This window comes from Amycolatopsis australiensis (assembly GCF_900119165.1).
GTDB classification, from domain to species: domain Bacteria; phylum Actinomycetota; class Actinomycetes; order Mycobacteriales; family Pseudonocardiaceae; genus Amycolatopsis; species Amycolatopsis australiensis.
In genome coordinates, this window is the sequence record NZ_FPJG01000006.1 from 4,730,398 (window position 1) to 4,787,333 (window position 56,936).

The following is a 56,936-nucleotide window of genomic DNA, read 5'->3' on the forward strand; positions in this document are numbered from 1 at the left end:
TCGGCGTGCTGGGCACGACGATGTGGGAGTCGCTGGACCGCGCGGGCCGCCTGATCGGCCTGTACCGGGCGGCCGCGGCGCAGTGCACGGCACCGGTAGGGGCGTTCGTGAACGACCAGGTCGGGTTCTTCACGTTCGTCCATTGCGCGGACACCGACGAAGAGGCGATGCGCAACGGCGCGGCGGCGGCCGCGGCCTGGTACACGGTGACGGCGTTGACGTTCTTCGAAGCGGCGACGGAGTTCGTCCGCCAGAACGCCCGCAACGAAGAGCTGAAGCGGTCGCCGGGCCTGACGGGCGAGTTCCTCCGCGAGGAGGCGGCGAACGCCCCGTCGGCGGCGAACCTGCTGATCGCCCGCATCCTTCAGGGCGAGCAGGTCGCCGACGACGAGGTCTTCGAGGTCCTGAGCGCGCAGGACTCGCTGATCGTGGGCAGCCCCCAGACGTGCCGCAAGAAGCTGCGTGCGTACGCCGACCTGGGCATCGACCGGATGATGTGCCTGCAGCAGATCGGCGGCATCCCGCACGAGAAGGTGCTGAAGAGCATCCGGCTGATCGGGGAGCTGATCCCGGAGCTGGCCTGACAGCCACCCCGAACCGCACTGTCCGAAGTGGACCTCGGCTGGCGCGGTGCGGTGAGGCCGGCGTGCAGGAAGGCCGGCGCGGCCCACAAGCAGGCAGACGGGGACCCCGGCGACGCCGGAACGACCGCCCATGGCGCGCACGGCAACGGGCCCGCGCGACGCCGCCTGCCGGGCCGAGACCATGCGCCCGCCGGCACCAGCAGGACGGCGGTCAGGCGACCCCGGGGCGGACGGGCCGCCTCGGGGTCGCCTGACTGTCCGAATCATCCGATTGTGACAGGCTGTCAGCCGTCGTAGGCCGCCTGCTCCACCGCGAAGACGTTCCGGTTGCCCACCCCCTCCTGCAGGGTCCACAGCAGGTCGGCGGCGGTGTCGTCCTCCCAGTACGAGATGCTCTCGCCGCTGCTCACCCAGCTGTAGGTGGCCGGGCCGGCCGACGGCGTCCAGTAGTAGAGCTTCTTCTGTCCGGACGAGTTGAACCACCACCGGCCGTTGTGCGACGCGACGCCGTTGAGGTTGTACCAGGGCAGCTGCAGCGCCTGGCTCGCCGTCGTCGTCGCGGCGAACACGCCGGTCGAGGCGAACGGGTAGCGGATGGCCCGCGGCGCGCGGTTCGGGTAGGCCGTGCACCCGGACTGGCAGGTGTACTCCGTCATGACGATCGACTTGCTGACCCGATCCAGGGAGATCGACGACCACGCCAGGTTCGTGCCCGACGTCGTCTTCGACGTGATCGTGCCGACCTGCGGCAGGACGTACGCGTAGTTGTGGGCGTAGTAGACCGTCGGCGACTGGCGGCCGATCTGGTCCGCCGTCCCGCCGGTGTCGGTCTTGAGGATCTTGCGCATGTCGAACACCCGCATGCCGTGCCCGGTGTCGGCGACGTAGAGGTAGTCGCCGTACCAGGACACGCCGCCGGCGTGGATCGGGATGTCCTTGAAGTCGGGGGCCGCCGCGGTGCCGGTCGGCTCGACCAGCAGGACCTTGCGGTACTTGTTCGGGTACGTCGCGTCCCAGTCGACCAGGGTGATCCGGCTGCGGGCCTGGTCGCCGTCGCAGCCGTCCTTGGTGTACCAGCTGACCAGGACGAGCTGGTGGCCGTCGTAGTTGCCGCCGTTGGCGGTGCCGACCGCGTCCCGGCTGGTCGTGATGCCCTGCGGGTAGTTCGCGCAGTCGGAGTTGTCGCCGCTGTCGAACCGGAAGCCGCCGGAGAGGCCGGCGACCGAGAACGTGGACGGCAGCGCCGTGCGGTCGTGGTTCGCGTTGTCCATCACCGTGTGCACGGCCGCGGTGCCCAGCGCCGACACCAGGGCGGCGTTGACGGTGTCGAACTGGTGGTAGTCGGCGGTCAAGGTGTATTGCGAGGCGGGCAGGGCGCCCGGCCCGGCCGCGGCGCGGGCCGCCGCCGGAGCGACGAGCAGGCCCGCGAGGATTCCGGCCGCGACGGCGGCTCGCGTGCAACGACGGCGCAGTGACATGAGACCCCCAGTAGTCCGATCATCGCCGGGTCACACGCTAGGGCCGTGGTGGGTGAATCCGCAACACCCCGCCGTCTCGGATCGAGACCGGCGAGGACGGACGGCGGACCGTCCACTGTGGCCGGCTAGTACTTTCCGCCTATCCCGGAGTCGCCGAAGTTCCGATGTGCGCGCGGGCGCGGTGGGCGATGGTGGACCCACCAGCCCGACGTCCGTGAGGAGACTCCCATGCACCCGGCCGCCCTGATCCACGGCCACGAGCAGGCCTGGTCGTGGCTCGTGCTCGGCGTGACCGCCGCCGCCCTGCTCGCCTTCGCCGGGCTCTTCGTCGCCGCGCTGGTCAGCATCCTCGGCTCGCGGCTGAGCGGGGGCATGAAGCTGGCCTGGGTGATCTTCGCCTTCTGCGCGCCGTTCCTGGGCAGCCTGCTGTGGTTCGCCTTCGGCCGCCGCGACGCCGCCGAGCCGGTGCGCCGATGATCGTCGCCGAAGGACTGACGAAGACCTATCCCGGCGGCGGCGGGGTCGAGGACCTGTCCTTCACCGTCCGGCCCGGGGTCGTGACCGGCTTCCTGGGCCCGAACGGCGCCGGCAAGTCGACGACCATCCGGCTGATGCTCGGCCTGACCCGCGGGCGGGGGCGCACCACCTTCGGCGGCCGGACCTACGCCGAGGTGCCGGGGCCGCTGCGGACGGTGGGCGTGCTCACCGACGCCGCGGCCGTGCACCCCGCGCGGCCGGCCGCCGCGCACCTGCGGATGGTCGCCGCGGGCGGCGGGCTGCCCGCCCGGCGCGTGCGCGAGGTGCTCGCGGCCGTCGGCCTGGAGTCCGTCGCGCGCCGGCCCGCCGGCCGGTTCAGCCTCGGCATGAAGCAACGGCTCGGCCTGGCCACCGCGTTGCTCGGCGACCCGGAGTACCTGATCCTCGACGAGCCGGCCACCGGGCTCGACCCGGAAGGGGTGCGGTGGATCCGCGCCCTGCTGCGGCGGCTGGCGGGGGAGGGCCGCACGATCCTCGCGTCCTCGCACCTGCTGGCCGAGATGTCGGTGCTCGCCGACGACCTGGTCGTCATCGGCGCCGGGCGCCTCGTCTCCGCCGGTCCGCTGGCGGAGTTCGTCCGGCGGCACGCCCGCGCCGACGTCGTGGTCCGCGCCGACGACGCCAGCGTGCTGATGGTCGCGCTGGCCCGTGACGGCCTGCGCGTGCGCCAGGAGGCCGCCGGCGAGCTGGTGGTCGAGACGGCCGACACCGGCCGGGTCGCCGCGGTCGCCGGCCACGCCGGGGTCGGGGTGCGCGAGCTGTTCGTGCGGCGCAGCGGGCTGGAAGACGCCTTCCTCGCCGCGACCGCGGCCGCCGTCCGGCACCGGGGTGAGCTGCCGTGAAGAACGCGCTGGCCTACGAATGGGTCCGGGCGCGCTCGCTGGGGTCGACGTGGCTGCTCGTGGCCGGCGCCGGCGTGCTGCAGTTCGCCTCGGGCCTGTACTGGGGCCTCAAGCGCGACCTCGGTGACCTCGACGCGTTCACCTCGGCGTTCGGGCCGGCCGACCGGCTCGGCGCGCTGCTGGTCGCGGCCGCCGGCGTCGCCGCGTTCGGCTCCGACCACCAGCACGGCACGCTCGCGACCACCCGGCTGGTGCTGCGCTCGCCGCTCCGGATCGTCGCGGCGCGGGCACTGGTCACCGCCGGGCTGGGGCTGCTCACCGGGGTGGTCATGGTGGTGCTGACGGCCGCCGGGGTGCGCACCGGCGGCGGTGCCCTGCCCGCCGGCGCGGGGGCGGCGGGCCGGGCGGTGGCCGGTGTGCTCGCGCTGACCGTCCTTTCCGGACTCGCCGGGGTCGCGCTCGGCGGGTTGCTGCGGCACACCGGGCTCGCCGTCGGCGTGTTCGCGGTGTGGGCGTTCGTCGCGGAGACGACGCTGGCGGCGCTCGCCCACGTGCCGGTGACCGTCCTGCCGTTCGGCGGTACGGCGCTGTCCGCCCCGGCGGGGACGGCGGTGTTCGCGGTCGTCGTGGTGCTCGCGCTGGGCGCGGCGGCGGTCACCCTGGCTCGCCGTGACGGCTGACGCGGTGCGGCCTAACCTGATCACGATGAAGCGGTGGCTGAGCTGGTGGGACGGCCGCGTCGCCCTGCTGGCGCTCGACGTCGCGGTGGCGGCGGGCACGATCGCGTTCAGCCTGGGCAGCGGCGACCCGCGTGACCCGCACCCGGCGCTCTACGTCCCGGCGGTGATCGGCTCGGCGCTGGCGCTGCTGGCGCGGCGGCGGTGGCCGTTCGTGGTGCTGCTCGTCGCGGTGGCGTGCCTGCCGGCCGGGGTGACGCTGCTGCCGCTGACGGTGGCCGTCTACTCGGTCGCGGCACGCCACGGCGTCAGCCTCCGGACCGGGGCCGCTGTGGTCGTGTGCGCCGTGGCCGGAAACGTCCTGGCGGTGCTGCGCGAGCCGGTGGGGCTGACCACGATCGTGCTCGTCGTCGGCTTCTTCGTGCTCGGCCCGGTGCTGGCCGGGCTGTGGATGCACCAGCGCGCCGCGCTGCTGGCCGTGCTGCGGGAACGCGCGGAGGAGGCCGAGCGCACCCGGACGCTGCTGGCCGACCAGGCCGTCTTCGCCGAACGGCGGCGGATCGCGCGGGAGATGCACGACGTCGTCGCCCACCGCGTCACCGCGGTCGCGTTGCAGGCCGGCGCGCTGTCGCTGCGGGCCCCGGACGAGCGGACCGGGCAGGCGGCCGAGACGATCCGGGCGACCAGCGCCGTCGCGCTGGACGAGCTGCGCGGCATCCTGCGGGTCCTGCGGGACGACGCCCCCGCCGCGGACGCGGGCCCGGGGGTGCTGGCGTCGCTGGAGGACCTCGTCGGCGAGGTCGCGGCGACCGGCGCGCGGGTCGAGCTGACGCTGCCGGACCCGCTGCCCGCGGTGCCGGACCAGGTCGGCCGGGCCGTCTACCGGGTGGTGCAGGAGTCGCTGACCAACGCGGCCAAGCACGCGCCGCACGCGGCGGTCGAGGTCCGGCTGGCCGTCTCCGGCGATCGGCTCGCGGTCGAGGTGACCAACCGGCTGACCCCGCACCGCAGCACGGTCCCGGGATCCGGCTACGGCCTGGTGGGCATGCGCGAACGGGTCGAGCTGGCGGGCGGCGACCTACGCACCGGCCCGACCGGTGACGGCCGGTTCCAGGTGCTGGCGCGGTTTCCGGTGGGCCCGCTGGCGGAGGAGGGACCGTGACGGTCAAGGTCGTGCTGCTGGAGGACGAGGAGCTGGTCCGCAGCGGCATCCGGATGATCCTCGAGTCCGCCGACGACGTCGAGGTGGTCGCGGAGGACACCGACGGTTCGCGCGCGGTCGAGCTGACCGACCGGCACCGGCCCGACGTCGTGCTGACCGACGTGCAGATGCCGAAGGTCGACGGCCTCGAGGTGGTCAAGCGGCTGGCGGCGCACCCGGCGGCCCCGGCGGTGGTCGTGCTGACGACCTTCGACGTCGACGAGTACGTGTACACGGCGCTGCGGCACGGCGCAGCCGGGTTTCTGCTGAAGGACACGCCACCGCGCGAGCTGGTCACGGCGGTGCGGGTGGCGGCCCGCGGCGAGGCGATGCTGTCGCCGAAGATCACCAAGCGGCTGCTCGCGGACTTCGCTTCCGCGGGCGGCAGTGCCCGGGCCCGCGCGCGGCTGGCGGAGCTGACGCCGCGTGAGCACGACGTGGCCGTCCACATCGGACGCGGGCTGGGCAACGCCGAAATCGCCCGGCGGCTGGCGGTGAGCGAGTCGACCGTGAAGGTCCACATCGGACACATCATGGCCAAGCTGGCGGTGGCGAACCGCACTCAGGTGGCCATCATCGTCCACGAGGCGGGGCTGGGCTAGCCCGGCGGTCGAGGATCTTCAGCGACCGCTCGCACCAGCGCAGGTTCTCCCGCTCGAACGCCAGCCCGCGCATCAGCGTCAGGTACGGCCCGACCCGCTCGGCCTCGGCCAGGTAGTCGTCTTCGAAGCGGCCGTCCAGCAGGCCCGCCCGGAGCCGTTCGTAGCGGGCGATCTTGGCCTCGGCGCGGGCCATCCGGTCTTCGAGGGCGCGGCGGACCGCGGCGTCGTCGCCGGCGTCGACGGCCTGGACCTGGATCAGCAGCTCGTCGCGGATCACGCCCGGCCGCGGCGGGGCCGCGGTGAACTCGCGCAACGCCCGGCGGCCCGCCTCGGTCAGCGAGAACAGCCGCTTGTCCGGCCGCTTCTCCTGGCGGACCAGCCGGGCGCGCACCAGGCCGTTCGCCGCCATCCGGTCCAGCTCGCGGTAGAGCTGCTGGGGCGTCGCCGGCCAGAAGTTCGCCACCGACGCGTCGAACCCCTTCGCCAGGTCGTAGCCCGACGCTTCGCCTTCGAGCAGTGCCGCCATCAGCGCGTGACGCAATGCCATAGTGAACTAGTTGAGTGCTTCGCGCTGGATCTGGTCGAACTGCGCCGCCATCGCCGCCGACAGTGCCTGCGCGGCCGAGAGCGGCCGGACCATCACCGTGAACTCGTCGATCAGGCCGTCGTCGTCGAAGTGCAGGAAGTCGCAGCCCTCGACCCGCGTGTCGCCGATCCGGGCCTCGAAGACGAGCGCGTGGTCACGCCCTTCGCCGCCGCTCAGCTCGCGTACGTACCGGAAGTCCTCGAAAACCCGCAGGACGCCGCGCAGGATCGCGGCGGTGATGGCTTTGCCGGGGTAGGGCTTGAACGCCACCGGGCTGCGGAAGACGACGTTCTCCGCCAATGCCGCGGCCATGGCGTCGGGATCACGGGCCTCGACGGCCTTCCGGAAGCTGGTCATGCCGTACCTCACCTATTCAACTAGTTGTCTATCTGGCCTCAGCGTAGGGCGTGCGGGCCAGCCTGGCCAGCCCGATGAAAGGCCTGGCGATCCTCCCGTCTGCTTCGGCTTCGCCCGCTACGGCTTGTTCCTGCCGCGGTTCCAGGCCGAGTTCGGTGGGTTCGGCCGGTGCGCTGGGCGCTGTCACCAGCGCGGTTACCTGGGCGGGCCGGCCGCGCGCGGCGTGGTCGTCGGGGCGGTTCGGCGCCCGGCGGCCGCTCGCGGCGTGCGGGTCGTTCGCCGGGCGGTCTGGACGGCGTTCGCGGCCGTGACGGCGTGGAACCCGCGGGTGCTGCCCGCGGCACCCCGGGCGGCCACGCCGGGACCGGCGAAGCTGTTCTCGCGGCCCGGCGCGGGACGGCTGCTCGTGGCGTGCGGGTCGTTCGCCGGGCTGGCCCGGCGCCGGCCGGGTGAGCGCGTCGCTGCTGTGGACGCTCATCGGTGTCGCGGGAACCGCCGGGCTGGCCACGGGCGCGGTCGTCCGGCGGGTGGGACTGCGCCGCGCGTACTTCGGCGCCGAGCCGGTGACGGCCGCGGCGAGCGGGCTGTTCGCGGTGCCGGACGGCGGATGCGCCGTGGTCACCGGCGTGCTCTACGGCGCGGGGTTCATGATCGGCGGTGCGCTGCTGCCCCTGTGGAGCGCGGCCCTGTTCAGCCTGGTGACCGTGTTCACCACCGCCGGCGCGCGATCGGCCCGGCTTCGTCGCGGACCTCGCGGGCCTGGCGGTGGCGTTCGCGCTGGTGCTGGCGCTGGCGAGCACCGTGGTGTACCCGGGAATGGAGTGACGATGGACTTCGTCGGCGGCCTGGTGTGCCTAGGCTTCGCCAACACGGCCGGGCCGCGCCGGTCGCGGCCGGACCAGCCGTCCGTCGACCACCTCGCCGGGCCGGTGGACCTGGTCGCCTCGTGCGAGCGGACGGGCAGCATCGGCGCCAACCGCGCCCGGCAGCTGGGAAAGAAGCACCGGCCCTGACCGCGCACCGCTAAGCGTTCGCCTCGCGGGGCTGGTAGCGGGCGCGCAACGCCTTCTTGTCCGGCTTGCCCAGCCCCGTCATCGGCAGCGCGTCGGCCACGACCACCTGCTTCGGCACGTGCACCGGCCCCTTGCGCTCCCGCACCGCCGCCTGGATCTCGCTCGTCAGCCGCTCGATGGCCGCCTCGTCGCGGCCGGCGTCGTCGCGCAGCACCACCACCGCCGTCACCGCCTCGCCCCACTTCTCGTCCGGGGTGCCGATCACGCCCACTTGCGCCACCGCCGGGTGCTCGGCCACGACGTCCTCGACCTCGCGCGGGAACACGTTGAACCCGCCGGTGACGATCATGTCCTTCACGCGGTCGACGATGAACCAGAAGCCGTCCTCGTCCTCGCGGGCGACGTCGCCGGTGTGCAGCCAGCCGTCGCGGAACGTCTCCGCCGTGACCCCCGGGAGGTTCCAGTACCCGGCGGCCAGCAGCGGGCCCGCCACGCAGATCTCGCCCGGCTCGCCCGGCGGCACCGGGTTGCCGTCCTGGTCCAGCAGCGCCGTGCGCAGGAACGCCGACGGCCGCCCGCAGGAGGCGAGCCGCGCGTCGTCGTGGTCGCCTTTCGCCAGGTAGCTGATCGCCATCGGGGCCTCGGACTGGCCGTAGTACTGGGCGAAGATCGGCCCGAACCGGTCGATCGCCTCGCGCAGCCGCACCGGGTTGATCGACGCCGCGCCGTAGTACACCGTCTGCAGCGACGAGAGGTCACGCGTCCGCGAGTCGGGGTGGTCCAGCAGCGCGTACAGCATCGTCGGCACCAGCATGGTCGCCGTGATCCGCTGCTCCTCGATGATCCGCAGGACCTCGCCGGGGTCGAACTTCGGCACGACGACCAGGGAACCGCCCTTCAGCAGCGTCGGCGCGAAGAACGCCGCGCCGGCGTGGGACAGCGGCGTGCAGATGAGGAACTTCGGCGCCGCCGGCCACTCCCACTCGGCCAGCTGGATCTGGGTCATCGTCGCCATCGCCTGCGCCGTGCCCATCACGCCCTTGGGCTTGCCGGTCGTCCCGCCGGTGTAGGTGATCGAGACGACCTGGTCCGGCGGCAGGTCGGCCGGCGCCAGCGGGCGCGGCTCGAAGGCCGCGGCCGCCGCGGTCAGGTCCCGGCCGACGTGGGCCAGTGGCTCGGGCACCGGCCCGATCGTGAGCACCTGCGTGAGGCCGGGCACCTTGCCGAGCAGGCCGAGCGCGCGGTCGACGAAGGCGGGCACCGGGTCGATGATCAACGTCGTGATGCCGGCGTCGGCGAGGATGTAGGCGTGGTCGTCGAGCGAGCCGAGCGGGTGCAGCGCCGTCCGCCGGGACCCCTGCAGCTGGCCGGCGGCGATGATCAGCAGGACCTCGGGCCGGTTCAGCGACAGCAGCGCCACCGCCGCGCCCGTCCCGGCCCCGAGCTGTTCGAAGGCCTGGGCGTACTGGCTGACCTGCTCGGCGGTCCGGCCGCCGGTCATCGTGGTCTCGCCCAGCACCAGCACCGGCGCGTCCCGGTGGCGCTTCAGGGCGGAGACGACCAGATGCCCGAGGTGGTTCGGATACCGCATCGCCTGCTCGTCCATCCCGGTCCCTTCCACGGCGCGCGACTAGAACACGTTACTGTTCTGCACACTGTACCGCCCGGACGCAAGGGTTGTGCCGCTCGACAGCAACTGGAACGAGTTTCAGGGAATCGGCGCCGCCTGTGCGCGGGCGACCGCCTCGGCGTAGTCGGCGGGCAGGAGGTACCCGGCCTGCCGGGCCCGGTCGGCCGCCGCTGTGAACTTCGCGACGTAGGTGGCGTGGTCCGGGTACAGCCGCTGGATCCGCGCCGCGCTCAGCGGGGTCGTCGTGCCCAGCAGCAGGCAGGCTCCCGGCACGTTGCCGCCGCTGTTGTTGGGCCCGTACGCCGCCAGCGGCGCGTCCAGGTCCGGCAGCCGGACGCCGCCCAGCGCGTTCTGGTCGGCGTCGCGCACGACGATGGCGCCCAGGAGCAAGGAGATCGGGGGAGCCGGCGGCGGGGCCGCGCCGCCGCGGGCCCAGCGGTCCAGGTGCGCGAAGGCCGCGTTCTCCGCGTACCGGAACGTCATGCTGTTCACCGGCTTGTCGCACGTCGTCGGCGCGCCGTCGTTGATCGACTTGTCGCGCGCGTTGGCCGCGTTGTAGAGGTTCAGGCCGTACTGGTCCGCGTGGGCGGTGCCGGCCACCTCCCACGTCCGCACGCGGGCGGTGTCCTGCCGGACCGAGGCCGACGCGACCACGTCCGTCTCCGACTGCAGGACGAACACCGGAATGCCGAGATCGGTGCGGATGTACGCGGACAGCGGCCCGAGGACTCCTTCGCCGATCGGCGCCGCGGACGCCGCCCGGCCGTGGATCATCAGGCCGTCGTAGCCGCCGCGCACCGGCTGGACGGCGTTCGCGTAGGTGGTCAGCCGCAGCGCGGACTGCGAGTGCCCGGTGCCGAGCACGACCGACGGCGTGCGGCCGCCCAGCAGCTCGGGATGCGTCCGGACCGCCTGCGCGGCCTGCGAAAACACGTCGTAGGACAGCGCGTCGGACCCCAGGTTCACGGCGCCGTACCGGGCGGGGTCGAGGGTCTTCAGCTTGTCGGCCCCGGCCTTCTGCGTCGTCACCCCGACGTAGGCGTAGCCGGCCCGCAGGAACTGCTCGTACGACTGGGAGAAGTCGACCGGGATGTCGACGCCGAAGCTGACGTTGAGCCATTCGACGACGACCGTGCCGGTGAACCGCGCGGGGTCGCTCGGCCGGACCACGACCAGCCGTGTGGTGTACGGGTTGCCGGTGGTGGCGACGTGCGTGGCCCAGCGGCCGTCGGCGGTCCACAGGCCGTCCTGGGCGTAGGTGTCGGCTTCACCCGAAAGCAGGTACTCCTGCTCGACGTAGCCATGGGCGGCGAGGTCGAGGAGGCCCTGCGCGCCGCTGACCGGCCAGCCGCGGCCGGCGTTCGCGGGCACGGCCGTCACCGTGGGCGCCGGGGCGGCTCCGGCCGCGGCGGGGCTCACCAGGGCCGGGAGGAGCAAGGTCAGCAGCAGGCACACGAATCGGCGCACGAGGGACAACCTCCTGGTCGGCTGGACCGTCCACATCGGACAGAGACGGGACCGCCGCGGGACGGCCACCGCCCTTCGTCTCTACCGGCACGGGGCCGCGCCGGCAACGACGTGCCCGCGCGCCGGGACGAACCCGGGCCGAAGTGCTCAGCCACCTGACAAGACGCGGGTACGGGATACTCAGTGCGGAAGAAAGCGGGCTTTCCGCGCCGGAACCTTGCGCGGAGCCCGGCGGTGGACGAATATCGCGGGACGTTCTGCACGTGCAAGCGCACGGGCGAGGGGGTGTGGGTGACCGAGGTGGCGCCGGCGGTGGCCGGGACGACGGACGTCCCGAGCGACGCGGTCTTGATCCGGGCGGTGCGCGGCGGGGACATCGCGGCGTACGGCGAGCTCTACGACCGGCACCTGCTCGCCGCCCGCCGGGTGGCGGCGGCGATCGCGTCGGACGAGGCGGAGCGGGACGACCTCATCGCCGAAGGGTTCACCCGGGTCCTGCGGATCCTGCGCTCGGGGGAGGGCCCGACCGAGGAGTTCCGGCCGTACCTGCTCGCGACCATCCGGAACACGATGATCAGCTGGCGGCGGCGCGACTCGGCGCTGTCGCTGGTCGCCGAGGTGCCCGACGTCCTGCCGGGCGAGGGCAGCGACGAGCCGGTCGGCAGCCGGATGCACGCCACCGTCGCCGCGGACGCGTTCGCGAGCCTGCCCGAGCGGTGGCGGACGGTGCTGTGGCGGACCGAGATCGAAGGCGAGTCGCCCGCCCGGATCGCCGCGGACCTGGGGATGACGCCGAACGGCGTCGCCGCGCTGGCCTACCGTGCCCGGGAAGGGCTGCGCCAGGCCTATCTCGACCAGCACGTCCCGGCGGCCCGGCGGCGCACCTGCCGGATCGTGTCCGGCCAGCTCGCCCGGTGGGTGCGTGACGGCGTCGGTGACCACAAGGCCCACCGGATCACCACGCACCTGGACCGCTGCGCGGACTGCCGGAAGCTGGCCACCGGCCTGCGCGAGCTCAACGAGGAACTGCCCGCCGCCGTCGCCCCGCTCATCCTGGGCGTCCCGGTCGTGACGCACTGGCTGTCCGCGACCGGCTCCGTCGCCTCGTCCGGCGCCGCCACCGGCGCCGGGGCCTCCGCCCTGTCGTGGGCGACGGCGGTGAAGGTGGCCGCCGCCGGTGCCGCGCTGGTCACGACGGTGACCATCGGCGCCGGCACGTCCGCCGGGCCGCCACCGCCGATCCGGGAGGGGGAGGGCGCGACGCAGCCGGTCGAGACGTGGGTGCCGCCGCGGAGCCCGGCGCCGTCGTCGTCCGGGCCGGTCACCCCGAGTGCCGCCTCGGGTTCGCCGGCGACCTCGGTGCCGTCCGCGGAGACGACCGGCGAGCAGCCGCCGGGCCGGTCCGCCGGGCCGGGCGTCCCGGCGACGCCGGAAAAGCCCGACGTCGCGGCCGACCCGCCCAAGGGCAAGCCGTCGGAGCAGGCGGGCAAGCGCCAGAACGAGGACAAGACGCACCCGCCCAAGCCGACGAACACGGACAAGCCCGAAGGCTGACCCGGCCCCCGGCGCGGGCCGGGCCTCCCGGTCAGCAGGGCTGGAGCAGCCAGCAGAGCCGGTACTTCGCCTGGTAGGTCGCCGAAGCCGCCGGGGCGACGATGTTCTGCGTCCGCGGCCCGCCGTGCGCCCAGCTCGAGAAGGCGTACTTGAGGTTCAGCGGCGGCAGGTTCTGCGGGCTGTCCGCGCTGATCGAGTTGACCGACCCGGCGATCACCGTCCGGGAGAACGGCGTGCGCTGCTGCGTCCCGCCGACGGTGAGCAGCGCCTGGTCCGGGCTAGACGTGAAGCTCAGCGTCACCGTCTTCGGCTGCAGGTCGATCGTCTTGGACCCGGTCCGGCCGGTCGAGTCCGTCGCTGTCAGCGTGAGCTGCAGGTACGACGGGTACTCGTGGTCGGGCGCGGTGAACGTGCCCGCCGCGACGCCCGGGAAGTCCTGGACGTTGTGCGTGTGGCAGGTCCCGTTGGCCGCGCAGTGCCGGATCGCGAGCCGCCACGACAGTGCCGAGGGCGGCAGCTCGCCGTCCTGGGCGTCGACCGCGCGGCCGGAGAACGCCACGGTCTGGCCCACCGACCAGGTCAGCGACGCGGCGGGGGAGTCGATCACCGGCACCGGGTCGAGGCCGGCCGGGGTCCCGGCGGTCACCCGGACCGTCGTCGTCGCCGTCGCGCCGTGGGAGTCGGTCACGCGCAGCCCGGCGTCGACCACCGCGGCAGCGGTGTAGGTCCAGGTGGGCCGCGGGTCCGCCGAGTCGTCGTAGGCGCCGTCGGCGTCGAGGTCCCACGCGTAGGACAGCACGTCCCCGGCGTCGGGGTCGGTGGAACCGGTGCCGTCGAACCGGACGGTCAGCGGCGCCGGCCCGCTGGACGGCATCGCCGTGGCCGAAGCGACCGGTGGCCGGTTCGTGCCGCCCTGATGGCTCACGCGACGCAGCTCGCCGCTGCCCAGCGCGACGTAGAAGAGGTCGCCGCCGGGCCCGGTGAGCAGCTGCACCGGCACGTTGGCGCCGGTCACGAACGGCACCAGGCGGCTCGGGCTCGGCTGGCCGCCGATCTGCTGCATCGCCCAGATGCAGCCGCGTGACGAGTCCGCGAAGAACAGCGCGCCGGCGTACTCGGCGGGGTAGTTGCTGCCCGATTCGAACGCGATCCCGCTGATCGAGGAGCCGCCGGTGGGACACGGGTCACCCGCCACGACCTTGGCGGCGTGGTTGTAGGCGTAGAACGGCGCGGTCTGCCCGCCGGCGGCGTAGAGCGACTCGCACCGGTCGAGGTTCGCCCCGTCGTAACCGGCCTGCCGGGCGTTGCCCTCGAAACAGGGCCAGCCGAAGTTCTCCGCCACGGCGTCCCCGGCGTCGGCCACGCGGTTGATCTCCTCCCAGGTGTTCCAGCCGACGTCGCCCGCCCACAGCTCGCCGGTCCCGGGCCGGAACCCGAACCGGAACTGGTTGCGCGCGCCGTAGGCGATCACGCGCCGGGCGTTGGCGTCGGCGCTGCCCGCGAAGGGATTGCCGGGCAGGCCCTCGCCGGTGTCGGGGTCGAGGCGCAGCAGCGTGCCGTTGAGCAGCACGGGCTGCCCGGCCGGGCGGCGCGGCGACTGCGAGCGCAGCGCACCCCCTTCGGCCGACGGCGGCGCCAGGTTCGTGCCGGCGGGCGCGGGCGGGTCGGCGCAGGGGTTGCCGACCTGGCCGTAGTCGGCGAAGTTGAAGCTCGCGCCGTCGCCGCCACCCGCGTACAGGGCGCCGTCCGGGCCGAAGGCCAGCGCGCCGACCGAGTGACTCGGGAACTGCTGGCACCAGCCGGTGACCAGCGGTTTCTCGCTCACGGCCGTCCCGGCGGCCCCCATGGTGAGCTGCGAGATCCGGCCGGTCACCACGCAGCCCCGGTCGGTGGCGCCCGGCGGGGACGGGCAGGTGTCACCCCACTGTGGCGAGGTTCCGCCCGGCAGCGCGTCGAGGGTGTAGGAGACGTAGACGTACGGCCGGGCGGGGAACGCGGGATCGACGGCCAGGCCCAGCAGGCCGCGGTCCCAGAAGTCCTGGGTCGGCGCCCGCAGGTCGGCGAACACCGACGGCACCGGGTCGGCGAGCGAGTCGAACACCTTGACCAGGCCGCTCTTTTCGGCGACGAACACCCGGCCGTCGGGCGCGAACGCCGCGGCGGTCGGGGAGGTCAGGCCGCCGATCGCGACGGTGTCGGTGAACCCGGCGGGCACGGCGGCGGCGGGCGCCGCGGCGGCGACGGCCGCAGCGAGGGCGCCGGCGAGCGGCACCACCACCGCGGCCGCCAGTGCTCGGCGCGATCTTCGCGGGACGGCGAAACGGCGAGAACCCATCACGAACTCCTGGTGCAGCGGGGACCGGACCGTCCCGTATGGCGTGAGAAGTCCGAGTTCTGTTACGCCGACGACCCCGGATGCACACCAAAAGCCCAACGGTTCCGGTGGAAACAAATGTATGATAACGTTGGAACTATCAGTGGTAACAGGCGATGGAGAAGGTCGTTCATGATCGTCATCACCGGCGGAACGGGGAAACTCGGTTCCGCGATCGTCGAGCAGCTCCTGCGTCGCGTACCGGCCGGGCAGATCGGCGTCAGCGTGCGGGACCCCGAACGGGCCGGTGTCCTCGCCGGCCGGGGGGTGCGCGTCCGGCGCGGCGACTTCGCCGACCCCGGCTCGCTGGCCGAGGCGTTCGCGGGTGCGTCGCAGGTCCTCGTCGTCTCGACCGACTCGACCGGCGAAACGGCCGTCGCGCACCACCTGGCGGCGTTCGAAGCCGCGCGCGCCGCGGGTGCCGGGCGCGTGTTGTACACCAGTCATCAGGGCGTGGCGGAGGACTCCGTCTTCGCGCCGATGCCCGACCACGCCGCCGCCGAGCGGCACCTGGCTTCGGCGGGGACGCCGTTCACGGCGCTGCGCAACGGTTTCTACGCGAGCACGGTCCCGCTGCTGCTCGGGCGGGCGCTGGAAACCGGCGAGCTGGTCGCGCCCGCCGACGGTCCGGTGTCCTGGACCGCGCACGCCGACCTCGCCGAAGCCGCGGCGATCATCCTCGCCGGCGAAGGCGGGTTCGACGGTCCGACACCGCCGCTGACCGCGCCGGCCGCCCTCGACCTCGGCGACGTCGCGGGCATCCTGACCGAGCTCACCGGCCGGACCGTCCGCCGCGTCGTCGCCGGCGACGACGAGTGGGTGTCGGCCCTGGCCGGACAGGGCGTCCCCGCGGCGCAGGCCGGGATGCTGCTCGGCATGTTCCGCGCGGCCCGCCGTGGCGAGTTCGCCACGACCGCCCCGGACCTGGAAACACTGCTCGGCCGCCCGGCGACGCCGCTGCGCGCGGTCCTGCGCGATCACCTCGAACAGGCGGTGTGATCAGGACGCGGAAGCCCGGGGAGCACCGCCGGTGACGTCCCCGGTGCTTTCCGTGCCGTGTTGACAGGTCCGCGCAGCGGGTGCGAGTATCAGGATTAATCCCATTGGAAACGTTTCCAACGCAAGGTTGCGTAGCTGGAAACGTTTCCAAACACGCACACCGAGGAAGACGATGACGTCAACACGCGCCACGCTGCTCCAGGTCGCGGAGCGCGCCGGGGTGTCCCTGGCCTCGACTTCGCGCGCGCTGCACGGCACCGGCGCCAGCCCGGCGATGGTCGAGCGGGTCCGCGCCGCGGCCGCCGAGCTCGGCTACAGCGCGGACGCCATCGGGCGGTCGCTGCGGCTGAAGAAGACTTTCCAGGTCGCCTTCGCCGTCGCCGACATCGGCAACCCCGTCTACGTCGAGATGATGCGCGCCATCCACGAAGTCCTGGCGCCGCACGGCTACCGGGTCGTCGTGATGACCACCGGCGACACCGCGACGTCGACCACCGAGCTGGTCCGCAGCCTCAACAGCGGGTTCGTCGACGGCATGATCGTCAGCCCGCTGCGCACCGACGACCGGCTGATCCGCGAGATCCAGCAGGCGCCGGTGCCGGTCGTGGTGATCGGGCGGGCTCTCGACGACCGCGGCATCAGCTCCGTGTCCACCGACTCCGCGGGCGGCATCGGCGCGGCCGTCCGGCACCTGCACGCGATCGGCCGCCGCCGGATCGGCTTCCTCAACGGCCCGCTCGACACGACGCCCGGTGCCTCGCGCCAGCGCGGTTTCGACGCCGCCACCGAGACCATCGCCTTCGACCGCGCCGACCAGGAGATCGCGGACGACTTCACGGTGAGCGCCGGTCTCGGCGCGGCCCGCCGGCTGCTCGCCCGCGGCGCGCTCGACGCGCTCGTCGCGGCGAACGACCTGCTCGCCATCGGCGCCATCCGCGCCGTGCGGGAGCGGGGCCTGTCGGTGCCGGAGGACGTCGCCGTGACCGGCATGGACGACACCGAGCTCGGCCGGGTCTTCCAGCCCAGCCTGACCAGCGTGTCCCTCGGCTCGACCGAACGCGGCCGCGCTGCCGCCCGGATCATGCTCGGCCTCGCCGACGACCCGGACCACGAGGCACAGCAGATCACCGTCGGCCCGGAGCTGGTGGTGCGCGAGTCGACCGGAGGTGCGGCGTGACCGCGACCCTGACGCGCCCGGCACCGCCGTCCGCCCGGCGCCGCCCGGCGCTCGCCCGCACCCGGCGGCGCGAGGCGATCGCGCTGGTGCTGCCGTCGCTGATCCCGATCCTCGTGCTCAGCGTCGCGCCGCTGGTCGTCGGGATCTTCCTGGCCTTCACCGACGCGCGCCTGGTCCGCCACCCCGACTACGGCTTCGCCGGCGTGGACAATTTCGCCGAGCTGGCCGGGAACTCGCTGTTCTGGGACTCGCTGCGGATCGGCATGATCTGGACCGTCGGCGTCACGCTGCTGCAGCTGGCCGCCGCGATGGGACTGGCCCTGCTGCTGAACTCGGGCCTGCGGCTGCAGGGCCTGACGCGGGTCCTCGCGCTGGTCCCGTGGGCGATGCCGCCGGTCGTCGTCGCGATCATGTGGCAGATGATCTACTCGGCCAACGGCGGCCCGCTCAACGCCTTCCTCGGCAGCGTCGGGCTGCCCGGCGACGTCAACTGGCTCGGCGACTTCTCGACCGCGCTGCCCGCGGTGATCGTCGTCGGGGTCTGGGTCGGCATGCCGCAGACGACCGTGACGCTGCTGGCCGGCCTGCAGCAGATCCCGGCCGAGCTGCACGAAGCCGCCGCGGTCGACGGCGCGGGCGCCTGGCGGCGGTTCACCGCGGTGACGTGGCCGAGCCTGCGCCCGATCGTCACGTCGATCACGTCGCTGAACTTCATCTGGAACTTCAACTCGTTCTCGCTGGTCTACGTGCTCACCGCGGGCGGGCCGGGCGGCAAGACGATGGTGCCGGTGCTGTTCATCTACCTGGAGGCGTTCAAGAACCGCGAGATCGGCTACGCCGCCGCGATGGGTCTCGTGCTCGTCGTCGTGGTGGTGCTCATCCTCGCCGTCTACCTGCGGTCGCAGTTCCGCGACGACCGCGCCACCGGAAAGGGGCGCTGATGCGGGTCCTGGTGCGCCCGGCCCAGTACGCGGCCCTCGCGCTGTACATCCTGTTCCTCGGCTTTCCCTTGCTGTGGCTCGTTTCCGCCTCGGTGAAGTCGTCCGGCGAGCTGAACTCGCTGACGGTCAGCCTCCTGCCGGGCGAGTGGCACTGGGACAACTACGCCGAGGCGCTCGAGCGGCAGGGGCTCGTCCGGTCCGCCGCCAACAGCCTGGTCGTCGCGCTGGCGTCCACCGCGCTCTCGGTCGTCATCGCCGTGCCCGCGGCCTACGTGCTCGCACGGCTGAAAGGCAAGGTACGGGCCGCCGGCGTCGGCTGGATCCTCGTCAGCCAGGTGTTCCCGGTGGTGCTGATCATCCTGCCGCTGTTCCTCGTCCTGCGGACGCTGGGCCTGGCCGACAACCTCGCCGGCCTGACCCTCGTGCACACGACCTACATGCTGCCGTTCGCTCTCTGGATGCTGCAGGGGTACGTCGCCGCGATCCCGGTGGAGCTGGAGGAAGCGGGCGCGATGGACGGCGCGAGCCGGCTGACCGTGCTGCGCACGATCGTCTTCCCGCTGCTCGCCCCGGGTGTGGTCGCGACGGCGATGTTCAGCTTCGTCTCGTCGTGGAACGAGTTCTTCTTCGCGCTGGTGCTGCTGCAGTCGCCGGAGAACTACACCCTGCCGATCACGCTCAACATGTTCGTCGGCGGCGAGGGCAAGGTCGCCCTCGGTCCGCTCGCCGCGGGCGCCGTGCTCGCCGCCATCCCCAGCATCGTCTTCTTCGGCATCCTGCGCCGGAAGCTCACCAGCGGCCTGATGGCCGGGGCGGTGAAGGGATGAACTCCACCGAGAATCACTCGAAAGGTCGGTCGATGAAGACACGACGCATGATTGCCGCCACCGCGCTGACGGTCGCCGGCCTGCTGCTCACCGCGTGCGGGGGCGGCGGCAGCGGGGACGGCGGAAGCGGGCCGGTCACCCTCACCTTCCAGTCGCTGTCCGATCAGCCCGCGGCGGTCGCCGCGACGCAGAAGATCGTCGGCGACTGGAACAAGGCCCACCCGCAGGTGCAGGTCAAGATCGTCCAGGCGGGCTGGGACGGCGTCTACGACAAGCTGATCACCCAGTTCAACGCGGGCAGCGCGCCGGACATCGTGCACTACGAGGCGGCCGGCGTCGTCCCGTTCGCCACCGACGGCTACCTCGCGGACCTGACGCAGTACCTGCCGGAGCCGAAGCGCGCGGACATCCCGAAGGGCGTCCTGGACTCGGTCACCGTCGACGGCAAGCTGATCGCCGTGCCGACCGAGCTGCAGTCCTACGTGGTCTTCGCGAACAAGACCCTGCTGCAGCAGGCGGGCGTCCCGATCCCGGCGACGCCCACGATGAGCTGGGACCAGCTGCGCGAGATCGCCAAGGCGACCACCAAGGACGGCAAGTTCGGCCTCGGCTGGGGCCTGTCCAGCCCGACGGCGGCGTTCGTCGCGCTGGCCCCCGGGTTCGGCGGCAAGTACTTCGAGGGCACCGGCAAGGACGCGAAGCTGACCGTCGGCCAGGGCGAGCAGGCGCTGCCGCAGCTGGTGGACGCGATGGCGCACCAGGACCACTCGATCCTGCCGGTCACGCTGACGCAGTCGGGGACCAAGGCGCTCGCGCCGTTCTACGCCGGCCAGGTGGCCATGACGGTCCAGGGTTCCTACCAGGCGGCCAACATCGCGAAGGACGCGCCGAAGGGCTTCGACTGGGTCGTGCTCCCGCCGCTGGCCGGCTCGGCCGGGCCCGCGCAGGCCGCCAACCCGCAGACGCTGTCGGTGAACAAGGACTCGGCGCACGTCAAGGAGGCCGCGGAGTTCGTCGACTTCTTCACGAGCACGGAGAACCTGGCCGCGATCAACGAGGCGGACGCGCTGATCCCGCCGACGACGTCCGCGCGGCAGGCGCTCACCACCAAGCTCGGCGGCAAGAACGGCTGGAACGAGATCCTCGCGTCGGGCCAGTACCTGACGTCGGCGCCCTACCTGTTCGCCGGCAAGTACGCGCAGTGGAAGGACACCGTCGCGACTCCGGCGTACCAGCAGTTCCTCGCCCAGAAGATCGACGCCGCCGGGCTCGCGAAGCAGCTCGAAGACGGCTGGAAGAACGTCAGCAAGTGACAGGAGCGGATTGGTGACCTGGCTGGAAGACCGGGCCGTCGCGGTGATCACCGGTGCGGCCGTCGGGGACGCACTCGGCGGCGCCACCGAAGGGTGGACACCCGAGCAGATCGAACAGCGGCACGGTGGCCGGGTGACCGGTGTCGTCGGGCCGTGGTACCCGGACTGGCGGACCGCCCGCCCGATCGCGCCGTACCACAAGGGCGACGGGCACGTCACCGACGACACGCTCATGACGCGGGCGCTCGTCGAGGTGTACGCGAAGCGCCGCGCGCACCTCGACGCGTACGCGATGGCCGAGGACCTGGTGCCGCTGATGATCGGCGAACCGCGCTGGGTGCCGGAGCTGGAGTCGACCGCGCTGCTGCTGCAGCGGGTCTTCCTGGCGGAGAAGTGGATCGTCGCGAGACTCCACTACGGACACGTCGACCCGCGCGAAGCGGGCGTGGGCAACGTGGTCAACTGCGGCGCGGCGATGTACGTCGCCCCGGTGGGCGTCGTGAACGCGGGTGACCCCCGCGGCGCGTACGCCGAGGCGATCGACCTGACCGGCGCGCACCAGTCCAGCTATGGCCGGGAGGCGGCGGGGGTGCTGGCCGCGATGGTGGCGGCCGCCGTCGCACCCGGCGCGTCGCTGGACGACGTCGTCACGGCCGCTCTGGACGTGGCCCACGACGGGACCGCGGCGGCGCTGCGCGCGGTCGTCGAGACCTTCGGCGGCCGGACCACCGCCCCGGCGACCGACGACGAAGAACGTGCGCTCGCCGCGCTGGTCCGGGAGACGGTGGCGCCGTTCGACTCGGTGGGGCCGCACTACCGGGAGATGTCCTTGGATGCCCGGCGGCCTTCCCGGACGAAGTCCATCGAAGAGCTGCCCGCGGCGCTGGCGTTCGTGCTCGCGCACCGGGGCGACTTCCGCGGCGCGGTGCTGGCCGCGGTGAACTACGGCCGGGACGCCGACTCGATCGCGGTGATGGCGGGCGCGCTGTGCGCCGGCCTGGGCGGCACCGCCGTCGTGCCGAAGGACTGGGTCGACACGATCGGCGAGGCCAGCCGCATGGACCTGCGCGAGACGGGGGAGCTGCTGGCCTCGGCGGCCGCCGACATCCTCCGGGCCGACCGGGACCGCGCCCGCGCCCGCGCCGCCTTCCTCGAGGAGACGGCGTGAGGCTGACCTGGGCCCAGCCGGAGGACCTGCTGCCGCACGAGCTGGTGCAGTCGGCCGCGGAGGGCAAGGACATCACGGCGGTCCGCCAGCGGTGGATCGCCGCGGGCGGCAACCCGGTCCCGCCGGTGAGCGGCGCAGGCCCGGCCGCGCCCGAGCTGCGGCCGCTGGCGCGGGCGCTGCTGGATGAACTGGAGGCGCTTGCCGCGCCCGCCGAGCCGGGTTGGGCCGGGACCGCAGCGCCTGCCGAGCCGGGGCGGCCCGGGACCGTGGCGCCCGCCGATCCTGAGTGGGCCAAGGCCCCGGCGCGCGCCGAGCCGCGGCCGCCCGGGACCGCTGCGTCCGCGAAGCCGGGGTCGGCAGAGACCGCGGCGGCCGCCGGGCCGAGGCGGGCCGGGACCGTGGCGGCCGCCGATCCTGAGTGGGCCAAGTCCGCGGTGCCCCCGAGCCGGGTTCGGCCTGGACCGCGGCGTCGGCCGATCCTGAGTGGGCCAAGATCCCGGCGCGCGCCGAGCCGCGGCCGCCCGGGACCGCTGCGTCCGCGAAGCCGGGGTCGGCGGAGACCGTGGCGGTCGCCCAGCCGGGGTGGGCGGAGATCGCCGCGTTGCTGCCGCCCGCGCCGTCGCTGCCGCGTGGGTCGCGGGGGCGCGAGCTGGCCGCCTGGACCGGGCGGGCCGCCGGGTGCCTGCTCGGCAAGCCCGTGGAAAAGATCCCGCGGGAGGGCATCGAGGAGATCCTCCGCGCGACCGGCCGCTGGCCGCTGGCCGGGTGGTTCACCGCGGCCGGGCTGCCCGCCGACGTGGCCGCGCGGTGGCCGTGGAACCGGCGCTCGGCGCCGACGTCGCTGGCCGAGAACATCGACGGGATGCCCGAGGACGACGACCTCAACTACCCGATACTGGCCCTTTCCCTGCTGGAGCGGCACGGCCGTGGGTTCACCACCGAGGACGTCGCCCAGCTGTGGCTGGACAATCTGCCGGCCGGGCGGGTGTTCACGGCCGAGCGCGCGGCGTACCGGAACCTCCTGGACGCGCGCCCGGACACCGCGACCCACCACAACCCGTTCCGCGAGTGGATCGGCGCGCTGATCCGCGCGGACGTGTTCGGCTGGGTGTCCCCGGGCGACGTGCGTTCGGCGGCCCGGCTGGCCTGGACGGACGCCCGCCTCAGCCACACGCGCAACGGGGTGTACGGCGCGATGTGGGCGGCGGGTCTCGCGTCGGCGGCGATGGTGTGCGACACGGTGGAGGAGGTGCTGGACGCGGCGTCGGCAGTGGTGCCGGCCGGGTCCGCGCTGGCCGCGGCGATCGGCTTCGGCCGTGACGCGGCTCGTTCGGGTGACGTCCGCGACGGCCTCGACCGCCTGCACGAGGCCTACGGCGGCCTGCACTGGGTGCACGTGCTGAACAACGCGGCGGTGATCGCGTACGCGCTCGCGAAGGGCGGCGGCGAGTTCGGGCCGAGCGTGTCGATCGCGGTGACGGCGGGCTGGGACACGGATTCGGCGGCCGCGACGGTCGGGGGAGTGGTGGGCGCGGTGAGCGGCGTGGACGAGTACTGGAGCAAGCCGCTGGACGACCGGATAGCGACCTCGCTCCCGGGCGGCGAGCGCCGGATCACGGACCTGGCGGCCCGCACGGCGGCGCTGGCGGAGGGAGCGGCATGACCGCGCGGACGCTGGTCGGGGATGCCGGTGCGGCGGTCTGCCGGGCGGCGCAGGGCCGGGAGAGCGGCGCCGTGACCTGCGGCGCTGAGGTTCGAGCGGAGGGAGCGGCATGACCGGGCGGGTCGTGGTCGTCGGGTCGGCGAATGTCGACCTCGCCGTCGATGTTCCGCGGCCGCCGCGAGGTGGGGAGACCGTTCTCGGGGGGCGGTTGCGGCGCAGTCCCGGAGGCAAGGGGGCCAACCAGGCCGTCGCCGCCGCCTGGGCCGGGGGTGCCGACACCACCTTCGTCGGCGCTCTCGGCGAAGACGAAGGTGCCGATCTCGTCCTCGTCTCGCTCGGGGGCGCCGGGGTCCGGACCGACCTCGTCGAACGGGCCGACGCGCCCACCGGGACCGCCTTCGTCACCGTCGCCCCGGACGGGGAGAACGCCATCGTCGTCGCCCCCGGCGCGAACGAGCACGTCCGCATCGGTGCCGCCCAGGCCGCACGGATCGCCGACGCCGACGTCGTCCTGGCCCAGCTCGAAATCCCCGTCGACGTCGTGGCGGCCGCCGCCGCGGCGCGCCGGCCCGGGGCGCTCATGATCCTCAACGCCGCGCCGGCCCGGGACCTGCCGGACTCGCTGTGGGAGGTGCTCGACGTGCTCGTGGTCAACGAGTACGAAGCCGCCGACCTCGCCGGCGAACCCGAGAAGCTGCTCAAGCGGGTGCCCGCCGTCGTCGTCACCCTCGGCCGCGACGGCTGCGTGGTGCTCCGCCGGGACAGCGAACCCGTGCGCGTGCCCGGGAGCAGCGTCGACGTCGTGGACACCACCGGCGCCGGCGACACCTTCTGCGGCGTCCTCGCCGCGGCACTCGCCCAGGGGCGGACGTTGCCCGAGGCGGCCCGCCACGCGGGCGTGGCCGCCGCGCTCGCCGTCACGCGGCCGGGCGCCCAGGCCGCCGTCCCCGCTGCCGACGAGGTCGCCGCGTCCGGAGGAAAGGCACCATGACCTACCAGTTCGACCCGCTCGTCCCGCGGCCCATCGACCGGCCTGCCGAGGTGCGCGGCCCACTGTCCACATTGGACGACGCGAAGATCTTCGCCGCTCCCGCCGACCCGGCCGACCGGCCCGCGTGGCGCGAGACCCTCGAAGCCTGGCGCGAGGACGCCCGGCGCCGTCACGGCTACACGGGGGCCGCCTACGCCCGTCCCGGCGCGGCGTGGGCGGCGACCTGCTTCACCGTCGCCCAGGTCTGGCTGTGGGACGAGCTGCTCTACTCCTTCGACGAGCACCGGTTCACGCCCGACCGCTTCCTCGCCGACGCCCGAGACCGCTTCGGTGGTCTCGACGCCGTCGTGCTGTGGCACGCCTACCCGGTGATCGGGCTCGACGACCGCAACCAGTGGGACTTCTACCGCGACGTCCCCGGGCTCGCGGAACTCGTCGAAGCCCTGCACGACCACGGCTTGCACGTCTTCGTCGACTACAACCCCTGGGACGTCGGTACCCGCCGCGGCGCAGCCGACCTCACCGAGCTGGCCGCGCTCGTCGCCGACCTGAAGGCGGACGGCGTCTTCCTCGACACGCTCAAGAAAGCCGAGCCGGACTTCGTGGAACGCCTCGAAGCGGCCCGGCCCGGGATCGTCCTCGAAGGCGAGTCCAAGCTGCCGGTCGAGCGGATCGAGGACCACGCGGCGTCGTGGGCCCAGTTCTTCGCCGACTCGCCCGTGCCGGGCGTCCTGCGCGCGCACTTCTACGAGCGGCGGCACATGCAGCACCACGTCCGCCGCTGGCACCGCGACCACAGCGAAGAGCTGCAGTCGGCGTGGCTCAACGGCGTCGGCGTCATGGTGTGGGAGGTCGTCTTCGGCGTGTGGGTCGGCTGGTCGCGCCGCGACGCCGCGACCGTCCGCCGCATGGTCACGCTCCAGCGCGCCGCCGCGGACCTGCTCCTGCACGGCGAGTGGACGCCGCTGGCCGAGCTCCCGCCGGAGGCGGAAGCGGCGGGCGTCTACGCGTCGAGCTGGCGGCGCGACGGCGTGACCCTGTGGACCCTCGTCAACCGCAGCGACACCGACTACCACGGCCCGCTGCCCGGAGCGGACCTTCTCGGCGGCGTCCCGGCCCGCGGCATCGGCGCCTCCGCCGAAGGCTGGCGGCCGGATCTGCCCGAGCTGCCGCACGATCCCGACGCGCGGTTCCCGCACCGGCTCGCGCGCCGCGTCAGTCCACAAAGGACCACCGGAACGCCTTCGCAGGACACGGTCGTCGTCCCGGCCGGACCGTACGTGCTGACCGTCCGGTACCGCGCCCGCGAGACCGGCATGTACCAGGGAGCGCCCTATGTGGACGAATGGAAGCCGCTGCCGCCGCGGTTGCACGACGCCCGCACGCTGCAGCGCGAAGGCGAGCTGGCCACGGCCGTCGCGGTCGCGGCCACCGAGGTGACGAACGCGGAGTTCGCCGAGTTCGTCGCCGCCACCGGCTACCGGCCCGCGAACCCGCACCGCTTCCTCGCGCACCCGGGTGCCCCGGATGAGCCGGTGACCTACGTCGACCTCGACGACGCGCGGGCGTACTGCGGGTGGCGCGGTGGCCGGCTGCCCACCGAGGACGAGTGGCAGCTCGCCGGGGAGACCGGCGCGCTGCGGCGCGGCACGCCCGCGGTGTGGAACTGGACCGAAAGCGAGCACACCGACGGCCGGACCCGGTTCGTGATGCTCAAGGGCGGCAGCGACTACCGCGCGGAGGGCTCCGAGTGGTACGTCGAAGGCGGCCGGAAGGAACCCGACTACACCGTGAAGCTCCTCCTGCCGGGCCTCGGCCTCGCGCGCAGCGCGACGGTCGGCTTCCGCTGCGCCTGGGAGGTGACGGCGTGAGCGTCTCCCGCGATCCTTCCGCCGGCGCCCTCGCCGGCCTGCGTGTCGTCGACGCGTCCACGCTCTTCGCCGGCCCGATGGCCGCGATGCACCTGGGCGACATGGGCGCCGACGTCGTCAAGGTCGAGCACCCGCGCAAACCCGATCCCTCGCGCACCCACGGCGCCGCGAAGGACGGCGTCAACCTGTGGTGGAAGACCCTCGGCCGGAACAAGCGCACGATCACCGCCGACCTCGGCAGCGAAGGCGGCCGCGAGGTCTTCCTCGCGCTCGCCGCGACGGCGGACGTCGTCATCGAGAACTTCCGCCCCGGCACCCTCGAACGCTGGCGGCTCGGCTACGACGAGCTGGCGAGCTGGAACCCGAAGCTGGTGCTCGCCCGCGTCACCGGGTTCGGGCAGCTCGGCCCGTACCGGACCCGGCCCGGCTTCGGCACGCTCGCCGAGGCGATGAGCGGGTTCGCCGCGAGCACGGGTGAACCGGACGGGCCGCCGACGCTGCCGCCGTTCGGGCTGGCCGACGGCGTCGCGTCGCTGGCCACGGCCTACGCGATCATGGTCGCGCTCACCGCGCGCGAGCGGACCGGCCGCGGGCAGGTCGTCGACACCGCGATCATCGAGCCGATGCTGGCCATGCTCGGCCCGCAGATCACCCGCTGGGACCAGCTGCGCACCGTCCAGCCGCGCACCGGCAACCGGTCGGCCAACAACGCGCCGCGCAACACCTACCGCACCAGCGACGGCCAGTGGGTCGCGGTGTCCACGTCGGCCCAGTCGGTGGCCGAACGCGTGATCCGGCTGGTCGGGCGGCCCGACCTGGTGGACGAGCCGTGGTTCGCCAGTGGCGCCGAGCGGGCGCGGCACGCCGACGAACTCGACGAAGCCGTCGGCAAGTGGATCGGGCAGCGCACGCGCGAGGAGGTCGTCGCCGCGTTCGAGGCGGCGCAGGCGGCGGTCGCGCCGATCTACGACGCGGCCGACATCGTCGCGGACCCGCAGTTCCGGGCGCTCGGCACGATCCACGAGATCGACGACGCCGACTTCGGGCCGATGCTCATGCAGGGCCCGCTGTTCCGGCTGTCGGACCACGACGGCGTCATCGGCTTCACCGGCCGCCCGCACGGCGCGGACACCGACGCGGTGCTCGACGAGCTGGGCTTTTCGCCCGAAAGAGTGGCCGAACTGCGCCGGCGGGGTGCGGTGTGACCCCGCCGCTGACGTTCCTCTACACCCCGGCCGACCGCCCGGACCGGGTGCGGAAGGCGTTCGCGTCGGCGGCCGACGTCGTGCTCGTCGACCTCGAGGACGCCGTCGCCCCGGCACGCAAGGCCGAAGCCCGCGAGAACGTCCGGCGGCTGCTCGCCGCGGTGTCCCGGCCGGTGCAGGTGCGGGTCAACCACCCGAGCACCCCGTGGCACGCCGCCGACCTCACGGCGGTCGCGGACCTGCCACCCGCGGTCGGGGTGCGGCTGCCGAAGGTCGAGGCGCCGGAGGAGATCGCGGCCGTCGAGCGGGCGCTGCCGGGCCGCGCGCTGCACCCGCTGATCGAGTCGGCGCTCGGGGTGGAACGGGCGCTGGCGATCGCCACGGCGTCGCCGATGATCGCGTCGATCGGGCTCGGCGAGGCCGACCTGCGCTCGGACCTGGGTGTCGCCGACGACGCCGGGCTGACGTGGGCGCGCAGCCGCGTGATCGTCGCGGCGCGGGCGGCCCGGCTCGCGCCGCCCGCGATGTCGGCCTACGCGAACGTCCGCGACCTCGAGGGGCTCGCGGCGTCGTGCCGGGCCGGCCGCGCGCTGGGCTTCCGCGGCCGCACGGCGATCCACCCGAGCCAGCTGGAAACCATCAGGACGGCGTTCCTGCCGACACCGCAGGAGGTGTCCCGGGCGCGCGAGGTGATCGCGCGCGTCGCGGACGCGACCGCGGCGGGGGTGGGCGCGATCGCCTTGCCGGACGGCACATTTCTCGACGTCGCCATGGTCGAGCAGGCGCGGACGGTGCTCGCGCTCGCCGACTAGTACAAGAGCCGCGCGGGGCGTGTACGGATTTTGGACCCGCGTGTGGCGCACTGGCGTCCATGCGAACTCCGAAGGTGCTCCTCCTCGCGCTGGCCGTGGCGGCCGGCGCACTGGCGCTGCCCGGCACGGCGAGTGCCGCCTACAGCGACCCGCTGACGACGACGGCCAAGCAGAACCTGGTGTGGCACGCGACGCCCGCCGCGGCCCTGACCGCGCTGGACGACGCGCTGCCGAACGTCAGCCTCAACACCGTGGTCAACGACACGAGCTACGCGATGACCGGCTGCACGAGCGCGGAAAAGGCCGCGCTGCCCAAGGCACCGGTGGCGGCGAAGGCGCTGTGCTGGGACGCCGACCGCGCGGGGACGACGACGTGGAGCCCGCAGGGCATCACGACGTCCGGCGACGCGGACGACGACGGCCTGTGGGGCGCGGACAAGATCATCCTGTCCGGCTGGCACGGCACCGACGCGCTCGGCCGCTACAACGACGCCCGCATCCAGGCGATCGACTACGACGATCCGGCGTCACCGGCGTACCGGATGTTCTACCTGGCCGTGCCGAACAGCACCGGCGGCAGCTTCACCGCGGCGCAGGCACATGTGGGCGGGATGGCCTGGTACGGCGACAAGATCTACGTGACGGCCGTGGGCAACACGTCGACCGCGATCCGGGTGTTTTCCACCAAGCACATCCTGCAGATGACCGACACGACGTCGAACGCGATCGGCAGGACTCCGGGTGGCTATGCGGCGTACACGTACAAGTACGCGATGATGCAGATCGGGTACTACACGTACGCGGGCGGCACGTGCAGCATGGCGTCCGACACCGGCGTGCCGTGCTTCTCGTCGATGTCGCTGGACCGCACCACGAGCCCGGCGTCGATCGTGACGACGGAGTACTTCTCGGACCAGAGCCTGCACGGCCGCCTCTACCGCTACCCGACGGGCACGGACTACCTGCTGGCGGCCGCATCGGGCACGGTGGCGGCGACGGAGGCGGTCCGCAGCTCGGTGGGCAACATGCAGGGAGTGCTGTCCCACGACGGCAAGTGGTACGTGGCCCACAGCTCGGCGACGACCAACGGCCAGCTGTGGAAGCAGACGACAACGGCGAGCACGTCGGCGACCTGCGGCACGCCCGCGACGACGGCGTGCTGGGCACTCCACCCGGAGGCGCTGACGTACGACTGGTCGACGGGCCTGGTGTGGTCCCAGTCGGAGTGGTCGACGGCCGACTGCGCCGTCCAGGGCCAGACGTGCGGGCGGGCGGTGTTCGCGGTGCCGCTGTCCGCGCTGGGCTGACTCAGGCGAGCAGGGACGTTCCGAGCGCGGTGATGCCGTGGACCACGTGGCGCCCGGAACGTTCCCGCTCGGCGAGCCCGGCTTCCCGCAGGACACGCAGGTGCTGCGACACGGCGCTGGGCGTGACGCCGAGCGCGCGGGCGAGCTCGGTCGTGGTCGCGGGGGAGCGGAGAGCTTCGAGAAGCCCGGCCCGCGCCCGCCCGAGCAGGCGGACGACGGCGTCCGGCGGCGGCCGCGTGCCCGCCGTCCACAGGGCGCCGCGTCCGCGGGCGGGATACCGGACAGTGGTCTGCGTCGACGTGCTCTTCTTGACCAGCACGTGCGGTGAGCCCAGCACGACGGGCATCAGGACGAGGCCGCCGGGTCCCCGGTTCACGACGCGGTCGGCGCGCCACCGGTCGCCGGTCAGCAGAAGCCTGCCGTCCTGCCAGCGCAGGTCCGGGTGCAGGCCGGTGAACAGCGTGCCGGCGCCGCCCGCGGCGAGTGTCCGGGCGCGGTGGGCGACGTCGGCGTCGAGGACGGCCCGGATCCTCGGCCAGTGCGGCGCGACCAGCCGCTCGTAGGCGGTCCGCAGCTCGTCGGCGATCGCCTTCAGCCCGGCGGCCGGGTGCGCGGCGAGCTCGGCGATCAGGCCGCGCTGCTCCCGGCCGAACACGCGGCCGAGGCTGGCCCGGACCTGGCGCGCGGTCGTGCGGCGCAGGGCGGCGAGATCGTCGTCGATGGACGGGCCGGAGTCCCGCGGAGCCGGGACGAGGAACTCCGGCCAGCCGGGCCGGTCGCCCACGATCAGCGGCCAGGTCCACGGCAGGGAAAGCGGGGAGCGGGCGAGGCGGTCTTCCGCCCAGCGCCGCCACGGCAGCGTGCTCGCCTGCCGGTCGCGGCCGCCCAGCTGCTGCAGGCACGCCACCGTCTCCGACAGCGGCGAGATCGCGAACCGGGTGGCGGCCAGCTCGGCGACGCCGAGTTCGATCGTCCAGGCCATGGCCTCGAGTATGTAGCGCTCGGCTAAATCGTGTCCGGCCCCCGGCGGGCGCCCGAAGGATTCCGGGTATGCCCCGGACCGACGCGAAGCTGCCTCCGGCGTACCGGCGGCTGTGGTGGGCCAGCGGCATCGACAACCTCGGCACCGGCGCGTTCACCGCGGCCGTCCCGCTGCTGACCGTCACGGTCACGCGCGACCCACGGCTCGTGGCGCTCGTGTCGGCGGCGGCGTACCTGCCGTGGCTGCTGGTGGCCCTGCCCGCCGGAGCGCTGGCCGACCGCCACGACCGGGCCGGCCTGATGTGGCGCGCGCAGGCGGTCCAGGCGGCGCTGGCCGGCACCGCCGCGGTGCTGACCGCTTGCGGCGCGGCCGGCGTCCCGCTCCTGGCCGTCACGGCGTTCGGGCTCGGCGCGGCCGACGTCGTGTTCGGCACGGCGGCGCAGGCGATCCTGCCGGACCTCGTCGCGAAGCCGATGTTGCCGCGGGCCAACGGCGGCCAGCAGGCGATCACGACGATCACCGGGCAGTTCGCCGGGCCACCGTTGGGAAGCCTGCTGTTCGGCGTGACGGCGGCGCTGCCGTTCGGGCTCGACGCCGTCTCGTTCGCCGTGTCCGCGGCGGTGGTGGCGACCCTGCCGCGGACCGCCGGGAGCCTCCGGACGCGCCCGGTTGTCCGGGACGGCCTCGCGTGGCTCCTGCGGCACCGGCTGCTGCGCACCCTCGCCCTCTTGCTCGGTGTCAACACCTTCTGCGGGCAGCTCGCCAACGCCACCCTGGTCCTGCTCGTCACCCAGCTCGTCCACCCGGACGCGCGGGGTTACGGCCTGCTGCTGGCCGGCGCGGCCCTCGGCAGCGTGCTCGGCGGCCTGGTGAACGCGCGTGTCGTCGCCGCGGTCGGCTCCCGGCCGGCGCTGGTCACCGCGCTGGCGGTGAACGCCGGCGCGTTCGCCGGCATCGGCTTGAGCCGGGACGCGGTGATGCTCGGCGCTTTCCTCGCCGTGAACGGGTTCGTGACGACGCTCTGGAACGTCGTGACGGTCGGCCTCCGCCAGCAGTTCGTGCCGTCCGCCCTGCTCGGCCGGGTCACGAGCGCGTACCGGCTGCTCGGCTGGGGGCTGATCCCGGCGGGCACGCTGGCCGGCGGCCTGGTGGCCCACGAGCTCGGGCTGCGGGCGCCGTACCTGGTGGCGGCGGCCATCCGCGGGATCGCGCTCGCCGTCGCCCTGCCCGTACTGCTGCGACCCCACCAGAACTAGCCGCCCGGATGGCCGCACGCGTACACCGGCGCCGAAGCCAGCCGCACGCATGCCGGGCACTGGTGCAACGGCCTTTCGCGGCGGCCGAAGTACGGGTGCTTCGCTCCGCAAAGTGCCGTGAGCACCTCGCCCGGCTTCGGGTCCGGGTGGCAGCGGGGGCAGTACGCGTGCGCCGCGCGTTCGACGTCCGTGCTCATGCTTCGCGGGATACCCGCCGTTCGCCGTGGCCAATCCGGGTCCACACCGAACGGCCGCCGGTGAAGCACCAGATCGCGATCACCGGGTCGCAGATCGCGCAGCCGAACGACGAGCCGTGCGCGAACGGCAGGATCGGCTGGCCCTTCAGGTGGTGGACGACGTCCCACGCGGTGTGCAGCAGCCAGCCGATCCCGATGAACGTCCACGAGTCGAGGCCGCGGAACGCCACGTAGGTCGTCACCGCGCAGAACACCAGCTCCCACGGGCCCAGCGCGCCGCCGGACAGGTAGGCCGCGCCGGCGCCGCCCACCATCAGTGCGTTGAACTTCCGGCGGTGCGGCTCGGTGATGAGGGAGTTGAGAGCGACGTAAACGAGGCCGATGACGATCGGCGCCAGCACTGCGATCATGATCGATCACGGTAGGAACGCCCGCCGCGGGCGGCCAGTGGCTGTTCTGCCAGTCTCCGCCGAGTTCTCGCCAGCGACGCCGCTCCGTGAGATGGGGTCCGCGCCGGCGGGTTCGTCGCCGCGGATGAACCGCGCCGCCCCGGTTCGTCGCCGCCGACCAACGGCCCCGCCGGAAATCCGCTTACCGTCACCTCGACCGGCGACGACGAGGAGGCGGGCGGGTGCGGACACTCTTGCGGGGCGGCCGGGTGGTGGACCCGGGCAGCGGGTTCGACGGCGTCGCCGACGTGCTCCTCGACGGCGGCCGCGTCGAAGCGACCGGGCCCGGGCTCGACGCGCCGGACGCCACCGAAGTCGACGTCACCGGGCTCGTCGTCGGGCCCGGGTTCGTCGACCTGCACAGCCACGTGCACTCGATCGCCGGGCAGCGGCTGCAGGCCATGGACGGCGTCACCACCGCCCTCGACCTCGAAGCCGGGCTGATGCCGATCGACCGCGCCTACGCCGAGGCCGCCGCGGCCGGGCGGCCGCTGCACTACGGCTTCTCCGCCTCCTGGGGTGCCGCGCGGGCCAAGGTGCTCGCCGGCATCGAGCCCGACGCGAACATCGACAGCGGGCTGGCGGTGCTCGGAAACCCGCAGTGGCAACGGAGTTCGTCGAAGCAGGAACTGGCGGCCTGGCTGTCCCTTCTGGACGGAGAGCTGGCCGCAGGTGCGCTGGGCATCGGTGTCCTGATGGGCTACGCGCCGGCGACCGACCCCGGCGAGTTCCTGGCCGTCGCGCACCTCGCCGCGATGGCCGGGGTGCCGACCTACACGCACGTGCGGGAGCTGGTCGAGGTCGACCCGGCCACCCCGGTCGACGGCTCGGCCGAGATCGCCGTCGCGGCCGGGGAGACCGGGGCCGCGATGCACCACTGTCACGTCAACAGCACCTCCGGCCACCACATCGACCGGGTCCTCGCCACGCTCGACACCGCCCGCCGCGAAGGCTCGCGCGTCACCGTCGAGGCCTACCCGTACGGCGCGGGCAGCACGGCCGTCGGTGCCGCGTTCATCGATCCGGAACGCCTGCGGCTCAAGGGACTCCGGCCGTCCAGCGTGGTCATCCTGGAGACCGGGGAGCGCGTGCGCGACGAAGCACGCCTTCGCCGGCTACGGCAGGAAGACCCGGGTGCGCCGTGCCTGCTGGAGTTCCTCGACGAGACCGACCCCCGCGACCGCGCGCTGCTGCACCGGGCGCTCGCGTTCCCCGACGCCGTCGTCGCCAGCGACGCGATGCCCGTGTACTGGACGGACGGCCGCACCGAAAGCACCGGATGGCCGCTGCCGCCGGGCGGCTCGACGCACCCGCGGACCGCGGGCACCTTCGCGAAGACGCTGCGCCTGATGGTCCGCGAAACCGGGGTGTGGAGCTGGCTCGAAGCGTTCCGCCGCTGCGCGTACCTGCCGTCGCGGCTGCTCGACGACGTCGCGCCCGGCGCCCGCCGGAAGGGGCATCTCGGCGCCGGAGCCGACGCCGACATCGTGGTCCTCGATCCCGCCCGGATCACCGACACCGCCACCTACGCCGAGCCCACCCGCCCGTCGGCCGGCGTCCGGTACCTCTACGTCGCGGGAGTTCCCGTTGTGAGTGAAGGAAAACTCGACCCCGAAGCCCTGCCCGGGCGTCCCCTGCGGGGTGAGCCGAGGTGATCGACGACATCGAGACGCTCGTCCGGTGCGAGTCCCCGTCGGCCGACCACGCGGCCGTCGCCCGCAGTGCCGAAGCCGTCGCCGGGATCGGGCGCCGTCTCCTCGGAGCCGAGCCGGAACGCATCGTCGTCGACGGCTGCACGCATCTGCGCTGGCGGTTCGGCGACGGCCCGCCGCGTCTGCTGCTGCTCGGCCACCACGACACCGTGTGGCCGCTGGGCTCCCTGCGCACGCATCCCTTCGAGGTCCGCGACGGCGTCCTGCGCGGTCCGGGCTGTTTCGACATGAAGGCCGGTGTGGTGATGGCCCTGCACGCCGCCGCGGCCCTGCCGGACCGGGACGGCTTGGCGATCCTCGTCACCGGCGACGAGGAGATCGGCTCACCGTCGTCGCGGACCCTGATCGAGGAGGAGGCCAAAACCTGCGACGCGGTCTTCGTGCTCGAAGCCGCGGCCGGCGGCGGCGCCCTGAAGACGCGCCGGAAAGGCGTTTCCCTGTACCGGATCCAGATCGAGGGCCGCGCCGCGCACGCCGGGCTCGAGCCGGAAAAGGGCGTCAACGCCGGGATCGAGCTGGCGCACCAGATCCTCGCGGTGGCCGCGCTCGCCGACCCGGCGCGCGGCACCACCGTCGTCCCGGCCGCGGCGAGCGCCGGCACCACGACCAACACCGTGCCCGCCGCGGCGAGCGTCGCGGTCGACGTGCGGGTGTGGGACGCGGCCGAACAACGGCGGGTCGACGAGGCCGTCCGCGGCCTGCGCCCGCACCTGCCCGGTGCGAAGATCCGCGTCGACGGCGGGATCAACCGGCCGCCCTTGGACGCGCAGGCGTCGTCGGAGCTGTTCGCGCTGGCGAACGAACTCGCGGCCGGGACGCTCACCGAGGCGGCCGTCGGCGGCGCCTCCGACGGCAACTTCACCGCGGGACTGGGCATCCCGACCCTCGACGGCCTCGGCGCGGCCGGCGGCGGCGCCCACGCCGACGACGAGCACGTGCTCGTCGCCGAGCTGCCCCGCCGCACCGCGTTGCTGGCCGCGCTCGCCGAAACCGTGCTGGCGCGGGGAAGTTCGTCCGCGCCGACGAACGCGCGGGGCGAAACCGGTACGGCACAACGGTGACCCGCCGCGCGCGTCCGGAGAGGATCGTCGACGTGACAGAAGTCGTGACGAACACAGCCCCGCCGCTGCGGGACGAGGCGGCCGCCGCCGCGGCCGCCGCCGCCACGGCCTCGGGGGTCGAAGTCCGGACCCTGGCCGAGGTCGCCGACCTGACCGCCGTGACGCGGCTCTTCGAGTCGATCTGGCGCCCGGCCCCCGGCAACCCGCCCGTGACGGCCGAGCTGCTGCGGGCCATGGTCTCGGCGGGCAACTACGTGGCGGGCGCGTTCGACGGGCCCGAACTGCTCGGCGCCTGCTTCGGGTTCTTCGGCGGGCCCGGGAAAGGGGGACTGCACAGCCACATCGCGGGCGTCGCGACGGCGGGCCACGGCCGCGGCATCGGCTTCGCGCTCAAGCTGCACCAGCGCGCGTGGGCGCTGCGCCAGGACGTCACGTCGATCTCCTGGACGTTCGACCCGCTGGTGCGGCGCAACGCCCACTTCAACCTGACCAAGCTCGCCGCGCGCCCGCAGCGGTACCTGCCCGACTTCTACGGCCCGATGCACGACGGCATCAACGGCGCGGGCGACAGCGACCGCCTCATGGTCGCCTGGGACCTGGCGAGCCCGCCGGTCCGGGCGGCCGCGGCGGGCGTCCCCGCCCGGCTGGACGCGGTGTCGCTGCGCGACCGGGGTGCCGCGGTCGCGCTGGCCGCGGACGCCGGTGGCGCGCCGGTCACCGGGCCCGCGGACGCACCGCTCGTGCTCGTCGCCGTGCCGCCCGACATCGAGGCGCTCCGGCGTGCCGACCCGGAACGCGGCCGGGCGTGGCGGGTCGCGTTGCGGGACGTGCTCGGCGGGTTGCTGGCCGGGGGCGCCTCGGTCACCGGATTCGATCGTGCCGGCTGGTACGTCGTGGCGAAGGAGCAGGCGTGAAACTCACTGGTGTGGAACTCCTCCGCGTCCGGATGCCGCTCGTGGCGCCGTTCCGGACGTCGTTCGGCACGCAGGCCGAACGCGAGCTGCTGCTCCTGCGCGCGGTGACGTCGGAAGGCGAAGGCTGGGGCGAGTGCGGTGCGATGGTCGATCCGCTGTACTCGTCGGAATACGTCGACGGTGTCGAGCACGTGCTGCGGACCTTCCTCGTGCCCGCGCTGCTGGCCGCCGGCGACCTCACCGCGAACAAGGTCGCGCCGCTGCTGGCGAAGTTCAAGGGCCACCGGATGGCCAAGGGCGCGCTGGAGATGGCGGTGCTGGACGCGCAGCTGCGCGCGCACGGCGTTTCGTTCGCCACGGCGCTCGGGTCCACCAGCGACTCGGTGCCGTGCGGGGTGTCCGTGGGCATCATGGAGACGATCCCGCAGCTGCTGGACGTCGTCGGCGGCTACCTGGACGCCGGGTACCTGCGGATCAAGCTCAAGATCGAGCCGGGCTGGGACGTCGAGCCGGTGCGCGCGGTCCGCGAACGCTTCGGCGGCGACATCCTGCTCCAGGTCGACGCGAACACCGCGTACACGCTCTCCGACGTGCCGCAGCTGCAGCGGCTCGACCCGTTCGAGCTGCTGCTCATCGAGCAGCCACTCGAAGAGGAGGACGTGCTGGGCCACGCCGAGCTGGCCAAGCACATCCGGACGCCGATCTGCCTGGACGAGTCGGTCGTCTCCGCCCGGTCGGCCGCCGACGCGATCCGGCTCGGCGCCTGCCGGATCGTCAACATCAAGCCGAGCCGCGTCGGCGGGTACCTGGAGGCGCGGCGGGTGCACGACGTCTGCGCCGCGCACGGCGTGCCGGTGTGGTGCGGCGGGATGATCGAGACCGGGCTGGGCCGCGCGGCCAACGTGGCGCTGGCGTCCCTGCCCGGGTTCACCCTGCCGGGCGACACGTCGGCGTCCGACCGGTTCTACCGCACGGACATCACCGAGCCGTTCGTGCTCGAAGCCGGGCGGCTGCCCGTGCCGTCCGGCCCGGGACTGGGTGTCACGCCGATCGCCGAGCGGCTGGCCGAGGTGACGACCGCGAAGTCGTGGCTCGGGGCCGCCCGGTCCATCGCCTGAACGGTCCACAACGGACGGAGTCGCCATGGAGACAGCACGGGAAGTGATCAGCCGCCGGGTGGCGGCGGCGGCCGGGCGCGCCCGCGCGCTCGCGGCCGGGACGGCGGTCCTCACCTCGCGCATCTTCGTCATGGGCGCCGTCGGGCGCGCGGCCGTCCGGGCCGTCCTGCCCCGCTGGCGGCGCCCGGGCCTTCGTCCGCCGCGATGAAAGTTTCCCCGGGTCTCGTCGGATTCGACGAACCGGCGGCCCCGGCCGCCGCCCTAGCATCCCCGCATCGCCGGTTCCCCCATCGTCGGACGAGAGGCAACCATGTCGAAACTCCCCGAACTCGCCGCCTGGCTCGAACGCCGGCTTCCCGCCCTGCTCGCCGAGCACCAGGTGCCCGGCGCGTCCGTGGCCGTGTACGCCGGTGGCGAGATCGCCGACCACGCGGCCGGCGTGCTCAACAAGGCCACCGGCGTCGAAGCCGACGTCGACTCGCTGTTCCAGATCGGGTCCATCACCAAGATCTGGACCACGACGCTCGCGATGCAGCTGGTCGACGAGGGCGTGCTCGACCTCGACCGGCCGGTGCGCGAGTACCTGCCGGAGTTCGCGCTGGCCGACGCGGACGCCGCCGCGCGGATCACCGTGCGGCAGCTGACGTGCCACACCTCCGGCTTCGAAGGCGACATCTTCACCGACACCGGCCGCGGCGACGACTGCGTCGAGAAGCTGGTCGCCACCCTCGCCGACGTGCCGCAGCTGTTCGCTCCCGGCGAGATGTTCTCCTACAACAACGCCGCCTTCTGCGTCCTGGGCCGGGTCGTGGAGGTGCTGCGCGGCAAGCCGTTCAACACCTGCCTGGCCGAGCACCTGTTCGTCCCCTTGGGACTGACGCACGCCGCGCCGAGCCCGTACGAGGCCATCCGGTTCCGGGCCGCGCTGGGCCACCTGACGCCCGGGCCGGGCGCCGACCCGGAGCCCGCGGGCAGCTGGGCGCTGACGCCGTCGAACGCCCCGGCCGGGGCGATGCTCGCGATGCGGCCGCGTGACCTCGTGACCTTCGCCGGCATGCACCTGCGCGACGGCGAAGGTCCGGACGGCACCCGCGTGCTGAGTGCCGGCAGCGCCCGCGCGATGCGGGAACGCCAGGTCGAGCTGCCCGACCTCGGCCTGATGGGCCGGGCGTGGGGGCTGGGCTGGTCGCTCTACGACGAGACGGTCATCGGCCACGACGGCGGCACCATCGGCCAGTCGGCGTTCCTGCGGCTCGCGCCCGGGCACGACGTCGCGGTGGCGCTGCTGACCAACGGCGGCAACCCGATGCCCGTCTACGCCGAGGTCGTCGGGCACGTCCTGAAGGAGCTGACCGGCATCGAGCTGCCCCCGCTGCCGGTGCCGGACCCGGGCGCGCCGCGCGTCGACGCCACGCGGTACGTGGGCGAGTACTCCTCCTCCGTCGCGGACATCGTGGTCAGCCAGGACGACGACGGCCGCGTCTGGGTCGAGCGGGTCCCGAAGGGCATCTTCGCCGAGCTGGCCAAGCCGGAGAAGACCGAGCTGCTCCCGCTCAACGGCGACACGCTGATCCTGGCCGAGCCGACGCAGGGGATGTACCTGCCGCACGCGTTCGTCGGCGACGACGGCACCGGGCGCGCGCTCTACCTGCACACCGGCCGCGCCGACCGGCGGGTGAGCGCGTGAACAGCGCCGAAGCGGCGATCGATGCCGTCTTCACCGGCGCGGGCGCGCGGGGTTTCGTGCACGCGCGGGAAATCGGCGGCACGGCCGAAGTCGGCGTCGGCGCGGACGACCCCGTGGTGCTCGCGTCGGTGTTCAAGATCCCGGTCGCCGTCGCCTACGCCAGGGAGGTCGTCGCGGGACGGCTCGACGAGACCGCCCGGACCCGCGTCGGGAAGCGCTACCGCACCGGCGGGATCGGCACGGCGGGCTGCGCGGACGACGTCGAGATGTCCTGGCGCGACCTCGCGCTGTTCATGCTGACCATGAGCGACAACGCCGCCACCGACGTCGTCTACCACCGCGTCGGCCAGGCGGCCGTCGACCGCGTCCTCACCGGCCTCGGCTTGCGTCGCACCCGGCTGATCGGGTGCTGCGAAGACCTTTTCGCGTCCGTGCTCGCCGACCTCGGCGCCGCCGAAGACGCCGACCTCGACGCCGTGTTCGCCGCGGCCACCCCGGACCAGACGGCGAAGCTCGCGGTGCTCGACCCGGCGCGGACGACGGCGTCCACGCCCCGGGAGATCACCACGCTCCTCGAGGCCATCTGGACCGACCGGGCCGGCGACCCGGCGGCGTGCGAACGCGTGCGGTCGATGATGGCGCGCCAGATCTGGCCGCACCGGATGTCGTCCGGCTTCGCCTCGGACGTCGCCGTCGCCGCCAAGACCGGCACCCTGCCGTCGGTGCGCAACGAGGCCGGCGTCGTGACCTTCCCGGACGGCCGCCGGTTCGCCGTCGCGGTCTTCACCCGCGCCCACTCCTTCGCCGAGCGGCAGCCCGCCGTCGACGCCGCGATCGGCGAGGCCGCCCGCCTCGCCGTCGATCACCTGCGAAAGGCAACCCCATGACCAAGACACGGACCGCCGCGGTCCTGCTCGGGGTCCTCGCGCTGGCCGCGACCGGCTGCGGGGGACCGGGCGGCGGCACGAGCGCCGGGGACGGCACCCCGGTGGACGGCAAGACGTTCAGCCTCGCCATCGGCTCGGACCCCGGCACCATCGACCCGCACATGACGGTGTTCTCGGTGGCCATCCAGCTCGACCTGTTCCTCTACGACTCGCTGCTCGGGCAGTCCGCCGACGGCAAGCCGGTCGCCGGGCTGGCAAGCAAGTGGGACGCCACCACGACCAGCGCGACGTTCACCCTCCGCCAGGGCGTCACCTGCTCGGACGGCGGCCCGCTGACCGCCGCCGACGTCGCCGCCAACGTGAACTTCGTCGGCGACCCGGCCAACAAGTCGCCGATCGCCGGGCTGACCATCGCCCCCGGCACCAAGGCGACCGCGGACGAGGCCACCCGCACGGTCACCGTCACCAGCGGGAAGCCGGACGCGTTCCTGCTCCGCAACGTCGGTTCGCTGCCGATCGCCTGCGCCAAGGGGCTGAGCGACCGCAAGCTGCTGGCCAAGGGGGAGAGCGGCACCGGCATGTTCGCGATCACCGAAGCCGTCCCCAACGACCACTACACGCTCACCCGCCGCAAGGACTACACGTGGGGTCCCGGCGACTGGAAGGCGGAACCGGGCCTGCCGGACAAGGTCGTCGTCCGGGTCGTCCCGAACACGACGACCGCGGCGAACCTGCTGCTGTCCGGGGAACTGAACGCGGCCGCGATCAACGGGCCCGACCGCCAGCGCCTGGAGGCGCGCAAGCTGTTCCACGCCGACTACCTCGCGCCGCTGGGCGAGCTCTTCTACAACCAGGCCGCGGGCCGGCCCGGCCAGGACGAAGCCGTGCGCCGCGCGCTCACCCAGGCCCTCGACCTGGGGCAGCTGGGGAAGGTGCTGACCAACGGTGCCGGCAAGCCGTCGCAGGGCATGATCACCGCCGAGCCGAAGGTCTGCTCCGGCGACACCGTCACCGGCAACCTGCCCGCCCACGACCCGGCCGCCGCGGCGGCCGCGCTGGACGCGGCGGGCTGGGTGAAGGGCGCCGACGGCGTCCGCGCCAAGAACGGCAAGCGGCTCACGCTCACCGTCCTCTACGGCACCCAGCTCGGCCCGACGATGGCGCCCACCGCCGAGCTGGCGCAGCAGACGTGGAAGAGCCTCGGCGCCGAGGTCACGCTCAAGGGCGTCGACAGCCCGGGGCTGAACCAGGCGCTGTTCGGCACCGGTGAGTGGGAGGTGTCGATGGGACCGGTCGGGTTCGCGCTGCCGAGCCAGCTGGTGCCGTTCGTCTCCGGCCCGGCCGCGCCGGACGGGACGAACTTCGCCCACATCGCCAACCCCGCCTACGAGCAGGCGGCCCAGCGCGCGGCGGCCAAGGCGGGCGAGGCGAGCTGCCCGGACTGGAACGAGGCGGAGACGGCGCTGGTCAAGCGGGTCGACGCGGTGCCGTACGTCGACTCCGTCGTCCCGACCTACGCCAGCGGCGCGAAGTTCACCTTCAGCCAGGGCAGCATGATGCCGTCGTCGATCCGGATGTACGCGAAGTGACCACCGCGGTGGCACCCCGCGCCCGCGGCGGCCCGTGGCCGGCGTTCGCCGCGCGGCGGCTGGCCCGGTTCGCCGTCTCGCTGTGGGCGCTGCTCACCGCCGCGTTCCTGATGATCCACCTGGTCCCCGGCGACCCGGTGCGGGCGGCGCTCGGCATGACCGCGCCCGCCGACCTGGTGGCGGCGAAGCGGGCCGCGCTCGGCCTGGACGACCCGCTGTGGGTGCAGTACGGGCACTACCTGCGCGGCCTGGTGACCGGCGACCTCGGGACGTCGATGGTGGGCGGGCAGCCGGTGGCGCAGGTGATCGGCGACCGGCTGCCGGCGACCCTGCAGCTGGCGGTCCTGGCCTTCGCCGTGGTGGTCGTCGTCGCGGTCCCGGCCGGTGTCGGCTTCGCGGTGCTCACCCGCGGCGGCCGCCGCCGGGGCGCGGAGCTGGGGTTCACGTCGGTGAGCGTGTTCCTCGCCGCGATCCCCGAGTTCCTGATCGCGGTCGGCCTGGTCGCGCTGCTCGCCGTCGGGCTCGGCTGGTTCCCGGTGGCGGGCGGCGACGACGCGAGCGCGTACGTCCTGCCGGTCGCGGCGCTGGCGGTCGGGCCGTCGGCGGTGCTCGCCCGGATGATCCGGGTGGAGCTGCTCGCGGTGCTGGGCGCCGACTTCGTCCGCACCGCGCGGGCGAAGCGGCTGCCGGCGCGGCTGGTCTACGTCCGGCACGCGCTGCCGAACGCGCTGACCGCGACGCTCACCCTGGGCGGGCTGATGCTGACCGGGCTGGTGGCGGGCACGGTGCTGGTGGAGAACGTGTTCGCCTGGCCGGGCCTCGGCTCGACGATCGTCCAGTCGATCCTGACCAAGGACTACCCGCTGGTGCAGGGAATCGTGCTGGTCTACGGCGTCGGCGTGCTGCTGGTGAACCTGCTGGTCGACGTCGTCCTCGGGCTGCTCGACCCCCGCTCGACGATCCGGGAGAGCTGAGATGGCACGACGACGCGGTTCGGTCTGGGCGGCGGCCGTGCGCACGCCGGTGGGCGCCTGCTCGGCGCTGCTGCTGGCGGCGGTCGTGGTGCTGGCGGTGCTCGCGCCGATCCTCTGGGGCGACGCGGCCGCGGCGATCGACACCGACGCGATCGGCCAGGGCCCGTCCGGGGCGCACCCGTTCGGCACCGACTCGCTCGGCCGCGACCTGTTGTTCCGCACGCTCGTGGCCACGCGGCTGTCCATCGGGCTGGCGGTGCTCGCCACGGCGATCGGTGTCGTCGCCGGCGTCGTCCTCGGGACGCTGCCCGCCGTGCTGCCGCGGTGGGCGGGCCGGCTGCTGACCGCCGTGGTCAACATCGCCGTCGCGTTCCCCGGGCTGCTGCTGGCGTTGTTCCTCGCGGTGATCTTCGGCGTGGGCACCCAGGGCGCGGTGCTGGCGATCGGGTTCGCGGTGGCGCCCGCGTTCGCCCGGCTCGTGCAGACGCTGTCGGCGTCGGTGAGCGGACGCGACTTCGTCGCGGCGGCGCGGGTTTCCGGTGTCGGCCGGATCCGGCTGCTCGCCCGGCACGTGCTGCCGAACATCGGCGAGCCGCTCGTCGTGAACGCGACGATCGGGGCGGGTTCGGCGCTGCTCGCCTTCGCCGGGCTGTCGTTCCTCGGGATCGGCGTGCAGGCGCCGGACTACGACTGGGGACGCCTGCTGCGGGAAGGCCTCGACGGCATCTACGTGAACCCGGTCGCGGCGCTCGCGCCCTGCGCCGCGGTGGTCCTGGCCGGGCTGTCGTTCAACCTGGCCGGGGAGACCGTGGCCGCGGTGGTCGGCCTGCGCACCCGGGCGACGCGGCGCGCGGCCGGTCCGCTGCCCGCGCCCCGCCCGTCGGCGGCGGAAACCCCCGATGCCGGCGCGGTGCTCGTGGTCGAGAACCTCCAGGTGGCCTTCCCGGGACCGGGCGGCTGGATCGTGCCGGTCCGCGGGGTGAGCTTCAGCGTCCGCGCCGGGGAAGCGATCGGGGTCGTCGGCGAGTCCGGCTCCGGCAAGAGCCTGACCGCGCTGGCCGTGTCCCGCCTGATCGAAGCGCCCGGCGTCGTCACCGCCGACCGGCTGGAGTTCGGCGGCAAGCCGCTGGCGGACGCGTCGGACCGCGAGCTCGGCACGGCGCTGGCGATGGTGTTCCAGGACCCGATGACGTCGTTCAACCCGGCCCGGCGCGTCGGCCGGCAGCTGGCCGAGGTGTCCGAGCAGCACCACGGCCTGTCGCGGCGCCAGGCGTTCGCCCGCGCGGTCGACCGGCTCGCCGCGGTGCGCGTCCCGGCCGCGGCGCGGCGGGCCCGCCAGTACCCGCACGAGTTCTCCGGCGGCATGCGGCAGCGGGCGATGATCGGCATGGGCCTGATGGGTGAGCCGAAGCTGGTCATCGCCGACGAGCCGACGACCGCGCTCGACGTCACCGTGCAGCGGCAGGTGCTGCGCCTGCTCGCCCGCACGCGGGAGACCGAAGGCGCGGCGATCCTGCTGATCAGCCACGACATCGCCGTGGTTTCCCAGACGTGCGAACGGATGCTGGTGATGTACGCCGGGCGCGTCGTGGAAGACCTGCCGACCGCGGCGCTGCCGGACGCGGCCCGGCACCCGTACACGCGGGCGCTGCTGGCCACGACGGTCGACCTCGAAACCGACCGCGAGGCGGCACTGGCCGTGATCCCCGGCCGCCCGCCCGAGCCGGACCAGGTGCCGCCGGGCTGCGCGTTCGCCGCCCGCTGCCCGCTGGCGAGCGACCGCTGCCGCGCCGAGGACCCGGTCCTCGCGCCGATGGCGCACGGCCACCGGGTCGCCTGCTGGCACCCGCACGAGACCGCGGTGACCGTCCTTTCCGGACAGTCGCGAGAGGAGGGTGCCGCGTGAGCGCACTGGAGTTCGACGTGGTGAGCGTCCGCTACGGCGGGCTGACCGCGGTCGACGGGGTCAGCCTGACCGTCCCGTCCGGGCAGGTCGTCGGCCTGGTCGGCGAGTCCGGCTCCGGCAAGTCGACGCTGGCGCGGGCGGCGGTCGGGCTCGCGCCGGTCAGTGCCGGCCGGGTGCTGCTCGACGGCACCGACGTGCGGCGGCTGCCCCGGCGCCGCCCGCTGCAGATGGTGTTCCAGGACCCGTATTCGTCGCTGGACCCGCGGATGGCCATCGGCGAGTCGATCACCGAGGCCATGCCCCGCGGGACTTCGCGCGCGGCGCGGCGGGCCGAGGTGACGCGGCTGCTCGAGCTGGTGAACCTGGACCCGGAACGCGCCGCCATGCTGCCCGGCCAGCTCTCCGGCGGCCAACGCCAGCGCGTGGCGCTCGCCCGCGCGCTCGCCGGGCAGCCGAAGGTGCTGATCGCCGACGAGATCACCTCGGCGCTGGACGTCTCGGTGCAGGGCGCCGTGCTCAACCTGGTCCGGGACGTGCAACGGCGGCTGGCGCTGTCGATGCTGTTCATCTCGCACAACCTCGCCGTCGTGCGGTACGTCAGCGACATCGTCGCGGTGATGTACCTCGGCCGGATCGTCGAAGCCGGGCCCGCGGAGCAGGTGCTGTCGGACCCGCGGCACCCGTACACGCGGGACCTGCTGGCCGCGGCGCCCTCGGCGCACCGCCGCCTGCTCGACGACACCGGCGACGACGCGCTCGCCGACACCGAACCGGCCGACCCGCACCACCCGCCCGCCGGCTGCCGCTACCACCCGCGGTGCCCGATCGGCCCGCTCGTGCACACCGACCGCACCGTCTGCACCCAGGCCGACCCGGCCGACGGCGCCGCGCACCGGCCGCACCGCGCGGCCTGCCACTTCGCCGCGTGAGACCCGTTATCCCACAAGGAGACCCGCATGACCCGACGCCTCGGCCTCGACGACCTGTACACGCTGGAGTTCCCCGAGCAACCGGCGATCTCGCCCGACGGCACCCGCATCGTGTACGTGCTGCGCACCGCCGACCGCGACCGGGACGAGGACACCCGGTCGCTCTGGCAGGTGCCGGCGGCCGGGGACGGCGAGGCGCGCCGGCTCACCCGGGGCACGGCCGACGTCGCACCGGCGTTCGCCCCGGACGGCACGCGGCTCGCGTTCCTGCGCGCCCAGGACGGCCCGGCGCAGCTGTGGCTGCTGCCCGCCGACGGCGGCGAACCCGAGCAGGTCACCACGCTCCCGCTCGGCGCGGGCACCCCGGTGTGGCGCCCCGACGGCGCCGAGATCGCCTTCAGCGCCCCGGTCGACCTCGCCGCCGACGAAGGTGAGGACGACAGCGCGCGGGCCCGCCGCGCGAGCGCCCCGGTGGTCGCCGACCGGCTCGACTTCAAGGCCGACGGCGCCGGGCTGCTGCGCACGCTGCGCAAGCACGTCCACGTCCTCGACGTCGCCACCGGCGAGGTCCGGCAGGTCACGTCCGGCGACTGGCACGCGGGCGACCCGGCCTGGTCGCCGGACGGCACCCGGCTGGCCTTCCCGGCGGCCCGGGACGCCGACGCCGACCTGACCTTCCGATCGGGCGTCTACGTCCTCGAGCCCGGCGACCGCACCGCCGAACCGCGCCTGGCCGGTTCCGGCGAAGGCATGGCCGGGCCGGTCACCTGGACCGCCGACGGCGCGGCGGTGCTCGTCGTCGGACGCCGCGACACCGCCGCGGGGCACACCGGCCTGCTGCGGGTGCCGGTGGACGGCGGCGAGACCGCCGACCTGGCCGCGTCGCTCGACCGCAACGTCATGCCGGGTGGCCCGGGGTATCCCGGCGCGCTCCCGCAGCTCGCCGGGTCCACCGTGCTGTTCTGCGTCCGGGACCGCGGCTGCACGCACCTCTACGCCGTCGGCTCCGGAGGTGGCGAGCCGCGGCGGGTCGCCGGCGAAAACGGGACCGCCGTGGCGGGCCTGAGCGTCGCCGGGAACACGGCGGCGATCGTGCTGGCCACACCCACGTCCTACGGCGAGATCGCCACGGTCGACCTGACCGGGGGAGCGGTGGCGGTGCGCACCGCGCACAGCCCGGCCGACATCGAGCTGTTCCGCCACGAGGAGCGGGAGTTCACCGTCTCCGACGGCACGGTCGTGCACGGCTGGCTGCTGCGCGACCCCGCCGTCACCGGACCGCGGCCGCTGCTGCTGGACATCCACGGCGGCCCGCACAACGCGTGGAACGGCACCGCCGACGCCGTGCACCTGTATCACCAGCGGCTCGCCGCCCAGGGCTGGGCGGTGCTGCTGCTCAACCCGCGCGGCAGCGACGGCTACGGCGAAGCGTTCTACACCGCCGCGATCGGCGCCTGGGGCCTGGCCGACGCGAAGGACTTCCTCGAGCCGCTCGACCAGCTCGTCGCCGAAGGGGTGGCGGACGCGCGCCGGCTCGCCGTGGCCGGCTACAGCTACGGCGGCTACATGACCTGCTACCTGACCAGCCGCGACGACCGGTTCGCCGCGGCCGTCGCGGGCGGGGTGGTGAGCGACGTGGTGAGCATGGCGGGCACGTCCGACAGCGGGCACTACCTCGGCGTCGGCGAGCTGGGGGCCGTCCCGGCGGAAAACCGGGCGCACTACGCCGCGCTTTCCCCGCTGGCGCAGGTGGAAAAGGTGCGCACGCCGACCCTGGTGGTGCACGGCGCCGCCGACGACCGGTGCCCGGCCGGGCAGGCCGAGCAGTGGTTCACCGCGCTGCGCGAGCAGGGCGTGCCGACCCGGCTGGTGCTCTACCCCGGCGCGTCACACCTGTTCATCCTCGACGGGAAGCCGTCGCACCGGATGGACTTCAACCGCCGGATCCTCGACTGGGTCGGCCGGTACGCGGGCGAGCCGGGCAAGCCGGCGCGGGTGCCGCTCGACGTCGCGCACTGGCGGCGGCGCCTCGCCGAGCTCGCGCGCAAGCACCGCGTGCCCGGGGCGACGCTCGGCATCCTGCGCGGCGACGACCAGGTCGTGGCGAGCTGCGGCGTGCTGAACAAGGCGACCGGGGTCGAGGTCACCGACGACTCGGTGTTCCAGATCGGGTCGATCACCAAGGTGTGGACGGCGACCGTCGCGATGCAGCTGGTCGACGAAGGCCTGCTGCGGCTGGACGCGCCGATCGCCGACGTGCTGCCGGAGCTGCGGCTGGCCGACCCCGACGTCACGAAGAAGGTGACGCTGCGGCACCTGCTGACGCACACGAGCGGCATCGACGGCGACGTGTTCACCGACACCGGCCGCGGCGACGACTGCGTCGAGAAGTACGTGGAGGTGCTCGACCAGGCGGCGCAGACGCACCCGCTGGGCGCGACGCTGTCGTACTGCAACTCGGGCTTCGTCCTCGCCGGGCGCGTGATCGAGAAGCTGACGGGCAAGACGTGGGACGCGGCCCTGCGCGAGCGGCTGTTCACCCCGCTGGGGCTCACCCGCACGGGGACCCTGCCGGAGGAGGCGCTGCTGTTCCGCGCGGCGATGGGCCACGTGGCGGCGGGCGACGAACAGCCCCAGCCGGCGCCCGCGTGGGGCCTGCCGCGCTCGGCGGGCCCGGCGGGGCTGATCACGGCGTCGGCGGCGGACGTCCTGGCGTTCGCGCGCCTGCACCTGACGGGCGGCCTGGGCCCGGACGGCACGCGGCTGCTGTCGGCGGAGTCGGCGGCGGCCATGACGGCGGAACAGGCCGAGATGCCGGACAAGCACACGCTCGGCGACTCGTGGGGCCTCGGCTGGATCCGCTTCGGCTGGGACGGCCACCGCCTGATCGGCCACGACGGCAACACGATCGGGCAGTCGGCGTTCCTGCGGGTGCTGCCGGAGCAGGAAATGGCGGTCACGCTGCTCACCAACGGCGGCAGTGCCCACGACCTGTACGAGGAGCTGTACCGGGAGATCTTCGCGGAGCTGGCCGGAGTGGCGATGCCGCGTCCGCTGGAGCCGCCGGCGGCGCCGCCGGCGGTGGACGTGGCGGAGTACCTCGGCGTGTACGAGCGGGAGTCGATGCGGATCGAGATCCTGACGCGCGAGGGCAAGCTCCGGATCCGCCAGACGGTGACGGGTTCCCTGGCGGAACTGGTCCCGGACCCGACAACGGAGGACGAGCTGGTCCCGATCGCCCCGGGCCACTTCGCCCACCGCCCGGCGGGCATGCGGGGCTGGGTGTCGGTGACGTTCTACACGCTGCCGACGGGGGAGCGGTACCTGCACACCGGAGTGCGGGCGACGCCGAAGGTCAAGGACTAGCCGGCACGGCCCGTTCCGACCCGGTGCCGGTCGTGAGCGGGAAACAGGGTCAGAACACCGTTTCCCGCTCACGACCAGCACGGCGGCATGAGCCCGGTCACGTCGGGAACATCGGCGTGCGCCGAGCGTTGTACCCCTTGTCGGTACGGTGGAGTCCCCGGGCCTCACCCCTTGCCTTCACGGAACACCGGTCCGCCCGGAGCCGTGTCGCGCCACTCGCCGCGAGGCGACCCCCGTACCGGCCTCGAACTCCCGCTTCCGCTCGCAGGTCTCCCCCCAGCCTTCGCCGGGCGGAAGCGGGACCGGCGTCCGAAGTGGACGCCTCGCTCAGTGCGAGGCCGTCGTCCCCGTCGAGCGCCGGATCAGCCAGGTGCCCGCGAAGGCGACCAGCCCGACCACCCCGGCCACCACGAACGCGGCCCGCAGCCCGGCCGCGTCCGGGCTCCCGGCGGTCGTGTCGGCACTGCCGAGCGTCGCCACGCTCACGAACACCGCCGTGCCCAGCGCGCCCGCCACCTGCTGCAGCGTCGACAGGATCGCGCTCCCGTGCGAGTACAGGTGATCCGGCAGCACGCCCAGCGACTCGGTGAACAGCGGCGTCATCATCAGCCCGAGCCCCGCCATCAGCAGCACGTGGATGCCGATCACCGCGATCAGCGGCGACGCCGGCCCCAGCGTCGTGAACAGCCACAGCGACCCGGCCATCGCCGCCGCGCCCGGGATCACCAGCGGACGGGCCCCCACCTTGTCGAACAGCGCCCCCACCGGACGGCCCAGCAGCCCCAGCACCAGACCACCGGGCAGCACCGCCAGCCCGCTGACGAACGTGCTCGTGTGCAGCACCGTCTGCAGGTACAGCGGCAGCAGGATCGCCGCCGCGCCGATCAGGCACACGAACAGCAGCGCCGTCAGCACCAGCGCCACCACGAAACTCCGGTGCGTGAACGGCCGCAGGTCCAGCAGCGCCCGGTCCCGGCGCTGCAGCCGCAGCTGCCGCCACGTGAACACCACCAGCGCGGCCACGCCCACGACGATCGGCACCCACGACGGCACCAGCGGCTCCGCCCCGGCCTGCTCACCGCTCGCCGACAGCCCGTACAGCACGCCGCCGAACCCGATCGCCGACAGCAGCACCGACGGCACGTCCAGCGGCACCCGCCGCGTCTCGCTGTCCAGCCGCAGCTGCAGCGCACCGGCCACCAGCGCCGCCACCGAAAGCGGCAGCACGATCCAGAACATCCAGCGCCAGCCCAGACCCGACAGGACCGCGCCACCGATCGTCGGCCCGATCGCGGGCGCGACCGCGATGACGATCGTGATCGTGCCCATCGTCGCGCCCCGCCGCTCCGGCGGCACCAGCCGCATCACCGTCGTCATCAGCAGCGGCAGCATCACCGCCGTGCCGCACGCCTGCACCACGCGCCCGGCCATCAGCATCCCGAACCCGGGCGCCAGGCCGCACAGCAACGTCCCGAGGCTGAACGCCGACAGCGAGAACAGGAACACCTGCCGCGGCGAGAACCGCTCCAGCAGGAACCCGGTGGTGGGAATGACGACGGCCATCGTCAGCAGGAACCCGCTGGTCAGCCACTGCACGGTCGTCGTCGGCACCCGCAGGTCGACGGTCAGGTCGCGCAACGCGACACTCAGGATCGTCTCGTTCAGGATCATCACGAACGCGGACAGCACCAGGACCCCGATGAGGAGTCCCGCGCGCACCGGAGCGCGAGGCAGGTCGGCGGGCGGAGTGGACACGGTGTCGGTCATCGAGGCGGAAGCTCCAGGTCGGCCGCGCCGGCGGAATGGCCGCCTTCGAGGCCGGCGACGGTCGGGAGGAAGGCGGGTGTCCCTGCAGTCTGCCCGTTTCGGCCCCTTCGTGTCACGGCGATTTCCGCCGTGCGCGCGGTCACACCCCACCCCCCGCTGGCGCTCCGCAGGCATCCGATATGCTTCCGCGAGTACGGAGATCCGCCGCGCGCGATTAGCTCAGCGGGAGAGCGCTTCCCTGACACGGAAGAGGTCACTGGTTCAATCCCAGTATCGCGCACCACGAGTCCACCCCCGGACCTCGTGGAAATCCGCACCACGGGCGATTAGCTCAGGGGGAGAGCGCTTCGTTCACACCGAAGAGGTCACTGGTTCGATCCCAGTATCGCCCACGAGATGGCTGAGAGGGCTGTGTCCACGGAGTGCGTGGACCTCAGCCCTCTCTTTGTGTCTTGTGGGGGCCCAGCCCCCACGCCCCGGCCGGGGGCACGCCCCCGGACCCCCTTCGCGTGGTCGCGTCGGCATCCCGGCCGTCGGTTCGCCCCGGGGGCGGTAACGGACCTGCCACCCGTTCGCCCTGGGCGGCTACGGCCCGGCGCGGGTCGGCCTGGGGTGGCTACGGCCCGGCGCGGGTCGGGCTTGGGGGCTACGACCCGGCGCGGGTCGGGCCTTGAGGCGGTTATGGACCCGCCACCCATTCGCCCTAGGCGGCTACGGCCCGGCGCCCGTTGGCCTTGGGGCGGCTACGACCCGGCGCAGGTTGGCGTTGGGCGGTTATGGACCGGCGCCCGTTGGCCTTGGGGCGGCTACGGCCCGGCGCTGGTTGGCGTTGGGGCGGTTATGGACCGGCGCCGGTTGGCCTTGGGGCGGCCGCGGGCCCGGCCGCCGGTTGTCCTTTGTGGACCTTTACAGCAGTCTCCGCTGGACCACGTCCGCCGTGATCGTCGTGACCACCTTCGTCAGCTCTTCGCCGCTTGGCCGCGTTCCTCGGCGGCGGCCCGCGAACACCAGGTGACCCGCTCCCACCAGGGACAACCCCAGCGACTCCACGTCCGCGTCCGCCGCGATGCGGCCCAGCGCCCGCTCCTCCGCCAGGTAACCCGCCAGCATCTCGCGCGCTTCCGCCAAAAGCGGTAACCCCTCGCCCCGGCCGCGCACCCTCGCCCGCAGCTCGTCACGGAAGAACACCAAGCTCGTCAACGCCAGCGCCACCGGGTCGAACACCTCCGCCAGCGCGTCCACCAGGTTCGCCGCCACCGTCCGCGTCCCCGCCGCCGCCCGCAGCAGCGCCCCCTGATCCGACACGCGCGCGATCCGGTCGGTCACCAGCTCCGCCAGGAACGCGTCGAAATCCGCGAAATGCCGGTGCAGCACGCCCTTCGCCACGTCCGCCTCCGCCGTCACCGCCCGGCTCGTCAGCCCGCTCGGACCGTCCCGCAGCAGCACCCGCTCGGCCGCGTCGAACAGCTGCTTGCGCACATCACGCAGGTGCACCCCGGTCGGCATGCCCCCATTCTCCGTTACGCCCCCGGCGAACGCCCACACGGTTGCCCGAGTGGGCAAGCGCCCATTAAAGTGGGCGCATGCCCACTCAACCTCATGAAGCGCGGCGGGTGGCCGAGTCCTTCGGCGTCGACGCCGACCGTTACGACCGTGCCCGTCCGAGCTACCCCCGCGAGCTGGTCGACCGGATCGTCGCCGCGAGTCCCGGTCTCGACGTCCTCGACGTCGGCTGCGGCACCGGCATCGAAGCGCGGCAGTTCCGCGACGCCGGCTGCCGGGTGCTCGGCGTCGACCCCGACGCGCGGATGGCCGATTTCGCGCGCGCCGGCGGCATCGACGTCGAGGTGGCGACGTTCGAGGACTGGGACACCGGCGGCCGCACCTTCGACGCGGTCGTCGCCGGTCAGGCGTGGCACTGGGTCGACCCCGTCGTGGGCCCGGCCAAGGCGGCCGGGGTGCTGCGCCCCGGTGGGCTGCTCGCCCTCTTCGCGCACGTCTTCCAGCCGCCGGCCGCGGTCGCGGACGCTCTCGCCGAAGGCTACCGGCGGGTGCTGCCCGACTCGCCGTTCGCGGGGGAGTCCCGGAGTGCGGCCGAGATCTACGACGTCATGTTCACCCGGTTCGGTGACGGGATCCGCGAGTCGGGCCGCTTCGATGAGCCCGAGCGCTGGCGGTTCACCTGGGAGCGGTCGTACACGCGGGACGAGTGGCTGGACTTCCTGCCCACGACGGGCGGTCTCACCGGCCTGGCCCCGGACGCGCTGGCGGACGTGCTCGCCGGTGTCGGCGCGGCGATCGACGCGCTCGGCGGCCGGTTCGTGCTGCCGTACACGACGCTCGCGGTGGTCGCGAAGAAGTCTTGACAAAAAAAGTTGTCGGTGCGACTTTGGTGATACGTAGCCAGAACCGAAGAACCTTCGGCCAGATGCGGGAGTCACCATGTCTTTCCAGGCCTACCTCGACAACGCCGAGCAGCAGACCGGCATCACCCCGCGCGCCTTCCTCGCGCTGGCGGCGGAGAAGAACCTCACGAAGCACGGCGAAGTCGTCACGTGGCTGAAGACTGAACACGGCCTCGGCCACGGCCACGCGACGGCGATCGCGCGTCTGGTCACGAAGGGGCCCGACTTCGTGGCCGAGCACCACACCGGCGGAGTGCTCCACCTCGACGGCCTTGCCGCCCGGTCGTGACCACGCGGCCGGCCCGCCGGAGACTGCGGGGCGTGCGGCGGTGACACACCGGCACGTCCCTTCGGCGCGCACCGGTGCCTCGGCCGGCCTGGAGGCCGGCGGATGGCGACGCTCGCGCTCGCCGGTCACCCCGATGAAGCCGGTCAGACGCTCCGCAGCACCGAGACGACCACACCCAGGATCGCCGCCCGGTCGCCGTCGATGACCTCGTAGGCCGGGTTGCGGGGCTCGAGGTACACGTGGCCGTTGCGGCGGCGGTACACCTTGACCGTCGCCTCCTCGTCGATCATCGCCGCGACGATCTGCCCGGAGTGCGCCTCGGTCTGCTGCTTCACCACGACGATGTCGCCGTCGCAGATGGCGGCGTCGATCATCGAGTCGCCGCGCACCCGCAGGCCGAAGACCGTGCCGCGCCCGGTGAGGCCGCGCGGCAGCTTCATGACGTCGTCGACGTGTTCCACGGCCGAGATCGGCGTGCCGGCGGCGATGTCGCCGACGACGGGCACCGGCACCGAGTCGCCGTCCTCGCGCGCTTCGCCGCCCTGGAGGAACGCGCGGACGTCGATCGGCCGCGACACGGTGGCACCGCGGCGCAGGAAACCCTTGTCCTCCAGGCTCGCCAGGTGCTTCGACACCGACGACGTCGACTGCAGCCCGACCGCCTCGCCGATCTCGCGGGTGCTGGGGGAGTAGCCGTGCCGGACCACCCAGTCCCGGATCGCCACCAGGATCTTCTGCTGCCGTTCCGGCAGGGCCGAGGGGTCGAGGTGCTCGAACGTGTCGTCGTAGGTGGTCACCGGCGGAATCCTAGAGGCAGGCGGTCCGCGCGCCGCCGCCCGGTCCGCCCGGCGGGTCCCGCTGACCGGAACATCGGGTGACAGTTGGCGCCTTACCAACATGAGGCAAGACTTTGCCAGCCGTTGACCTTTGTAACGATCCGACGTATGGTCTAGACCACAATTTCCTCGCTCGCCGCCCTTTCCCGTTCGCGGCGGACCGCACGCCCGGTCCGGCCCGCGGTTCCGCCGTGCCCGGCGGACGGCGAGCCTGTCCGGAGAAGGAGCTGGTATGAACCGCAAACTGGCCGCGGCCGCGGCGGGCGCGCTGCTCGCCCCGGTGCTGGTGGTGGCGAACCCCGCCGGGATCGCGAGCGCGCACGGCTACGTCAACTCCCCGGCGAGCAGGCAGGCGCAGTGCGCCCAGCACACGGTGCCCTGCGGCAGCGTCCAGTACGAACCCCAGAGCGTGGAAGGGCCGAAGGGCCTGAAGTCCTGCAACGGCGGTCTCGCCCGGTTCGCCGAGCTCAACGACGACAGCAAGGGCTGGCACGCGACGCCGGTCGGCCGCACGGTGACGTTCACGTGGACCTTCACCGCGCGCCACCGCACGGCGAACTACGAGTACTACATCGGCAACCAGAAGATCGCCGACATCAGCGGCAACAATCAGCAGCCGCCGTCGACCGTGTCGCACCAGGTGAACCTGGGCAGCCACACCGGACGCCAGAAGGTGCTGGCGGTCTGGAACATCGCGGACACGGCGAACGCGTTCTACTCCTGTATCGATCTGCAGGTGAGCTGAGTTCCCGCCCGTCCGGGGTGCGCGTCCCCGGGCGGGCCGCTCTCAGTGTCCTCACAGCGGCTTTCGTGGACAATGCGGCGAACCCCGTCCGATGTGGACGGGGCATGCTGCGTCGCGCACAATGGGCCGCACACGCTTTCCCCGCCGATTTCCGAGCGCGACTTTAGTGGGTGGAAGGCCCGCTTCCCGAGCGCCTACGCTGACCGCTGCGCGCGCTTTCGGAAAAAAGCACCGGTGTGTCATCACCCCATCCCACGAGTATGGAGATGACCCATGTCCATTGCATTTCCGGTTTCCCGGTTCCGGCGCGGTGGCGCGATCTGCGCGGCCGCGGCGCTCGCCGCCGGGTTCGCCCTCACCGCGCCGTCCCCGGCGTCCGCCGCGGAGCCGATGAGCGCCCGCGCCGCGACGGCGCTCGGCGAACGGCTCACGAGCGCGCTCGGCGACCGCACCGTGGGCGCCTACTACGAAAACGCCCACCTCGTCGTCACGGTGACCGACGCGGCGGCGGCCGGGCAGGTCCGCGCCGCCGGTGCGCTGCCGCGGCTGGTGCCCTTCCGCGCTTCCGAGCTGGCCGCCGTGACCGGTGAGCTGAACCGCGCCGAGCGCGTCCCCGGCACGGCGTGGCGGATCGACCCCCGCACCGGGCAGGTGCGGGTGACCGCCGACCCCACGGTCACCGGCGCGGCGCTGGCCCGGCTGACGGCGGCGGTGCACGGCTTCGGCGCCAAGGCCCGCCTCGAACGCACCGCGGCCCGGCTGCGTCCGCTGCTCAGCGGCGGGGACGCGATCTGGGGCCAGGGCCTGCGCTGCTCGCTCGGCTTCAACGTGCACGACTCGAGCGGCAACCCGGGCTTCCTCACGGCGGGCCACTGCGGGGTCGCCACGAACGACTGGTGGGCCGATTCCGCGAACTACCAGCACATCGCGAGTACGCAGGCGGCCGACTTCCCGGGCACGGACTACTCCTACGCCGCCTACGACCCGGGCGCCGAAGGACCCAGCGCGGTCAACACGGGCCAGGAGATCACCGGCGCCGGCGACGCTTCGGTCGGCGAGCAGGTGACGCGCAGCGGTTCGACCAGCGGCGTCCATTCCGGCACCGTCACCGGTCTCGACGCGACGGTGAACTACGAAGAGGGCAGCGTCTCCGGCCTGATCGACACCGACGTCTGCGCCGAGCCGGGCGACAGCGGCGGCGCGTTGTTCGACGGCGCGACGGCGATCGGCCTGACCTCCGGCGGCAGCGGCGACTGCCAATCCGGCGGCGAGACGTTCTTCCAGCCGGTCCCCGCGGCGCTGCGGGCGTACGGGCTGACCTTGCCCTGATCCGCACGGTCTTCCCGCCGGCCGCCCGGCCGGCGGGAAGACCCGGTGTAATACCGATGGCAACACCGGGTTGCTTCCATTGATCACATCAGTGATACGTTTGGACTGGTATCGCTGGAAACACAGATCAAGGGAGCGTGGGACATGCCCGGGAAGCTGCGCATCGTCGGCCTCGAGGAACACGTGGTGCTGCCCGTCCTGGAGGACGCCTGGCAGAAGGCCGGACTCCGGCCGAACGTCTACGGTGACGACCACCCGGTCACCCGCCGGCTGCGCGACGTCGGCGAAGGGCGCCTGGCCGACATGGACGACCAGGGCATCGACACGGCGGTGCTGTCGCTGGCCGCGCCAGGCGTGCAGAACCTCCCGGCGGCCGACGCCGTGAGCGTCGCGCGTGCGGCCAACGACGCGCTCGCCGAGATCGTCGCGACCCATCCTGAGCGGTTCCAGGCCTTCGCGGCCGTCCCGACGTCCTCGCCCGAAGCCGCCGCGGCGGAACTGGAGCGCGCGGTCACCGGACTCGGTTTCCGCGGCGCGATGCTGTACGGCCGGACCGGCGACAAACTGGCCGACGCGCCGGAGTTCGACGACCTTTACGCGACCGCGGAACGGCTCCGCGTGCCGCTGCACTTCCACCCGCAGCCCCCGGTACGGGCGGTCCAGGAGGCGTACTACTCCGGCCTGCCCCACGGAGTCGGGCCGGTGCTGGCGACCGCGGGGGTCGGCTGGTACTACGACCTGGGCGTGCAGTACCTGCGGATGATCTTCGCCGGGGTGTTCGACCGCCACCCCGATCTGCAGGTGATCGCCGGGCACTGGGGCGAGGTCGTCCTGTTCTACCTCGACCACATCGGCTACCTGCGCGACATGGCGCGGCTGGAGCGGCCGCTGGCCGGCTACTTCCGCGAGAACTTCTGGGTGGCCGGCAGCGGCACGGTCAGCGAGCGCTACCTGCGCTGGACGGCCGAGGTCGTCGGCACCGGCCGCATGCTCTACTCGACCGACTACCCCTACACCTTCGGCACCCGCCCCGGCGGCTTCCCGTACCTGGACACCAGCGGGGGAGTGGCCCGGTCGTTCCTCGAGAACGCGCCGTTCACCGAGGAGGAGAAGGCGGCCATCGGATCGGGCAACTGGGAGCGGCTGACCGGCCACCTCCCGCCCCGGCGTCAGCCTTGACCGGCGGCGAAGAGCCCATGGCCGGGGGTGCGGACGCGGGCCGGGTCGTCGGCCCGTCTGGCGGCGGCGACCCGGTCCCGTGCCGGGCCGCCGGCCGGACGCGGACAAGGGCAGGGCGCTGACGGGGTCGAGGTGCCGGCCGCCACCGTGACGCGTTCGGCACGGAGCGACCGGCGCGCCGGG

Annotated in this window: 50 protein-coding genes and 2 tRNA genes (1 of these 52 running past the window's edge); 40 read left to right on the plus strand and 12 right to left on the minus strand. The window is 73.6% G+C overall.

Annotation, left to right across the window (positions count from 1 at the left end; all coding sequences use genetic code 11):
• Positions 1-584, plus strand: partial view of an LLM class flavin-dependent oxidoreductase gene (locus BT341_RS23420; RefSeq protein ID WP_072478321.1) — the 3' portion only. It extends 577 nt beyond the left edge of the window; only the last 584 of its 1,161 coding nucleotides appear in the window; the start codon falls outside the window, past its left edge; it ends in the stop codon at positions 582-584.
• A gap of 284 nt (positions 585-868) precedes the next feature.
• Here the strand turns inward: BT341_RS23420 and BT341_RS23425 are convergent, their stop codons facing one another.
• Positions 869-2,062 (minus strand): hypothetical protein, encoded by a 1,194-nt coding sequence (locus BT341_RS23425; RefSeq protein ID WP_072478322.1) that lies wholly within the window; start codon positions 2,060-2,062, stop codon positions 869-871.
• Between the two features lie 228 nt (positions 2,063-2,290).
• On the opposite strand from BT341_RS23425, the gene BT341_RS23430 reads away from it, so the two are divergent.
• The 5 genes from BT341_RS23430 to BT341_RS23450 are packed head-to-tail and all read left to right on the plus strand — an operon-like array spanning position 2,291 to position 5,921.
• Entirely contained in the window at positions 2,291-2,539 is a 249-nt protein-coding gene (locus BT341_RS23430) for a PLD nuclease N-terminal domain-containing protein (RefSeq protein WP_072478323.1), read from the plus strand.
• Positions 2,536-3,441, plus strand: a complete 906-nt coding sequence (locus tag BT341_RS23435; protein WP_072478324.1) for an ABC transporter ATP-binding protein — start codon at positions 2,536-2,538, stop codon at positions 3,439-3,441. The genes BT341_RS23430 and BT341_RS23435 overlap by 4 nt, the downstream gene beginning before the upstream one ends.
• The gene (locus BT341_RS23440) at positions 3,438-4,121 is read left to right on the plus strand and encodes a hypothetical protein (RefSeq protein WP_072478325.1); all 684 of its coding nucleotides are present in this window, start codon (positions 3,438-3,440) and stop codon (positions 4,119-4,121) included. The genes BT341_RS23435 and BT341_RS23440 overlap by 4 nt, the downstream gene beginning before the upstream one ends.
• A gap of 25 nt (positions 4,122-4,146) precedes the next feature.
• Positions 4,147-5,280, plus strand: coding sequence for a sensor histidine kinase (locus BT341_RS23445; protein WP_072478326.1), 1,134 nt, complete (start codon positions 4,147-4,149; stop codon positions 5,278-5,280).
• Positions 5,277-5,921 carry a response regulator gene (locus BT341_RS23450; protein WP_072478327.1) on the plus strand — a complete coding sequence of 215 codons (645 nt, stop codon included), beginning with the start codon at positions 5,277-5,279 and terminating at the stop codon, positions 5,919-5,921. The genes BT341_RS23445 and BT341_RS23450 overlap by 4 nt, the downstream gene beginning before the upstream one ends.
• Here the strand turns inward: BT341_RS23450 and BT341_RS23455 are convergent.
• Both BT341_RS23455 and BT341_RS23460 read right to left on the minus strand, forming a co-directional pair.
• A complete protein-coding gene (locus BT341_RS23455; protein ID WP_072478328.1) occupies positions 5,893-6,468 on the minus strand; it encodes a PadR family transcriptional regulator in 576 nt (191 codons plus the stop codon). The two genes, BT341_RS23450 and BT341_RS23455, sit on opposite strands and share 29 nt — an antisense overlap.
• Positions 6,469-6,474: 6 nt before the next feature.
• Positions 6,475-6,864, minus strand: coding sequence for a nuclear transport factor 2 family protein (locus BT341_RS23460; RefSeq protein WP_072478329.1), 390 nt, complete (start codon positions 6,862-6,864; stop codon positions 6,475-6,477).
• Between the two features lie 449 nt (positions 6,865-7,313).
• On the opposite strand from BT341_RS23460, the gene BT341_RS23465 reads away from it, so the two are divergent.
• Positions 7,314-7,877: a hypothetical protein gene (locus BT341_RS23465; protein ID WP_072478330.1), complete on the plus strand. Its 564-nt coding sequence runs from the start codon at positions 7,314-7,316 to the stop codon at positions 7,875-7,877.
• Between the two features lie 10 nt (positions 7,878-7,887).
• On the opposite strand, the gene fadD8 is transcribed toward BT341_RS23465, so the two are convergent.
• Both fadD8 and BT341_RS23475 read right to left on the minus strand, forming a co-directional pair.
• On the minus strand, positions 7,888-9,483 hold the full coding sequence (gene fadD8 / locus BT341_RS23470) for a fatty-acid--CoA ligase FadD8 (protein WP_072478331.1): 1,596 nt from the start codon (positions 9,481-9,483) through the stop codon (positions 7,888-7,890).
• A 102-nt stretch (positions 9,484-9,585) separates the two neighbouring features.
• Complete coding sequence (locus tag BT341_RS23475) at positions 9,586-10,974, minus strand: alpha/beta hydrolase domain-containing protein (protein WP_245805077.1); 1,389 nt, start codon at positions 10,972-10,974, stop codon at positions 9,586-9,588.
• A gap of 234 nt (positions 10,975-11,208) precedes the next feature.
• Between BT341_RS23475 and BT341_RS23480 the strand changes: the two genes are divergently transcribed.
• Positions 11,209-12,528, plus strand: coding sequence for a sigma-70 family RNA polymerase sigma factor (locus BT341_RS23480; protein ID WP_245805078.1), 1,320 nt, complete (start codon positions 11,209-11,211; stop codon positions 12,526-12,528).
• A 31-nt stretch (positions 12,529-12,559) separates the two neighbouring features.
• Here BT341_RS23480 and BT341_RS23485 read toward each other — a convergent pair whose 3' ends face one another.
• Positions 12,560-14,863: a PQQ-dependent sugar dehydrogenase gene (locus tag BT341_RS23485; RefSeq protein WP_245805079.1), complete on the minus strand. Its 2,304-nt coding sequence runs from the start codon at positions 14,861-14,863 to the stop codon at positions 12,560-12,562.
• Between the two features lie 171 nt (positions 14,864-15,034).
• Here BT341_RS23485 and BT341_RS23490 point away from each other — a divergent pair, with 171 nt between their 5' ends.
• From BT341_RS23490 to BT341_RS23545, 12 genes are all read left to right on the plus strand, one after another.
• A complete protein-coding gene (locus BT341_RS23490) occupies positions 15,035-15,901 on the plus strand; it encodes an NAD(P)H-binding protein (protein WP_072478334.1) in 867 nt (288 codons plus the stop codon).
• Between the two features lie 172 nt (positions 15,902-16,073).
• Positions 16,074-17,078 carry a LacI family DNA-binding transcriptional regulator gene (locus BT341_RS23495; protein WP_072478335.1) on the plus strand — a complete coding sequence of 335 codons (1,005 nt, stop codon included), beginning with the start codon at positions 16,074-16,076 and terminating at the stop codon, positions 17,076-17,078.
• Positions 17,075-18,019, plus strand: a complete 945-nt coding sequence (locus tag BT341_RS23500) for a carbohydrate ABC transporter permease (RefSeq protein ID WP_072478336.1) — start codon at positions 17,075-17,077, stop codon at positions 18,017-18,019. Before BT341_RS23495 ends, BT341_RS23500 begins: the two co-directional genes overlap by 4 nt.
• Positions 18,019-18,846 (plus strand): carbohydrate ABC transporter permease, encoded by an 828-nt coding sequence (locus tag BT341_RS23505; RefSeq protein ID WP_072478337.1) that lies wholly within the window; start codon positions 18,019-18,021, stop codon positions 18,844-18,846. The genes BT341_RS23500 and BT341_RS23505 overlap by 1 nt, the downstream gene beginning before the upstream one ends.
• A gap of 32 nt (positions 18,847-18,878) precedes the next feature.
• Positions 18,879-20,159, plus strand: coding sequence for an ABC transporter substrate-binding protein (locus BT341_RS23510; RefSeq protein WP_072478338.1), 1,281 nt, complete (start codon positions 18,879-18,881; stop codon positions 20,157-20,159).
• 13 nt (positions 20,160-20,172) lie between these two features.
• Positions 20,173-21,327 carry an ADP-ribosylglycohydrolase family protein gene (locus tag BT341_RS23515; protein ID WP_072478339.1) on the plus strand — a complete coding sequence of 385 codons (1,155 nt, stop codon included), beginning with the start codon at positions 20,173-20,175 and terminating at the stop codon, positions 21,325-21,327.
• Between the two features lie 418 nt (positions 21,328-21,745).
• A complete protein-coding gene (locus tag BT341_RS23520) occupies positions 21,746-22,990 on the plus strand; it encodes an ADP-ribosylglycohydrolase family protein (protein ID WP_084742980.1) in 1,245 nt (414 codons plus the stop codon).
• Positions 22,991-23,099: 109 nt separating this feature from the next.
• On the plus strand, positions 23,100-23,981 hold the full coding sequence (locus BT341_RS23525; RefSeq protein ID WP_072478340.1) for a ribokinase: 882 nt from the start codon (positions 23,100-23,102) through the stop codon (positions 23,979-23,981).
• Positions 23,978-25,852, plus strand: coding sequence for an SUMF1/EgtB/PvdO family nonheme iron enzyme (locus tag BT341_RS23530; protein WP_072478341.1), 1,875 nt, complete (start codon positions 23,978-23,980; stop codon positions 25,850-25,852). Before BT341_RS23525 ends, BT341_RS23530 begins: the two co-directional genes overlap by 4 nt.
• Positions 25,849-27,057, plus strand: a complete 1,209-nt coding sequence (locus tag BT341_RS23535) for a CaiB/BaiF CoA transferase family protein (RefSeq protein WP_072478342.1) — start codon at positions 25,849-25,851, stop codon at positions 27,055-27,057. The genes BT341_RS23530 and BT341_RS23535 overlap by 4 nt, the downstream gene beginning before the upstream one ends.
• The gene (locus BT341_RS23540) at positions 27,054-27,869 is read left to right on the plus strand and encodes an HpcH/HpaI aldolase/citrate lyase family protein (protein WP_072478343.1); all 816 of its coding nucleotides are present in this window, start codon (positions 27,054-27,056) and stop codon (positions 27,867-27,869) included. Before BT341_RS23535 ends, BT341_RS23540 begins: the two co-directional genes overlap by 4 nt.
• A 59-nt stretch (positions 27,870-27,928) precedes the next feature.
• Positions 27,929-29,176 (plus strand): hypothetical protein, encoded by a 1,248-nt coding sequence (locus BT341_RS23545; RefSeq protein ID WP_245805080.1) that lies wholly within the window; start codon positions 27,929-27,931, stop codon positions 29,174-29,176.
• 1 nt (position 29,177) lies between these two features.
• Here the strand turns inward: BT341_RS23545 and BT341_RS23550 are convergent, their stop codons facing one another.
• Positions 29,178-30,158 (minus strand): DUF5937 family protein, encoded by a 981-nt coding sequence (locus BT341_RS23550; RefSeq protein WP_072478344.1) that lies wholly within the window; start codon positions 30,156-30,158, stop codon positions 29,178-29,180.
• Between the two features lie 68 nt (positions 30,159-30,226).
• Here BT341_RS23550 and BT341_RS23555 point away from each other — a divergent pair, with 68 nt between their 5' ends.
• The gene (locus BT341_RS23555; protein ID WP_072478345.1) at positions 30,227-31,414 is read left to right on the plus strand and encodes an MFS transporter; all 1,188 of its coding nucleotides are present in this window, start codon (positions 30,227-30,229) and stop codon (positions 31,412-31,414) included.
• Here BT341_RS23555 and BT341_RS23560 read toward each other — a convergent pair.
• Together BT341_RS23560 and BT341_RS23565 are read right to left on the minus strand one after the other, a co-directional pair.
• The gene (locus BT341_RS23560; protein WP_072478346.1) at positions 31,411-31,611 is read right to left on the minus strand and encodes a hypothetical protein; all 201 of its coding nucleotides are present in this window, start codon (positions 31,609-31,611) and stop codon (positions 31,411-31,413) included. The two genes, BT341_RS23555 and BT341_RS23560, sit on opposite strands and share 4 nt — an antisense overlap.
• Positions 31,608-32,021 carry a DUF6010 family protein gene (locus BT341_RS23565; protein WP_072478347.1) on the minus strand — a complete coding sequence of 138 codons (414 nt, stop codon included), beginning with the start codon at positions 32,019-32,021 and terminating at the stop codon, positions 31,608-31,610. The genes BT341_RS23560 and BT341_RS23565 overlap by 4 nt, the downstream gene beginning before the upstream one ends.
• Before the next feature lie 221 nt (positions 32,022-32,242).
• Between BT341_RS23565 and BT341_RS23570 the strand changes: the two genes are divergently transcribed.
• The 12 genes from BT341_RS23570 (at position 32,243) to BT341_RS23625 (ending at position 48,203) form a co-directional block, all read left to right on the plus strand.
• Entirely contained in the window at positions 32,243-33,715 is a 1,473-nt protein-coding gene (locus BT341_RS23570) for an amidohydrolase family protein (protein ID WP_072478348.1), read from the plus strand.
• A complete protein-coding gene (locus BT341_RS23575) occupies positions 33,712-34,833 on the plus strand; it encodes a M20 family metallopeptidase (RefSeq protein WP_072478349.1) in 1,122 nt (373 codons plus the stop codon). Before BT341_RS23570 ends, BT341_RS23575 begins: the two co-directional genes overlap by 4 nt.
• A gap of 32 nt (positions 34,834-34,865) precedes the next feature.
• On the plus strand, positions 34,866-35,747 hold the full coding sequence (locus BT341_RS23580) for a GNAT family N-acetyltransferase (protein ID WP_072482149.1): 882 nt from the start codon (positions 34,866-34,868) through the stop codon (positions 35,745-35,747).
• The gene (menC, locus tag BT341_RS23585; RefSeq protein ID WP_072478350.1) at positions 35,744-36,865 is read left to right on the plus strand and encodes an o-succinylbenzoate synthase; all 1,122 of its coding nucleotides are present in this window, start codon (positions 35,744-35,746) and stop codon (positions 36,863-36,865) included. The genes BT341_RS23580 and menC overlap by 4 nt, the downstream gene beginning before the upstream one ends.
• 25 nt (positions 36,866-36,890) lie before the next feature.
• Entirely contained in the window at positions 36,891-37,073 is a 183-nt protein-coding gene (locus BT341_RS23590) for a hypothetical protein (protein ID WP_072478351.1), read from the plus strand.
• Positions 37,074-37,175: 102 nt separating this feature from the next.
• Complete coding sequence (locus BT341_RS23595) at positions 37,176-38,552, plus strand: serine hydrolase domain-containing protein (RefSeq protein WP_072478352.1); 1,377 nt, start codon at positions 37,176-37,178, stop codon at positions 38,550-38,552.
• The gene (locus BT341_RS23600; protein WP_072478353.1) at positions 38,549-39,439 is read left to right on the plus strand and encodes a serine hydrolase; all 891 of its coding nucleotides are present in this window, start codon (positions 38,549-38,551) and stop codon (positions 39,437-39,439) included. The genes BT341_RS23595 and BT341_RS23600 overlap by 4 nt, the downstream gene beginning before the upstream one ends.
• On the plus strand, positions 39,436-41,028 hold the full coding sequence (locus BT341_RS23605) for an ABC transporter substrate-binding protein (RefSeq protein ID WP_072478354.1): 1,593 nt from the start codon (positions 39,436-39,438) through the stop codon (positions 41,026-41,028). Before BT341_RS23600 ends, BT341_RS23605 begins: the two co-directional genes overlap by 4 nt.
• On the plus strand, positions 41,025-42,002 hold the full coding sequence (locus BT341_RS23610; RefSeq protein WP_072478355.1) for an ABC transporter permease: 978 nt from the start codon (positions 41,025-41,027) through the stop codon (positions 42,000-42,002). The genes BT341_RS23605 and BT341_RS23610 overlap by 4 nt, the downstream gene beginning before the upstream one ends.
• Position 42,003: 1 nt before the next feature.
• Entirely contained in the window at positions 42,004-43,908 is a 1,905-nt protein-coding gene (locus tag BT341_RS23615; protein ID WP_072478356.1) for a dipeptide/oligopeptide/nickel ABC transporter permease/ATP-binding protein, read from the plus strand.
• Positions 43,905-44,837 carry an ABC transporter ATP-binding protein gene (locus BT341_RS23620; RefSeq protein WP_072478357.1) on the plus strand — a complete coding sequence of 311 codons (933 nt, stop codon included), beginning with the start codon at positions 43,905-43,907 and terminating at the stop codon, positions 44,835-44,837. The genes BT341_RS23615 and BT341_RS23620 overlap by 4 nt, the downstream gene beginning before the upstream one ends.
• Positions 44,838-44,864: 27 nt before the next feature.
• Entirely contained in the window at positions 44,865-48,203 is a 3,339-nt protein-coding gene (locus BT341_RS23625) for a serine hydrolase (RefSeq protein WP_072478358.1), read from the plus strand.
• Positions 48,204-48,530: 327 nt separating this feature from the next.
• On the opposite strand, the gene BT341_RS23630 is transcribed toward BT341_RS23625, so the two are convergent.
• Positions 48,531-49,970, minus strand: a complete 1,440-nt coding sequence (locus tag BT341_RS23630; protein ID WP_072478359.1) for a DHA2 family efflux MFS transporter permease subunit — start codon at positions 49,968-49,970, stop codon at positions 48,531-48,533.
• A 208-nt stretch (positions 49,971-50,178) separates the two neighbouring features.
• On the opposite strand from BT341_RS23630, the gene BT341_RS23635 reads away from it, so the two are divergent.
• Both BT341_RS23635 and BT341_RS23640 read left to right on the plus strand, forming a co-directional pair.
• A tRNA-Val gene (locus BT341_RS23635) sits at positions 50,179-50,253 on the plus strand.
• 37 nt (positions 50,254-50,290) lie between these two features.
• Positions 50,291-50,362: transfer RNA gene (locus tag BT341_RS23640), tRNA-Val, on the plus strand.
• Between the two features lie 514 nt (positions 50,363-50,876).
• Here the strand turns inward: BT341_RS23640 and BT341_RS23645 are convergent.
• Positions 50,877-51,476 (minus strand): TetR/AcrR family transcriptional regulator, encoded by a 600-nt coding sequence (locus tag BT341_RS23645; RefSeq protein ID WP_072478360.1) that lies wholly within the window; start codon positions 51,474-51,476, stop codon positions 50,877-50,879.
• Between the two features lie 107 nt (positions 51,477-51,583).
• On the opposite strand from BT341_RS23645, the gene BT341_RS23650 reads away from it, so the two are divergent.
• Together BT341_RS23650 and BT341_RS23655 are read left to right on the plus strand one after the other, a co-directional pair.
• Positions 51,584-52,336 (plus strand): class I SAM-dependent methyltransferase, encoded by a 753-nt coding sequence (locus tag BT341_RS23650; RefSeq protein WP_072478361.1) that lies wholly within the window; start codon positions 51,584-51,586, stop codon positions 52,334-52,336.
• A 76-nt stretch (positions 52,337-52,412) separates the two neighbouring features.
• On the plus strand, positions 52,413-52,664 hold the full coding sequence (locus BT341_RS23655) for a DUF4287 domain-containing protein (protein WP_072478362.1): 252 nt from the start codon (positions 52,413-52,415) through the stop codon (positions 52,662-52,664).
• A 143-nt stretch (positions 52,665-52,807) separates the two neighbouring features.
• Here BT341_RS23655 and lexA read toward each other — a convergent pair whose 3' ends face one another.
• Complete coding sequence (lexA, locus tag BT341_RS23660) at positions 52,808-53,461, minus strand: transcriptional repressor LexA (RefSeq protein ID WP_072478363.1); 654 nt, start codon at positions 53,459-53,461, stop codon at positions 52,808-52,810.
• 271 nt (positions 53,462-53,732) lie between these two features.
• On the opposite strand from lexA, the gene BT341_RS23665 reads away from it, so the two are divergent.
• The 3 genes from BT341_RS23665 (at position 53,733) to BT341_RS23675 (ending at position 56,753) form a co-directional block, all read left to right on the plus strand.
• Positions 53,733-54,245, plus strand: a complete 513-nt coding sequence (locus BT341_RS23665) for a lytic polysaccharide monooxygenase auxiliary activity family 9 protein (protein ID WP_072478364.1) — start codon at positions 53,733-53,735, stop codon at positions 54,243-54,245.
• A 273-nt stretch (positions 54,246-54,518) separates the two neighbouring features.
• Positions 54,519-55,574, plus strand: a complete 1,056-nt coding sequence (locus BT341_RS23670) for a S1 family peptidase (protein ID WP_072478365.1) — start codon at positions 54,519-54,521, stop codon at positions 55,572-55,574.
• Positions 55,575-55,718: 144 nt separating this feature from the next.
• Positions 55,719-56,753: an amidohydrolase family protein gene (locus tag BT341_RS23675; RefSeq protein WP_072478366.1), complete on the plus strand. Its 1,035-nt coding sequence runs from the start codon at positions 55,719-55,721 to the stop codon at positions 56,751-56,753.
• Positions 56,754-56,936 lie beyond the last annotated feature (183 nt).

Coding starts and splice junctions, on each gene's coding strand:
- BT341_RS23625 (WP_072478358.1), top strand. CDS start 44,865: ATGACCCGACGCCTCGGCCTCGACGACCTGTACACGCTGGAGTTCCCC.
- BT341_RS23460 (WP_072478329.1), bottom strand. CDS start 6,864: ATGACCAGCTTCCGGAAGGCCGTCGAGGCCCGTGATCCCGACGCCATG.
- BT341_RS23425 (WP_072478322.1), bottom strand. CDS start 2,062: ATGTCACTGCGCCGTCGTTGCACGCGAGCCGCCGTCGCGGCCGGAATC.
- BT341_RS23485 (WP_245805079.1), bottom strand. CDS start 14,863: ATGGGTTCTCGCCGTTTCGCCGTCCCGCGAAGATCGCGCCGAGCACTG.
- BT341_RS23490 (WP_072478334.1), top strand. CDS start 15,035: ATGATCGTCATCACCGGCGGAACGGGGAAACTCGGTTCCGCGATCGTC.
- BT341_RS23555 (WP_072478345.1), top strand. CDS start 30,227: ATGCCCCGGACCGACGCGAAGCTGCCTCCGGCGTACCGGCGGCTGTGG.
- BT341_RS23615 (WP_072478356.1), top strand. CDS start 42,004: ATGGCACGACGACGCGGTTCGGTCTGGGCGGCGGCCGTGCGCACGCCG.
- BT341_RS23590 (WP_072478351.1), top strand. CDS start 36,891: ATGGAGACAGCACGGGAAGTGATCAGCCGCCGGGTGGCGGCGGCGGCC.
- BT341_RS23605 (WP_072478354.1), top strand. CDS start 39,436: ATGACCAAGACACGGACCGCCGCGGTCCTGCTCGGGGTCCTCGCGCTG.
- BT341_RS23505 (WP_072478337.1), top strand. CDS start 18,019: ATGCGGGTCCTGGTGCGCCCGGCCCAGTACGCGGCCCTCGCGCTGTAC.
- BT341_RS23565 (WP_072478347.1), bottom strand. CDS start 32,021: ATGATCGCAGTGCTGGCGCCGATCGTCATCGGCCTCGTTTACGTCGCT.
- BT341_RS23630 (WP_072478359.1), bottom strand. CDS start 49,970: ATGACCGACACCGTGTCCACTCCGCCCGCCGACCTGCCTCGCGCTCCG.
- BT341_RS23495 (WP_072478335.1), top strand. CDS start 16,074: ATGACGTCAACACGCGCCACGCTGCTCCAGGTCGCGGAGCGCGCCGGG.
- BT341_RS23655 (WP_072478362.1), top strand. CDS start 52,413: ATGTCTTTCCAGGCCTACCTCGACAACGCCGAGCAGCAGACCGGCATC.
- BT341_RS23455 (WP_072478328.1), bottom strand. CDS start 6,468: ATGGCATTGCGTCACGCGCTGATGGCGGCACTGCTCGAAGGCGAAGCG.
- BT341_RS23430 (WP_072478323.1), top strand. CDS start 2,291: ATGCACCCGGCCGCCCTGATCCACGGCCACGAGCAGGCCTGGTCGTGG.
- BT341_RS23670 (WP_072478365.1), top strand. CDS start 54,519: ATGTCCATTGCATTTCCGGTTTCCCGGTTCCGGCGCGGTGGCGCGATC.
- BT341_RS23550 (WP_072478344.1), bottom strand. CDS start 30,158: ATGGCCTGGACGATCGAACTCGGCGTCGCCGAGCTGGCCGCCACCCGG.
- BT341_RS23445 (WP_072478326.1), top strand. CDS start 4,147: ATGAAGCGGTGGCTGAGCTGGTGGGACGGCCGCGTCGCCCTGCTGGCG.
- BT341_RS23645 (WP_072478360.1), bottom strand. CDS start 51,476: ATGCCGACCGGGGTGCACCTGCGTGATGTGCGCAAGCAGCTGTTCGAC.
- BT341_RS23530 (WP_072478341.1), top strand. CDS start 23,978: ATGACCTACCAGTTCGACCCGCTCGTCCCGCGGCCCATCGACCGGCCT.
- BT341_RS23545 (WP_245805080.1), top strand. CDS start 27,929: ATGCGAACTCCGAAGGTGCTCCTCCTCGCGCTGGCCGTGGCGGCCGGC.
- BT341_RS23560 (WP_072478346.1), bottom strand. CDS start 31,611: ATGAGCACGGACGTCGAACGCGCGGCGCACGCGTACTGCCCCCGCTGC.
- BT341_RS23675 (WP_072478366.1), top strand. CDS start 55,719: ATGCCCGGGAAGCTGCGCATCGTCGGCCTCGAGGAACACGTGGTGCTG.
- BT341_RS23435 (WP_072478324.1), top strand. CDS start 2,536: ATGATCGTCGCCGAAGGACTGACGAAGACCTATCCCGGCGGCGGCGGG.
- BT341_RS23595 (WP_072478352.1), top strand. CDS start 37,176: ATGTCGAAACTCCCCGAACTCGCCGCCTGGCTCGAACGCCGGCTTCCC.
- BT341_RS23665 (WP_072478364.1), top strand. CDS start 53,733: ATGAACCGCAAACTGGCCGCGGCCGCGGCGGGCGCGCTGCTCGCCCCG.
- fadD8 (WP_072478331.1), bottom strand. CDS start 9,483: ATGGACGAGCAGGCGATGCGGTATCCGAACCACCTCGGGCATCTGGTC.
- BT341_RS23510 (WP_072478338.1), top strand. CDS start 18,879: ATGAAGACACGACGCATGATTGCCGCCACCGCGCTGACGGTCGCCGGC.
- BT341_RS23525 (WP_072478340.1), top strand. CDS start 23,100: ATGACCGGGCGGGTCGTGGTCGTCGGGTCGGCGAATGTCGACCTCGCC.